The 57,671-nt window shown below is 37.1% G+C and carries 48 protein-coding genes (1 of these 48 only partly in view); 19 read left to right on the top strand and 29 right to left on the bottom strand.

What is annotated here, in order from left to right:
* The first annotated feature begins 193 nt into the window (after positions 1–193).
* From ACFIMX_RS08315 to ACFIMX_RS08330, 4 genes are all read left to right on the top strand, one after another.
* Entirely contained in the window at positions 194–1,183 is a 990-nt protein-coding gene (locus tag ACFIMX_RS08315; RefSeq protein ID WP_375694312.1) for an asparaginase, read from the top strand.
* Between the two features lie 122 nt (positions 1,184–1,305).
* Positions 1,306–2,304: a type I pantothenate kinase gene (coaA, locus tag ACFIMX_RS08320; protein ID WP_375618049.1), complete on the top strand. Its 999-nt coding sequence runs from the start codon at positions 1,306–1,308 to the stop codon at positions 2,302–2,304.
* 13 nt (positions 2,305–2,317) lie between these two features.
* Positions 2,318–3,691, top strand: coding sequence for a M17 family metallopeptidase (locus ACFIMX_RS08325; protein WP_375694313.1), 1,374 nt, complete (start codon positions 2,318–2,320; stop codon positions 3,689–3,691).
* A 152-nt stretch (positions 3,692–3,843) separates the two neighbouring features.
* Positions 3,844–4,707 (top strand): NlpC/P60 family protein, encoded by an 864-nt coding sequence (locus ACFIMX_RS08330; RefSeq protein ID WP_375694320.1) that lies wholly within the window; start codon positions 3,844–3,846, stop codon positions 4,705–4,707.
* Between the two features lie 911 nt (positions 4,708–5,618).
* Here the strand turns inward: ACFIMX_RS08330 and mutT are convergent.
* The 3 genes from mutT to ACFIMX_RS08345 all read right to left on the bottom strand — a co-directional run bounded on the left by mutT (position 5,619) and on the right by ACFIMX_RS08345 (position 8,475).
* Complete coding sequence (gene mutT, locus ACFIMX_RS08335; RefSeq protein WP_375694314.1) at positions 5,619–6,032, bottom strand: 8-oxo-dGTP diphosphatase MutT; 414 nt, start codon at positions 6,030–6,032, stop codon at positions 5,619–5,621.
* Positions 6,033–6,157: 125 nt separating this feature from the next.
* Positions 6,158–7,390 carry a bifunctional glutamate N-acetyltransferase/amino-acid acetyltransferase ArgJ gene (gene argJ / locus ACFIMX_RS08340; protein WP_375694315.1) on the bottom strand — a complete coding sequence of 411 codons (1,233 nt, stop codon included), beginning with the start codon at positions 7,388–7,390 and terminating at the stop codon, positions 6,158–6,160.
* Between the two features lie 131 nt (positions 7,391–7,521).
* A complete protein-coding gene (locus ACFIMX_RS08345) occupies positions 7,522–8,475 on the bottom strand; it encodes a peptidylprolyl isomerase (RefSeq protein ID WP_375640257.1) in 954 nt (317 codons plus the stop codon).
* A 432-nt stretch (positions 8,476–8,907) separates the two neighbouring features.
* Here ACFIMX_RS08345 and secA point away from each other — a divergent pair, with 432 nt between their 5' ends.
* From secA to prmC, 4 genes are all read left to right on the top strand, one after another.
* Positions 8,908–11,625: a preprotein translocase subunit SecA gene (secA, locus tag ACFIMX_RS08350; protein ID WP_375640258.1), complete on the top strand. Its 2,718-nt coding sequence runs from the start codon at positions 8,908–8,910 to the stop codon at positions 11,623–11,625.
* A complete protein-coding gene (locus tag ACFIMX_RS08355) occupies positions 11,564–12,055 on the top strand; it encodes a Fur family transcriptional regulator (protein ID WP_375618055.1) in 492 nt (163 codons plus the stop codon). Before secA ends, ACFIMX_RS08355 begins: the two co-directional genes overlap by 62 nt.
* Before the next feature lie 222 nt (positions 12,056–12,277).
* Positions 12,278–13,354 carry a peptide chain release factor 1 gene (gene prfA / locus ACFIMX_RS08360; RefSeq protein ID WP_375618056.1) on the top strand — a complete coding sequence of 359 codons (1,077 nt, stop codon included), beginning with the start codon at positions 12,278–12,280 and terminating at the stop codon, positions 13,352–13,354.
* Positions 13,351–14,217, top strand: a complete 867-nt coding sequence (gene prmC, locus ACFIMX_RS08365) for a peptide chain release factor N(5)-glutamine methyltransferase (RefSeq protein ID WP_375618057.1) — start codon at positions 13,351–13,353, stop codon at positions 14,215–14,217. The genes prfA and prmC overlap by 4 nt, the downstream gene beginning before the upstream one ends.
* Here the strand turns inward: prmC and nrdF are convergent.
* The 4 genes from nrdF to nrdH are packed head-to-tail and all read right to left on the bottom strand — an operon-like array spanning position 14,214 to position 17,954.
* Positions 14,214–15,188 (bottom strand): class 1b ribonucleoside-diphosphate reductase subunit beta, encoded by a 975-nt coding sequence (gene nrdF / locus ACFIMX_RS08370; RefSeq protein ID WP_273722534.1) that lies wholly within the window; start codon positions 15,186–15,188, stop codon positions 14,214–14,216. The two genes, prmC and nrdF, sit on opposite strands and share 4 nt — an antisense overlap.
* An 11-nt stretch (positions 15,189–15,199) precedes the next feature.
* A complete protein-coding gene (nrdE, locus tag ACFIMX_RS08375; protein WP_375618058.1) occupies positions 15,200–17,350 on the bottom strand; it encodes a class 1b ribonucleoside-diphosphate reductase subunit alpha in 2,151 nt (716 codons plus the stop codon).
* Positions 17,332–17,730, bottom strand: coding sequence for a class Ib ribonucleoside-diphosphate reductase assembly flavoprotein NrdI (nrdI, locus tag ACFIMX_RS08380; RefSeq protein WP_375618059.1), 399 nt, complete (start codon positions 17,728–17,730; stop codon positions 17,332–17,334). Before nrdI ends, nrdE begins: the two co-directional genes overlap by 19 nt.
* Positions 17,730–17,954, bottom strand: a complete 225-nt coding sequence (nrdH, locus tag ACFIMX_RS08385; protein ID WP_005774163.1) for a glutaredoxin-like protein NrdH — start codon at positions 17,952–17,954, stop codon at positions 17,730–17,732. The genes nrdI and nrdH overlap by 1 nt, the downstream gene beginning before the upstream one ends.
* A 679-nt stretch (positions 17,955–18,633) precedes the next feature.
* Between nrdH and ACFIMX_RS08390 the strand changes: the two genes are divergently transcribed.
* From ACFIMX_RS08390 to ACFIMX_RS08405, 4 genes are all read left to right on the top strand, one after another.
* Positions 18,634–19,383, top strand: a complete 750-nt coding sequence (locus ACFIMX_RS08390) for an ABC transporter ATP-binding protein (RefSeq protein WP_375618060.1) — start codon at positions 18,634–18,636, stop codon at positions 19,381–19,383.
* 9 nt (positions 19,384–19,392) lie between these two features.
* A complete protein-coding gene (locus tag ACFIMX_RS08395; protein ID WP_375631086.1) occupies positions 19,393–20,262 on the top strand; it encodes a metal ABC transporter permease in 870 nt (289 codons plus the stop codon).
* A gap of 10 nt (positions 20,263–20,272) precedes the next feature.
* Positions 20,273–21,190, top strand: coding sequence for a metal ABC transporter solute-binding protein, Zn/Mn family (locus tag ACFIMX_RS08400; protein ID WP_375618062.1), 918 nt, complete (start codon positions 20,273–20,275; stop codon positions 21,188–21,190).
* Positions 21,191–21,506: 316 nt separating this feature from the next.
* Positions 21,507–21,740, top strand: coding sequence for a hypothetical protein (locus tag ACFIMX_RS08405; protein WP_375694316.1), 234 nt, complete (start codon positions 21,507–21,509; stop codon positions 21,738–21,740).
* Positions 21,741–23,100: 1,360 nt separating this feature from the next.
* Here ACFIMX_RS08405 and ACFIMX_RS08410 read toward each other — a convergent pair.
* The 7 genes from ACFIMX_RS08410 to ACFIMX_RS08440 all read right to left on the bottom strand — a co-directional run bounded on the left by ACFIMX_RS08410 (position 23,101) and on the right by ACFIMX_RS08440 (position 32,144).
* Complete coding sequence (locus ACFIMX_RS08410; RefSeq protein ID WP_375618064.1) at positions 23,101–24,147, bottom strand: sn-glycerol-3-phosphate import ATP-binding protein UgpC; 1,047 nt, start codon at positions 24,145–24,147, stop codon at positions 23,101–23,103.
* Between the two features lie 2 nt (positions 24,148–24,149).
* Positions 24,150–25,001, bottom strand: coding sequence for a sn-glycerol-3-phosphate ABC transporter permease UgpE (gene ugpE, locus ACFIMX_RS08415; RefSeq protein WP_375618065.1), 852 nt, complete (start codon positions 24,999–25,001; stop codon positions 24,150–24,152).
* A 10-nt stretch (positions 25,002–25,011) separates the two neighbouring features.
* Positions 25,012–25,896 (bottom strand): sn-glycerol-3-phosphate ABC transporter permease UgpA, encoded by an 885-nt coding sequence (ugpA, locus tag ACFIMX_RS08420; protein ID WP_375618066.1) that lies wholly within the window; start codon positions 25,894–25,896, stop codon positions 25,012–25,014.
* A gap of 95 nt (positions 25,897–25,991) precedes the next feature.
* Positions 25,992–27,326 carry a sn-glycerol-3-phosphate ABC transporter substrate-binding protein UgpB gene (ugpB, locus tag ACFIMX_RS08425; protein WP_375640267.1) on the bottom strand — a complete coding sequence of 445 codons (1,335 nt, stop codon included), beginning with the start codon at positions 27,324–27,326 and terminating at the stop codon, positions 25,992–25,994.
* Between the two features lie 950 nt (positions 27,327–28,276).
* Complete coding sequence (locus ACFIMX_RS08430) at positions 28,277–28,999, bottom strand: glycerophosphodiester phosphodiesterase (protein ID WP_375640268.1); 723 nt, start codon at positions 28,997–28,999, stop codon at positions 28,277–28,279.
* A gap of 169 nt (positions 29,000–29,168) precedes the next feature.
* Complete coding sequence (gene guaA / locus ACFIMX_RS08435) at positions 29,169–30,725, bottom strand: glutamine-hydrolyzing GMP synthase (protein WP_375640289.1); 1,557 nt, start codon at positions 30,723–30,725, stop codon at positions 29,169–29,171.
* A 132-nt stretch (positions 30,726–30,857) separates the two neighbouring features.
* Positions 30,858–32,144 carry an RsmB/NOP family class I SAM-dependent RNA methyltransferase gene (locus tag ACFIMX_RS08440; RefSeq protein ID WP_375694317.1) on the bottom strand — a complete coding sequence of 429 codons (1,287 nt, stop codon included), beginning with the start codon at positions 32,142–32,144 and terminating at the stop codon, positions 30,858–30,860.
* Between the two features lie 519 nt (positions 32,145–32,663).
* Between ACFIMX_RS08440 and ACFIMX_RS08445 the strand changes: the two genes are divergently transcribed.
* On the top strand, positions 32,664–32,810 hold the full coding sequence (locus ACFIMX_RS08445; protein ID WP_273722522.1) for a hypothetical protein: 147 nt from the start codon (positions 32,664–32,666) through the stop codon (positions 32,808–32,810).
* A 179-nt stretch (positions 32,811–32,989) separates the two neighbouring features.
* Here the strand turns inward: ACFIMX_RS08445 and guaB are convergent, their stop codons facing one another.
* The 3 genes from guaB to ACFIMX_RS08460 form a co-directional block, all read right to left on the bottom strand.
* Positions 32,990–34,489 carry an IMP dehydrogenase gene (gene guaB, locus ACFIMX_RS08450; protein WP_375640271.1) on the bottom strand — a complete coding sequence of 500 codons (1,500 nt, stop codon included), beginning with the start codon at positions 34,487–34,489 and terminating at the stop codon, positions 32,990–32,992.
* 150 nt (positions 34,490–34,639) lie between these two features.
* Positions 34,640–36,211, bottom strand: a complete 1,572-nt coding sequence (locus ACFIMX_RS08455) for a phospholipase D family protein (RefSeq protein ID WP_375618070.1) — start codon at positions 36,209–36,211, stop codon at positions 34,640–34,642.
* A 402-nt stretch (positions 36,212–36,613) separates the two neighbouring features.
* Positions 36,614–37,999 (bottom strand): sigma-54-dependent transcriptional regulator, encoded by a 1,386-nt coding sequence (locus ACFIMX_RS08460; RefSeq protein ID WP_375611848.1) that lies wholly within the window; start codon positions 37,997–37,999, stop codon positions 36,614–36,616.
* Positions 38,000–38,252: 253 nt separating this feature from the next.
* Here ACFIMX_RS08460 and ACFIMX_RS08465 point away from each other — a divergent pair, with 253 nt between their 5' ends.
* Entirely contained in the window at positions 38,253–38,612 is a 360-nt protein-coding gene (locus ACFIMX_RS08465) for a hypothetical protein (protein WP_375640272.1), read from the top strand.
* A 275-nt stretch (positions 38,613–38,887) separates the two neighbouring features.
* On the opposite strand, the gene ACFIMX_RS08470 is transcribed toward ACFIMX_RS08465, so the two are convergent.
* Positions 38,888–39,880, bottom strand: coding sequence for an SIS domain-containing protein (locus ACFIMX_RS08470; RefSeq protein WP_375640273.1), 993 nt, complete (start codon positions 39,878–39,880; stop codon positions 38,888–38,890).
* A 39-nt stretch (positions 39,881–39,919) separates the two neighbouring features.
* Positions 39,920–40,810, bottom strand: coding sequence for a UTP--glucose-1-phosphate uridylyltransferase (locus ACFIMX_RS08475; protein WP_375618073.1), 891 nt, complete (start codon positions 40,808–40,810; stop codon positions 39,920–39,922).
* Between the two features lie 266 nt (positions 40,811–41,076).
* Between ACFIMX_RS08475 and ACFIMX_RS08480 the strand changes: the two genes are divergently transcribed.
* Together ACFIMX_RS08480 and ACFIMX_RS08485 are read left to right on the top strand one after the other, a co-directional pair.
* On the top strand, positions 41,077–42,333 hold the full coding sequence (locus tag ACFIMX_RS08480; protein WP_375640275.1) for a lytic murein transglycosylase: 1,257 nt from the start codon (positions 41,077–41,079) through the stop codon (positions 42,331–42,333).
* A gap of 14 nt (positions 42,334–42,347) precedes the next feature.
* Entirely contained in the window at positions 42,348–43,424 is a 1,077-nt protein-coding gene (locus ACFIMX_RS08485) for an SGNH family hydrolase (RefSeq protein WP_375640277.1), read from the top strand.
* Positions 43,425–43,586: 162 nt separating this feature from the next.
* Here ACFIMX_RS08485 and ACFIMX_RS08490 read toward each other — a convergent pair whose 3' ends face one another.
* Positions 43,587–45,611 (bottom strand): M3 family metallopeptidase, encoded by a 2,025-nt coding sequence (locus tag ACFIMX_RS08490; RefSeq protein WP_375640279.1) that lies wholly within the window; start codon positions 45,609–45,611, stop codon positions 43,587–43,589.
* A 548-nt stretch (positions 45,612–46,159) separates the two neighbouring features.
* On the opposite strand from ACFIMX_RS08490, the gene mgtE reads away from it, so the two are divergent.
* The 3 genes from mgtE to ppa all read left to right on the top strand — a co-directional run bounded on the left by mgtE (position 46,160) and on the right by ppa (position 51,228).
* Positions 46,160–47,536, top strand: coding sequence for a magnesium transporter (mgtE, locus tag ACFIMX_RS08495; protein ID WP_375640280.1), 1,377 nt, complete (start codon positions 46,160–46,162; stop codon positions 47,534–47,536).
* A 1,266-nt stretch (positions 47,537–48,802) separates the two neighbouring features.
* Positions 48,803–50,629 carry a translational GTPase TypA gene (typA, locus tag ACFIMX_RS08500; protein WP_375618077.1) on the top strand — a complete coding sequence of 609 codons (1,827 nt, stop codon included), beginning with the start codon at positions 48,803–48,805 and terminating at the stop codon, positions 50,627–50,629.
* 68 nt (positions 50,630–50,697) lie between these two features.
* On the top strand, positions 50,698–51,228 hold the full coding sequence (gene ppa, locus ACFIMX_RS08505) for an inorganic diphosphatase (RefSeq protein WP_375633911.1): 531 nt from the start codon (positions 50,698–50,700) through the stop codon (positions 51,226–51,228).
* Between the two features lie 53 nt (positions 51,229–51,281).
* On the opposite strand, the gene ACFIMX_RS08510 is transcribed toward ppa, so the two are convergent.
* The 9 genes from ACFIMX_RS08510 to ACFIMX_RS08550 form a co-directional block, all read right to left on the bottom strand.
* On the bottom strand, positions 51,282–51,596 hold the full coding sequence (locus ACFIMX_RS08510; protein WP_375618079.1) for a DUF167 domain-containing protein: 315 nt from the start codon (positions 51,594–51,596) through the stop codon (positions 51,282–51,284).
* A 22-nt stretch (positions 51,597–51,618) separates the two neighbouring features.
* The gene (locus ACFIMX_RS08515) at positions 51,619–51,912 is read right to left on the bottom strand and encodes a YggT family protein (protein ID WP_375694318.1); all 294 of its coding nucleotides are present in this window, start codon (positions 51,910–51,912) and stop codon (positions 51,619–51,621) included.
* 326 nt (positions 51,913–52,238) lie between these two features.
* Positions 52,239–52,799 carry an invasion associated locus B family protein gene (locus tag ACFIMX_RS08520; protein WP_375618081.1) on the bottom strand — a complete coding sequence of 187 codons (561 nt, stop codon included), beginning with the start codon at positions 52,797–52,799 and terminating at the stop codon, positions 52,239–52,241.
* Between the two features lie 99 nt (positions 52,800–52,898).
* The gene (locus tag ACFIMX_RS08525) at positions 52,899–53,426 is read right to left on the bottom strand and encodes an RNA pyrophosphohydrolase (protein ID WP_375618082.1); all 528 of its coding nucleotides are present in this window, start codon (positions 53,424–53,426) and stop codon (positions 52,899–52,901) included.
* 39 nt (positions 53,427–53,465) lie between these two features.
* Positions 53,466–54,776, bottom strand: a complete 1,311-nt coding sequence (locus ACFIMX_RS08530) for a S41 family peptidase (RefSeq protein ID WP_273790634.1) — start codon at positions 54,774–54,776, stop codon at positions 53,466–53,468.
* The gene (locus tag ACFIMX_RS08535) at positions 54,766–56,007 is read right to left on the bottom strand and encodes a murein hydrolase activator EnvC family protein (RefSeq protein WP_375618097.1); all 1,242 of its coding nucleotides are present in this window, start codon (positions 56,005–56,007) and stop codon (positions 54,766–54,768) included. Before ACFIMX_RS08535 ends, ACFIMX_RS08530 begins: the two co-directional genes overlap by 11 nt.
* Positions 56,008–56,140: 133 nt before the next feature.
* Positions 56,141–56,623 carry a 23S rRNA (pseudouridine(1915)-N(3))-methyltransferase RlmH gene (rlmH, locus tag ACFIMX_RS08540; protein ID WP_375618083.1) on the bottom strand — a complete coding sequence of 161 codons (483 nt, stop codon included), beginning with the start codon at positions 56,621–56,623 and terminating at the stop codon, positions 56,141–56,143.
* A 1-nt stretch (position 56,624) separates the two neighbouring features.
* Positions 56,625–57,011 (bottom strand): ribosome silencing factor, encoded by a 387-nt coding sequence (rsfS, locus tag ACFIMX_RS08545; RefSeq protein ID WP_375640282.1) that lies wholly within the window; start codon positions 57,009–57,011, stop codon positions 56,625–56,627.
* 111 nt (positions 57,012–57,122) lie between these two features.
* On the bottom strand, positions 57,123–57,671 hold the 3' portion of the coding sequence (locus tag ACFIMX_RS08550; RefSeq protein WP_375618098.1) for a nicotinate-nucleotide adenylyltransferase. It continues 45 nt past the right edge of the window; only the last 549 of its 594 coding nucleotides appear in the window; its start codon lies off the right edge, out of view; the stop codon is at positions 57,123–57,125.

Genomic DNA, 57,671 nt, shown 5'->3' on the forward strand with positions numbered 1-57,671 from the left:
TTTTTAATATTGATTTCTTTTCATACAATGTAAAACTCAATTACTATTGTCCTATTTAAGAACATATACAGCAAAACACAATGATTCAGCATAACTCAATTTGTTGAAAATGGAAAAATGATATCATTGTTGTCAATGTAAATTACTGCTAAACAGCTTTATATAAACAGTTTGTGCTTTTTAGAGGAAAATTATGAAAAAAATAGCCATAGGGACCTTAGGTGGAACAATTGCAATGACTGCTGATAGTTTTGGTCACATGCAACCGACTTTAACTTCAGATAACCTCATAAAAAGTGTTCCTGTTTTAAATAACGTTGCTGATATTCATGCACAAACATTAATGCAAATACCAAGTGGATCTTTATCGTTTCAAATGCTTTTTGAAATAATTAAGTGGGCAAAACAACAAATAAACGCTGGTGCAGAAGGTATTGTTTTAACACAAGGAACTGATACTCTGGAAGAAACAGCTTTTTTTCTTTCTCTTTATTGGAAAGAAGCCGAACCACTCATCATAACCGGTGCTATGCGCATGCCTCATGAAGCAGGCGCCGATGGCCCCGCCAACATTTTAGCAGCCACTCGTGTCGCAGCAGCCACACAAAGTCGTAACAGGGGCGTTCTCGTTGTCATAAATGATGCAATTCATTCACCTTATTGGCTCTATAAAAGCCATACCATCAAAGTCGAAACATTTCAATCAGGTCTTGCAGGTGTTTTAGGAACTATTTTAGAGGGAAAACTTATTTATTTCAATGATCGAAAATTTTTCCCCAAAACGTTTGATCTTCCCCAAAACCATGATCATCAAATTGCACTCCTCTATTCCTCTTTATCATCTGATGCAAAATTAATGAAACTATGCCTTGAAAGTGGGTATTATGCTGGAGTTGTTATTGCTGGTTTTGGTGCAGGACACTGTAGTTTTCAAGAAGCAGACCTTGTACAACAATATGCACAAAAAATACCAATCATTATTGCTAGTCGTTGTTGTAATGGCTCAACAACTCGTATAACTTATGGCTATAAAGGCTCCGAAATCGATATGATTGCTTCTGGTGCTCTCATGTCTGGTTATTTATCAGCCGTAAAAGCGCGTCTACTTTTATGGACTTTTTTGGCGCAAGGGCACTCATTAGCACAAATCCGTGCAAACTGGAATGACTGGACTATAAGTTAATGAAAAATGATCTATTATCTTAAAAGAAGAGAGCATGCAAAACAAAATTTACTTGAAAATAAAGCCGCTCATCTGTCTACTCTTAATCAATTGCTGCTGCAAAAAATTCTCGACCAATACAAATGATTGATACGACTATACAAAAAATTAATCAGAAAGATAATCTGGTCAAATCCGTTTCTGACCGATATTCACCCTATCGCGTTTTTACTGCACAAGAATGGTCAGAGTTTCGTGCAAACACACCTCTTACTTTGACTTTTGATGAAATTAAGCGTTTACGCTCTATTGATGATCCTATTGATCTTAAAGAAGTCCAACGCATTTATCTTTCTTTATCGCGTCTATTATCATGCCATGTTGAAGCAGTACAGGAACTTTTTCACAAACGTCAGCAGTTTCTCCATCAAGAAGAGAGTAGAAAAACGCCCTTTATTATTGGAATTGCTGGTTCTGTAGCTGTAGGAAAATCAACCACGGCTCGCATTCTTCAAGAACTGTTGAAAAGATGGACATCTAGCCTTAAAGTTGATCTGATAACGACGGATGGTTTTCTCTATCCTAACGCAATCTTACAGCAAAAAAATCGAATGAATCGCAAAGGATTTCCTGATTCCTATGACATTAAAAAGTTGCTGTGCTTTCTTTCGGCTATAAAAGCAGGTATCGGAAATGTCCGTGCCCCGCTTTACTCACATATGATCTATGATGTTCTAGAAAATCAGACTATTACCATTGATCGTCCTGATATTTTAATTGTTGAAGGTATTAATGTATTACAGGTCAGTGATCTTCCTAAAGATGGGAAAGCTATTCCTTTCGTATCAGATTTTTTTGATTTTTCAATCTATGTCGATGCCGAAACAGAAGTCATTCGTCACTGGTATTTGGAGCGCTTTAAACGTTTGCGTAAAACAGCTTTTCAAAATCCTGAATCCTATTTTCATCGTTATGCCCACCTCAATGAAAAAGAAGCTTCAAAAATCGCTGAGGATCTTTGGCAAACGATTAATTTAAAAAATTTACAGGAAAATATATTGCCAACACGACCACGGTCCAATCTCATTCTACGAAAGGGAAAAAATCATTTGGTCGAATATGTCGCACTTAGACGACTATAAGGATCTCATAACTATGCAGCACCACCACATTTATTTTACCTCAACGCGTATCGATAACAGTTGCCCTATCATCTTGGTAAACCAAAGAACTCTTGCCAACTTATCACTTGATGCGTCAACAACAGCATGGATAAAAGTTAATGACTTTACTGGTAAAGCAGGACAAATACTCTTTATTCCTCACGAAACGGGGCATTTAAAAAAAGTTTTATTTGGAATTGGCAATGGTAACGATCCTTTTATCACAGGACTGCTTGCTCAAAAGCTTCCTGCTGGTCAATGGCATTTAGAAGGTACAACCTCTGATGAAATAAATACCTATCTTGGACTGGCATTTGGTAGCTATCAATTTAATCGCTATCGTCAAAATTCTTCTTTCAAATCATTATCTATCCATGTCAATGAGGCTATTGATCTTAATGAGCTCCAACGAATTTATGAAGCTGTCTTTTTCGTCCGTGATCTCATTAATATTCCAGCCAATGATATGAACCCTGATGCTCTCGAAAAAGAAGCTCGAAAACTAGGAAAAACCTACGGTGCTCATATCAAAAGTATTTGTGGAGACGATCTCTTAACCCATAACTTTCCGATGATTCATGCTGTAGGACGAGCAGGCAGCACTGCACCACGACTGATTGAGTTACTCTGGGGGCAAGAACATCATCCTAAAATAACGTTGGTGGGCAAAGGCGTAACTTTTGATACTGGAGGACTCGATATTAAATCAGCCAATAACATGTTGCTTATGAAAAAAGACATGGGGGGTGGAGCAAACGTTTTGGGATTGGCTAAACTTATCATGGATGCAAAATTGCCTTTCCGTCTACGCGTTTTGATTCCAACTGTAGAAAATGCAATTTCTGCGAATGCTTACCGACCAGGTGATATTCTCAAAAGTCGTAAAGGTTTAAGTGTTGAAGTAGGTAATACAGATGCTGAAGGGCGACTTGTCCTTGCCGATGCACTCGCCTATGGTGATGAAGAAAGTCCCCAATTCATGCTTTGTATGGCTACTTTAACAGGGGCAGCGCGTATAGCATTAGGACCAGATCTTCCCGCATTTTATTGTAATGATTCAATATGGGCACAACAAATTTCTGAATCTGCTCACGCTGTCTTTGATCCTCTTTGGCAAATGCCCCTTTGGAAACCTTACCAAGAGATGTTATCATCACCAATTGCTGATCTTAACAATGTAACTGGAAATAGCTTTGCTGGTTCTATAACGGCTGCTTTATTTCTTAATTCTTTTGTTGAAAAAGCTGAACATTTTGCGCATTTTGACCTTTATGGATGGGTTCCAAAAGAAAAACCAGGATACCCTATTGGTGGATCAGCACAAACTATTCGTGCCCTTTATAATATTTTTAAAAATGAATTTTGACACAAATATCCACAAAAATGGACAATTTTGCAGCTTAAAGAATAATTGGTCTTACACTGTGTTCTTAGTTTTGTTTGAGGATAAAAACCTTACCAATACAGTTTTCATGAGTTTGTTTAAAGGTAAGGAGTAACAAAATGGACAGCAAAAAGATGATCTCTAAAGACCCAAGACTTCATGCATTCAGAGATAATCTAGCAGATCAACGTCTTGAAACAGAAATTACAGCTCAGCGCTTTGTTCAAGGTGAAAAAAGACGTGTTAATACAGCGGTCGCTGGACTTTTTAAAGAAAATAGTAAAAAAAGTGAAAGACAAACAGAATGCTTATTGGGAGAAGAACTTCTCATTTTTGAACAAGGGGAAACATTGTCGTGGGGACAATCACTCAAAGATGGTTATGTCGGTTATATTGATACAAAAGTTCTTTGTACATCAACCATAAAACAAACCCATGTGGTTTCAGTACCACGCACATTTAAATATTTACACGCTGACTTACGTGGACCAATAGTATCCCCATTATCTATGGGAAGCAAAGTCAGTGTTGTTGATGAAATTGAAGTCCGTGACACAATGTATTCTATTCTTGAAAATGGAACAGCAATCATTACGAGCCATCTCAGCCCCATTGGACGCGTATATGAAGATTATGTCACAGTTGCAGAAACCTTTATCCGTACACCTTATCTTTGGGGTGGTGTCAGCGGTTTTGGAATTGATTGTTCGGGACTCATTCAGCTCTCTATGATGATGACTGATCAAATAGTTTTACGTGACACCGATATGCAGCAAAAAACTATAGGCAGTCCTCTTACAGATACTGATAAACTTCAACGAGGTGATTTAATTTTTTGGAAAGATCATGTTGCTATTATGGTCGATCACGCAAATATTATTCACGCAACTGGTTTTTCTATGGACGTTATGATTGAGCCATTGGAAAAAACAATTACGCGTATCGCTAAAAAAAATCAATATCCCATCGCAAAACGCCGTCCAATTCAAGAAACTTAATACATGCCTCCTATAAAAAGTTAATTGAATGTTTTTATTATACAATAGATTGATTTATAAGGATAACTATCCATCATTCGCTCTGCATCAAGCATTCTAAATATCGTAAAATTCTTTTATTTTAAATCTGTTTTTATGTTGAATCAATCAAAATCGCTTGCTTGTTCATCACAAGCGAAATTGATGTATAAGTAAAAATGATTACGAAAAGAAAAAATATCCCTTCTGAATGCTCTCAAATGCCAAGAGCTATCATAACTAACATTGGAACCAGCTTACTCCTTCATAAGCGTAAAGATAGTGGCGCTCAATAGATTTTATCTTATAAGGCTTTACCATTATACCATTCACGAGTGCCGACACGAAATAGGCTTATTGCGAGATATCTCTTTTAAACAACCCCGTAAATATGCAACACAATGGCATTCTATATTACGTAAGGGATATGCCCCTCTTAATCAAAAGCAACATTTTTTGAAATTTTTCCTATTATCGATATCTTATGAAATAAATACTCCTAATATCTCTCGATGCATCCAAAACAATCTCTCAATAATAATCGCGAAAAGTATAAATCCATTATCTACCACCATTTTTATGCTTATGAAGCGCGCAAAGGCATCATTATACACTTTGCCAATTCTCAATGTTGCGATAACCCTTGGCTATTGAAGAGTGTTCTTTCAGCACGTATTTTATTTATTTCTGTCTTAAATAATTTTATCCACATGACCCGCCCCGCTTGGAACGTGCAAAAGAATGGTTTTGATTAATTTAACATAAAACAGATTTGAAATGAGAAATTTTTTTATGACCCTAGACTTCCCCATGCAACATAAAAAAATTATAAATTATCATTATAACTCAATATATTGATTTATATTTAAACAATATTTCCTTCTTATAACACATTAAAGAAGGTGATTTTTCAATACCTGAACCAATGGTTTATCAGCATCAGGCATAGGGTATTTATCAAGATCATTAATAAAAATCCATTCTAAATTTTGCCCTTCTCGTCCTTGCGCAACGCCCTCATAATGGTCACAAAGATACAATGGCATTAAGAGATGAAATGTTTTATAGCTATGACTTGCAAATGTTAAAGGGTGTAAATTATTTGGTTGAACATAAATACCAAGCTCTTCCTCTAGTTCACGAATCAATGATGCTTCCGGAGTTTCACCTTGCTCAACCTTGCCACCAGGAAACTCCCATAAACCAGCCAGCGATTTTCCTTCAGGACGCTGTGTAAGCAAAACACGATTATTCTGATCTAACAGTGCGCATGCAACAACAAGAAGAATGGAACTTTTCATACACATATCACTCCCCAATAGGGAACATAAAGATAACTGATTTTTCTATCATATCCCCTCTGCTCCTAAAAGAGCTCACATACCCCATTTGCTCTGAAAAATAATAAACTGTTAAATATAAAGTGCATCCATTAACTTCTGTAATCGCTATTGATCATAACGTACTCTTTTGTTAAATCGCAAGACCAAACCGTCGCCGTGCTCTTACCCAAACCGATATCAACACGAATCGTGATGTGCTTACCTTGCATATAAGTACCTATTGTCTCTTCACAATACTCAGGATCTCGTACGCCATTCACGGCCACACGATGCTCACCAAACCAAATCGTCAATAGATCACGATCGACTTCAACACCGGCCTTCCCAACTGCCATAACGACCCGCCCCCAATTCGCATCTTCACCGGCAATAGCCGTTTTTACGAGCGGTGAATTTGCAATTGATAAAGCAATAGTTTTAGCTGCATTATTTGTTGTAGCACCCACCACATTAACCTCAATTAAATGACGAGCACCTTCACCATCACAAACAACTTGTAGTGCAAGTTCATGAAGAAGTGCACTCAATTGTTTCATAAAAACCCCATAACGCGGATCAGATTTACTTGTAAGACATGGAAAATGTTCTTTCCCTGTCGCAAACAACATAAGCGTATCTGAAGTTGAGGTATCGCTATCAACAGTAATTGAATTGAAAGAACCCTCAACTGCCTCTGATAACATGGATTGGAGTGCATCCGAAGAAATGGTAGCATCACTAACCACAAATGACAGCATTGTCGCCATATCGGGTGCAATCATACCAGCGCCTTTTGCAATTCCATTAATGGTAACACGCTCTCCCCCACAGTCAAAAGTGCGCGTCGCAAGTTTTGGAAATGTGTCCGTTGTCATTATGGCTTTTGCAGCTTCCAACCAATTTCCCTCTTCTGCTATCTCTGTCATACTTGGTAAAAGATTGACAATACCCGATGCATCCATTGGCTCACCAATAACGCCCGTAGAAGCTATAAAAATTTCATCTTCTCTAACCTTTAAAGCGTTCGCTGCTGCACAAATAATTGCATTGGCTGTGTGCTTTCCTTTACTTCCTGTAAAAGCATTTGCATTTCCAGAATTCACAACAACACCCCTCGCAACCCCATGAGGAAGCGATGCACGACAATGCTCTACAGGGGCAGATGGACATTTTGAACGAGTAAAAACACCGGCCACACTCACTGGCTTATCAAATATGATGAAAAGAAGATCTGTACGATCTTTATATTTAATCCCAGCTTTAGCTGTTGCTATCCGTACACCAAATAATGGAGAAAGCTCCTGGATCTTTTGAGGCGACAAAGGAGAAATTTTCAAAACCACAATATGCTTTCTATAAAAACAAATGAACCGATTGCGGATCAATAACCTCTCATAGAAAACTGCTAGGCTTTTTGAACAAAACTAACCTAGAAAATTATCTATTAAAGAGGCTATCCACCTATTTTTCCTAGCTATTCCGTATCTTCTTCATCAGATGTTTCATCGGGAAGTAGTGTCCCATTTTGATGAAGCGATTCCATGATTTTTGTAACATTAGGATCAGGGTATTTCACATCTATCTTGCTACGTAAATCAACAATTAGTTCTTGATAGCGCTTTTTTATCAGCTGTGTCCGCAACATCTCTTTAACATCATCAAATGCAGGCGGTTGTTTTACACGACGATCTTCTAATTTAATAATATGCCAACCAAAAGGACTTTCAACAGGTTGTTTAGTGTATTCGCCAACTTTCAAACCAAATGCAGCATCTTCAAAAGGCTTGACCATTTGACCATGGCTAAAATAACCAAGATCACCCCCAACGGCAGCAGAACCATCTGTTGAACTTTTCTTTGCAATCTCTTCAAAATTTTCGCCTTTATTTAAATGCTTAATGATAGCTTCTGCTTCTTTTCTCGTTTTGACCAAAATATGACGCGCTTTAACCTCATCCTCTTTAGGTAAAGCAGCAACTTCTTGCTTATAAAGAGCTTCCAAATCAGTATCCGATATTTTGTCAACAATCGCCTGTTTAAAATAAAGCTGTTGAAGAACATTGTCACGCATGACTGCCATACGTTTATCGTAAGCTTCTGTCTTATCAAGACCTTTGCTTCTTGCTGCTTTTGCAAGTGCCTGCATATCTAAATAAGCTTTTAGAACCATCATACGACGTTGTTCATCAGGAAAACGTGCTAAATTAGGATTTATTTCAAGTGCTAAATCATCCAATTGGCCTGCTGTAATATTTTTCCCATCAATAACCGCCATAACATGAGAAGGAGAAACGGCTTTTTCAGAAGCTTTCTCCAAAGTCTTTAAATCATTCGACGATGAATTCAAACCTTCTTGAGCTCTCACCCCTAAACTTGTACTTGCCAATAAAGTTGATGCTAAAAAAAGCGTGATAAAGTTAAATTTCATAAATATACTCCTTAAAAATGAAGGCAGGTTCAAGATTCCAATTTTCTTTAACATAACACTTTAATCTTTAAACATAGAGAAATAAATTAGTAATTTATTTTAAAAGTATAAAATTATCCTTTTATCTCAGTTTCTCCAATCCTATCTAATGCAGATGAAAAGCATGATAATAGAGAAAAATGACATATTGTATCTTAAATTACTTTGTATTGTATCAGTTAAATAGCATACTTAAAGTTGACATAAAGCGCTTAGCCTCTTATCTCTACTTTACAATTAGAGTGAAAAATTGCACACCAGCAAGTATAATGGTACCATCTGCATTTCATGATGTCTCCAATGATATCAGACAACCTGAAGGAAATGTAGAGTATGGGGAGAGCATATGAATTACCCAACAAGAGTGACAACAATTAAAAGAAAGGGCCAGAGATGGTCAGTTTAGGTGTTTTTGCCCGTAAGTTTTTTGGTTCAGCTCATGAGCGACATCTCAAAGCACTCCGCCAAAAAGTTGCACAAATTAATGCTTTGGAAGAACAATTCGTAAAATTAAGTGATGAGCAGCTTTGCCAAAAAACAGATGCCTTTCGTAAACGTCTTAGTGAAGGTGAAAGTGTTGATTTGCTCTTACCAGAAGCTTTCGCGACTGTTCGTGAAGCCGCAAAACGTGTTTATGACATGCGTCCTTTTGACGTGCAACTTATTGGTGGAATGGTCCTTCACGACTGTGGCATAGCTGAAATGCGTACTGGTGAAGGTAAAACATTAATGGCAACTCTACCAATTTATCTCAATGCATTGGAAGGTAAAGGCGTTCATGTTGTGACAGTAAACGATTATCTCGCCAGTCGTGATGCTGAAACAATGGGGAAAATTTTTAGTTTTCTAGGGCTTACAACAGGCGTGATTCTTCATGATCTTGATAGTGATGCCCGCCGAGAGGCCTATGCATGCGACATCACCTATGCCACAAATAATGAACTAGGTTTTGATTATTTGCGTGATAATATGGCCTTCGATCATAGTCAAATGGTCCAACGTGGACATCATTACGCAATTGTTGATGAAGTTGATTCGATTCTTATTGATGAAGCCCGTACCCCCCTTATTATTTCTGGTCCTCTAGAAGATCGTACTGACTTCTATAACCTTATTGATACATTTATTCCTGCCTTAACTCCAGAAGACTATGAAATAGACGAAAAACAAAAAACAACGACCTTTACCGAAGTTGGTACTGAAAAAATTGAAAAAATGCTCGAACAAGCTGGGCATCTTAAAGGTGAGAGTCTTTATGACATAGAAAATGTCGCTATCGTTCATCATGTCAATAATGCTCTAAAAGCTCATAAACTGTTTGCTCGCGATAAAGATTATATTGTTCGCAATGATGAAATCGTTATTATTGACGAATTTACAGGGCGAATGATGCCTGGGCGGCGTTATTCTGAAGGACTTCATCAAGCGTTAGAAGCTAAAGAGCATGTTGCTATTCAACCAGAAAACCAGACACTTGCTTCCATCACTTTCCAAAATTACTTCCGTATGTATAGAAAATTATCTGGCATGACTGGAACTGCAACAACAGAAGCCGAAGAATTCAGAAATATTTATGGTCTTGACGTTGTCGAAGTCCCTACAAATTTGCCAATACAACGTATTGATGAAGATGATGAGATTTATCGAACAGCAGAAGAGAAATATCGGGCAATTGTGCGTGATATCCGTCAAGCACACGAAAAAGAACAGCCTATTCTTGTTGGAACAACCTCTATTGAAAAATCAGAACAATTGGCAGAGCGTTTGCGAAAAGAAGGCATTACCGATTTTAGAGTCTTAAATGCTCGCTATCACGAACAAGAAGCATATATCATTGCGCAAGCAGGAGTTCCTAGAGCTCTCACCATTGCAACCAACATGGCAGGACGCGGTACGGATATACAGCTTGGTGGTAATGTTGAAATGCGCATCCGACAAGAGTTACAGGATATCCCCGAAGGTCCAGAGCGGACAGCTAAAATTGAAGAAATAAAAAAAGATGTTCAGAAGCTTAAAGAAAAAGCTTTAGCGGCTGGAGGGCTTTACGTTATCGCTACTGAACGTCATGAAAGCCGTCGTATTGATAACCAGCTTCGTGGACGTTCTGGTCGCCAAGGCGATCCTGGTCGCTCAAAATTCTTTCTCTCTCTTCAAGATGATCTTATGCGTATCTTTGGCTCTAACCGTATGGATGGTATGCTGCAAAAACTTGGATTGAAAGAAAATGAAGCTATTATCCATCCATGGATTAATAAAGCCCTTGAAAAAGCGCAAAAAAAGGTCGAAGCACGAAACTTTGAAATTCGTAAAAATCTGCTAAAATATGATGATGTCATGAATGATCAACGCAAGGTTATTTTTGAACAGCGTATGGAGGTCATGAACGCAGATGATTTATCAGAAATGATCCTTGAAATGCGCAATGAAGTCGTAGAGGATCTCGTAGAGGCTTATATTCCATCAGGAACATATTCTGAAAAATGGGATACAAAAACTCTCGAAGAAGAGCTTCAACAACTCTTTAATCTTGAGCTTCCAGTGGAAGAATGGGCAAAAGAAGATGGAATTGCCGAGGAGCAAATTCTAGAGCGTGTATCAGATGCTGTTACAAAACTTGAAAATGAGCGTACTGAACGATATTCTCCAGAAGTTATGGCTTATTTTCACAAAGCAGTATTGCTCGAAACTATTGACACGTTATGGCGTGAACATCTGGTGAGTTTAGACCATTTGCGTTCTGTTGTTGGGTTTCGTGGTTATGCGCAGCGGGATCCGCTCAATGAATATAAGACAGAATCATTTGAACTCTTTCAAAGTATGTTGAAAAATTTGCGCCGAATTGTCACTTCTAAGCTTATGCGCTTTGAAATCATTCAACACCCCACAGAACCGACCATGCCTGAGCAAACTGATGCTGCTTCTTCTGTCTTTAATGATCAAAGTCAAGAAAATGCTCCCACCTTATGGGCACGATCACAAGAAAATAGATTTGTTAATCCACAAGATCGTGACCCTAACGATATAACCACATGGGGAAAAGTTGGACGTAATGAGCGTTGTCCTTGCGGTTCAGAAAAAAAATACAAACACTGTCATGGAGCCTTTGTTTGAAAAGCAAATTATGCAAATGAATAAAAAGCGAAATTATGAGCAAGAATTGCGCACAGCTGGTTTAAGAGTAACACGTCAACGACGAGTTATTCTTGATATTTTGACTGATACAAATGATCATCCTAATGCATTTGAAATTTTTCAGCGTGCAAACAAAATAGATTCGAATATTTCACTCTCAACTGTTTATCGAACCATGAAAATATTAGAAGGAAATGGAACAATTCATCGCCATAGCTTTAGTGGTGGTCCATCTCGTTTTGAGCAAGCAGATGGGCAACATCATGATCATCTCATTGATATAGAAACAGGACAAGTTATCGAGTTTCATTCTGATGTTATTGAAAAGCTGCAAGAGGAAATTGCAAAATCCCTTGGCTATGATATTATTCATCACCGCCTTGAACTTTACGGAAAAAAAAACTCTTAAAAAAGTAATCATATATCATTAGATAAAATACCTCAGGCAAATCAAATTTTATAAAAATTTACCTTTAAAATATAATAGTTTTCATTGGCAAAAAAAAAGAATTGCTTTATTACCCCTCTTTGTATGATGCTATACGGTAATTCATTGCCAATATTATAACAAAAAATCATTGCAACAAAATATTATAAAAATTGTATTATGAAAAATTAGGCCAATATTATCATGGTTTCTTTGCCACAAGATCGTATGAGACAGCTTGAAAAACGCTTTGAAATAATTGAAAGCCAAATGACGACGAATCCAAATGCTGAAACATATGTCAAATTAGCTTCTGAATATGCAGAACTACAACCCGTTATTACCTCTATACGCGCATTAAATGCTCTTTACGAAGAGATTACAGAATTAGAAACGATTATCAACGATAAACAAACAGATATAGAGATGCGTAATCTTGCTCAAGAAGAGCTACCATCGTTATATAAAAAAGTGGAGCAATTTGAAAAAGAACTCCAAATTCTGTTATTGCCTAAAGATGTTGCTGATGAAAAAAACGCTATTGTTGAAATTCGAGCAGGAACGGGTGGCTCAGAAGCAGCACTTTTTTCCGGTGATCTTTTCCGCATGTATGAACGTTATGCCCATGCTCACCATTGGAAAGTAGAAGTTATTTCACTTAGTGAGGGGGAAGTTGGCGGATATAAAGAGATTATTGCTACCATTTCAGGAAAAGGTGTCTTTTCTAAATTGAAATATGAATCGGGGGTTCATCGTGTGCAACGCATCCCTGAAACAGAGACAGGTGGGCGTATCCATACATCTGCTGCTACCGTTGCTGTGCTTCCAGAAGCTGAAGATATTGATATTGATATTCGTCCTGAAGATATTCGTATCGACACAATGCGTGCATCCGGAGCAGGAGGACAGCATGTTAATACAACGGATTCAGCTGTTCGTATCACGCATATTCCAACAGGAATTATGGTCGTACAAGCAGAAAAATCACAACATCAGAACCGAGCACGAGCCCTTCAAATTTTACGGGCACGCTTATTCGATATCGAACGACAAAAAGCGGAAAGTGAACGTTCAGCTTCTCGTAAAAGCCAAGTTGGTTCTGGTGATCGCTCAGAACGTATTCGTACCTATAATTTTCCACAAGGACGTGTCACGGATCACCGTATTAATTTAACCTTGTATAAGCTTGATCGCATTCTAGAGGGAGATCTTGATGAGCTTCTTCATGCACTCATCTCAGATCATCAAACAACACTGCTAATGGAAATGGATAATAATTGAGCAAATATTCTTTCAAGAATGTTATCCAACAAATGCAAGAAAAATTGCGCACGAAAGGGATTGCTGAAGCCGATCTCGATGCGAAAATACTCGTTGAATGGATAACAGGAATAAATGCTGCTGAAAGAATTTCTAAACCAGATATGCATCTATCTTCTGAGCATATTATACAAATAGAACAGGCTTTACAACGGCGTATTGCAGGCGAACCCGTTTACCGTATTATAGGAGCACGAGAATTTTATGGTATATCTTTTACATTGTCTCAAGAGACGTTAGAACCTCGTCCTGATACAGAAACGCTGATAGATCTTGTTCTCCCTTTTCTCCAAAAACAGGTCGAAAATTCGAGAAGAACAACATTCCTTGATATGGGAACAGGAAGTGGCGCCATTGCTATTGCACTCCTTAAACAAATTCCCCAATCCTATGCGGTGGCAGTCGATATTTCTGAAGATGCCCTTAAAACAGCGAAAAAAAATGCAAAAAATGCTGAAGTAGCACACCGCTTCACACCTCTTCTTAGCGACTGGTTTGATTCTGTCACAGATCGCTTTGATTTTATTGTTTCCAATCCACCTTATATTCCCGCAAAAGATATCAAAAAACTTGCAAAAGAAGTGCGCTTACATGACCCATTGCGCGCTCTGATAGGAGGGGAAGATGGACTTGATTTTTATCGAAAACTCGCCCATGAAGCAGCCAATTACTTAAAAGAAAACGGCTATGTCGCTGTTGAAATTGGTTTCTCTCAAGAAAATGAAGCCTGCAATTTGTTTGAAAAAAATGGTTTTCAATGTTTAGAAGTGCGCAAAGATCTAAGTGGAATACCCCGCGCACTTCTATTTGCATGCAAACATTAAAATTCCCAATCATCATCCGTAGTAGCAACAGCCTTGCCAATGACATAAGAAGAACCTGCTCCTGAAAAAAAGTCATGATTTTCGTCAGAGTTTGGTGATAAAGCTGCCAAAATAGCGGGATTAACACGACAAACCTCAGGGGGGAAAAGAGCTTCAAAACCTAAATTCATTAAAGCCTTGTTAGCATTATAATGAAGAAAAATTTTAACATCTTCTGTCAATCCAAGCGCATCATAAAGATCTTCAGTATATTTGCACTCGATGTTATAAAGATCAAAGAGCAGGTTAAAAGCAAAATCTTTAATTTCTTGTCTTTTGGCTTCATCAAGCTTTGCAAAGCCCAACTGGAATTTATAACCTATATAATAACCATGGACTGCTTCATCACGAATGATTAGTCGAATGAGGTCTGCTGTATTGGTCAACTTAGCGCGACTGGCCCAATACATAGGCAAATAAAAACCAGAATAAAATAAAAAGCTTTCCAGCAAAGTCGAAGCAATTTTTTTCTTAAGTGGATCATTTGCTTCATAACGCTCAAGTACTAATCTAGCCTTTTTCTGCAAATGAATATTTTCTTCTGACCATCTAAACGCATCATCAACTTCTACCGTCGAACAAAGGGTTGAAAAAATAGAGGAATAAGAACGTGCATGAACAGCTTCCATAAAAGCAATATTCGTCAAAACTGCCTCCTCATGCTCTGTTATCGCATCAGCCAGAAGCGAAATGGCTCCTACAGTGTTTTGAATTGTATCGAGAAGCGTTAGTCCTGTAAAAACACGAATCGTTAGCTTGCGTTCTTCATCCGTTAAGCTTGACCATGAAGGAATGTCATTGGAAAGTGGAACCTTCTCAGGTAACCAAAAATTCCCAGTTAAGCGGTTCCATACTTCAAGATCTTTCTCATCATGTAATCTATTCCAATTAACAGCGCACACAACAGGATTTTTGGTTGTAATCTTTGTCATATGATGATCTCCTATAAACTGCACGAAACACAGCCATCAACTTCTGTTCCACTTAATGCTACTTGCCGTAATCGTACATAGTAAATACTCTTGATACCCTTTTTCCAAGCATAAATTTGTGCGCGGTTAATATCACGTGTCGTCGCTGTATCAGGAAAAAATAATGTTAATGAAAGACCTTGATCAACATGCTGTGTTGCAGCAGCATAGGTATCTATAATTTTTTCAGGACCAATCTCATAAGCATCTTGGTAAAAATTCAAATTCGTATTATCCATATAAGGAGCAGGATAATAAACGCGCCCAATTTTTCCCTCTTTGCGAATTTCAATTTTTGAAGCAATTGGATGAATGGAAGAAGTGGCATGATTAATATAGGAAATAGATCCCGTAGGTGGAACTGCCTGCAAATTGCGGTTATAAAGCCCATACTCAATAACTAATTTTTTGAGTTCCTGCCAATCCTTTTGATCTGGAATAACAATATTATTCCGTGCAAAAAGCTCTTGCACAAGTGGAAATTGCGGTTTCCATTCTTTTTCAATATATTTTTCAAAAAAACGTCCATCTGCATAAGCTGATTTTTCAAACCCCGCAAACATTTCTTGACGTTCGTGCGCAATTAAATTGGAAGCCCGTATGGCGTGATATGTCACAATATAAAAATAGATATTGGTAAAATCAATCGCTTCTGGAGACCCATAATAGATCTGCTCACGCGCTAGAAACCCATGCAAATTCATTTGTCCCAAACCAATCGCATGACTTTCAGCATTGCCTTTCGCAATGGAAGGCACACAAGCAATATTGCTCATATCCGAAACAGCAGTCAGAGCACGAACAGCAGATTCCACGGTCTGTCCAAAATCAGGACTTTCCATTGCTTTGGCAATATTCATGGATCCAAGATTACAGGATATATCACTTCCAATCGTGCGATAAGTTAAATCTGTCTCCAGTTCACTCGCCTCACTCACCTGCAAAATTTCTGAACATAAATTGCTCATACTTATGCGCCCAGCTATCGGATTCGATCGATTAGCAGTATCCTCAAATAAAATATAGGGATAACCCGACTCGAATTGAATTTCCGCTAATGTCTGGAAAAAAACGCGTGCACTTATTTTCTTTTTACGAATCTTTGCATTATCAACAAAAGAACGATAATGCTCCGTTAAAGAAATATCGCTAAAGGGCTTACCTGTCACACGCTCGATGTCATACGATGAGAAGAGATACATATCCTCATTATTCCGTGCAAGCTCAAAAGTAATATCAGGAATAACGACACCAAGCGAAAGCGTTTTGATTCTAACTTTTTCATCAGCATTTTCACGCTTTGTATCCAAAAACTTCATAATATCTAAATGATGAGCATGCAAATAAACAGCTCCAGCCCCCTGTCGTGCCCCAAGCTGATTGGCGTAAGAAAAAGAATCTTCCAAGAGTTTCATCACCGGTAAAACACCTGAGGACTGATTTTCTATTTGCTTAATTGGTGCCCCAGCTTCCCGCAAATTCGTTAAACAAAGCGCTACACCTCCACCACGTTTTGAAAGCTGCAAAGCCGAATTAACCGAACGACCTATCGATTCCATATTATCTTCAACACGTAGCAAAAAACACGAAACCAATTCACCTCGTTGTTTTTTCCCAGCATTTAAAAATGTCGGTGTTGCCGGTTGAAAACGTCCTGTAATAATTTCATCCACAAAACTTTCAGCAAGAGCTTTATTCCCTTGTGCCAAATATAAAGCTACAAGACAGACGCGATCTTCATAACGTTCAAGATAACGTTTCCCATCAAAAGTCTTCAGTGTATAGCTGGTATAATACTTAAATGCGCCTAAAAAGGTAGGAAAACGAAACTTAAATGCATAAGCACGTTTAAAAAGCTTTTTAATAAAAGAAAAATCATAAAGCTCAAATAAAGCTTTTTCATAATAACCTTCTTCTATTAAGTAATCTATTTTTTCCTTCAGGTTATGAAAAAAAACTGTATTTTGATTAACATGCTGAAGAAAATATTGCCGCGCAGCAAGCCGATCCATATCAAATTGAATATGACCATTTTCATCATAAAGATTAAGCATTGCATTCAACGCATGATAATCAGTAATCTGATCCGATTTCTGCGATTGTCCTATGCTAATTGTTTCCAAAATCTTTCCAATCCCTTTTTTACATAAATAACGTCTTCATCAGTTCCACGCAGCTCAAAACGATAAAGGCAAGGTACACAACATTTTTCAGCAATAATTTTACTTGCTAAATTATAATAGCGACCAAAATTACGATTCCCACCGCCAATAACACCACAAATTAATTTTCGGTTCTCAGCTTCATTAAGAAACTGGACAACGGCTTTCGGCACGGCCCCTCTTCCTTCACCATCTGCATATGTAGGAACAACCAATACATAAGGTTCACCAACCAATGCAGAAGGCTTTCTTTTATCAATTTTGAAGAGTCGTTGACCAAGCTGCGAGACAAAATGTTCTGTATTACCCGTTGCACTCGAATAATAAACAATAAGCCCCATTAAGCACAAAGACCACTAATCATATCTGGTCTAAAACCAGACCAATGATTTTCACCACAAACAACGACAGGAACCTGACGATACCCCAGAGATTGAACAAAACTGTATGCTTGTTCATCACAGGAAATATCAACAACACGATAATGAATGCCTTTTGCATCAAAAGCGCGGCGTGTAGCATCACATTGGACACAAGATGGTTTGCTATAAATAGTGATCGACATTTTCTTCAACTTTCACAATTCCAAACAATCAACCTGAAAGGTCAATCTAATAATTTTATAGGTACTCAAGAATAACAAAAAACAGAAATTGTACGCAAAACATGTGATTATTTTCAAATAATACACAGCTTCCTGAACATAACAGAATTCCTCATCAAATAACTTCAAAAACTATGATGAGAATAAGCGATTATTCTACAACTTAAATGGCAAAGCCCCCTAGTTATAAAACAATCTTTTGCTTGCATTACAATTCCCTCCTGCTGTCTAAAAAACTAATGTTCTAAACTACCGTTTTTCAAGAGCTCTGTTTGCTCTTTTACGGCAAAAATCAATTACAAAAACGAAAGGAAATCCTTCCAAAAGAGACCCTTCAGTAAAAATACTGCTATACCTTTGGCCAATAAACTCTTTACAATAATGGAAATAACTTAGATACCAAACGAAACACACTAACACCCTCTCTTGTGCTTATTTAGAATCACCAATCATTTTGATACTATATATAGTATATACTCTCTCTCTTTCGTCAAGGTGAATTCAATTATTATTTTTAATTTTCCACGATCTTCCCACTAAAATTTTCAGTACTCAAAACTATGTAATAATATAACATTTTGTTGACAAACGTTATATTATTACATAGTTTCCAAAATAATAAGCAACGATGGTAAAAAATATGGATCTGCACTTCAATAAGACAACATTAGGCTATAGGAATAGAATAGCAATAAAGAACTTTTCAGCAAAATTAAAAGCTGGTTCATTGGTTGCAATAACAGGTGATAATGGCGCTGGAAAATCGACACTGCTAAAAGCTATCGCCGGATTGATTAAACCTCTTAAAGGAAAAATTACAAAACCAAAAAAAAGCCGCATTGCTTATCTTGCTCAGCAATGTAATATAGATCAAACATTTCCAATTGATGTGAAAACGCTTGTAAAAACAGGATTGTGGTCTTTTTGTGGATTATGGAAGAATCAGCGCCCTTATGATTCTAAGATTCAAAATGCTCTTAAAATGGTTGGGCTTACAGAACTCGCACCCCGTTCGCTTGAAACATTATCAGGCGGGCAATTGCAACGCGCTCTTTTTGCACGTATCATTATACAAGATGCCAATATTATTTTACTTGATGAACCTTTCAATGGTGTAGATCATAATACCCAAAAAGACCTTCTTGCACTGATCACATACTGGCAACAGCAAGGACGCACAATTCTCACAGCACTCCATAATCCTCTCATCGTGCAAGAATTTTTCCCCCAAATGATTCAAATTGATCAACAAAACGCCTTTTATGGAGAAACAACACAGTTTTTAAACAACACCATTCATCACGTTATGCCACCTCTCACATCCAATTCTTTCCCTATTAGCGCACAAAAACAAAATCTTCCCATCAATGATCCTCTCTTTCTTACTTAGGTATAAGACGTGTATGCATTTTTTCTTGCCCCCTTTGTTGATTTCCAATTTATGCAAAACGCCCTTATCGGTTCTATTTTTCTGTCTATTAGCGCTTGTCCTGTTGGTGTGTTTTTGATGCTCCGTGGAATGAGCTTGACAGGAGATGCTATTTCTCATGCCATTCTTCCTGGTGTTGCAACTGCTTTTCTGATTTGTGGTTTTTCCCTCATATCTATGACACTTGGTGGCATCTTCGCTGGTCTTATTGTTGCTTTAGCAACCATTTTGATTTCACGAAACAGCTTTCAGAAAGAAGATGCATCCATGACCGTCTTTTATCTTATTGCACTCGCGGCAGGTGTTATTATTATCTCACTGAAAGACTCAACAATTGAGCTGCTTCATCTCTTATTCGGATCGGTTCTTGCACTTGATGCACAAGCCCTTTGGTTAATCGCTACTATAATGCTGATTACACTATGCAGCCTTTGTATTTTTTGGCGTGCACTCGTTTTAGAAAGCTTTGACCCCCTCTTTTTTAAATCACTCTCTCCATTGAGTAAATATATTCATATTTCATTGCTTGGACTTGTGGTGTTGAATCTGGTTGGAGGCTTTCAATCACTAGGAACATTACTTTCCGTTGGTATTATGATGATTCCAGCCATTACAGCCCGTTTTTGGTTTTCACGGCTAGGCCCTATTTGCGCGCTTTCCACTCTTTTTGGAATCATTTCTAGCGTATGTGGTCTCCTGCTTTCTTTTCATCTTTCACTTCCCTCCGGCCCTGCTATCATCATTGCCGCAGGATTTATTTATCTCGTTTCCTGTTTGATAAGTCCACGTGGCTTTATTGTAACATGGTTTCCCCACCTCTTTTATACCTCCTCACTTTAAGGAAAAAAATGTGCCTAAGTTTGCTCAAAAATTTGTTCTTCTTGGAGCCTTATTGCTTGCCCTTTCTCCATTTTCTGCTTCTGCATACAATAAAATCAAAGTTGTTGCGAGCTTTTCTATTCTCGCAGATCTCGTAAAAAATGTAGGAGACCACCATATCTCTATGACTACTTTTGTAGGTCCAAATGCGAATACCCACACTTATGAACCTACCCCCCATGATGCTCAAGCGCTTAGAAATGCTCAAATTATTTTCATCAACGGGCTTCATTTAGAAGGATTCATTGATCGCCTCATTACAGCAAGCGGTACAAAAGCACTTCTTGTCGAAGTTAGCGCTAACATTCCCTCTCTCAAAATGAAAAATCAAGAACATAATGCCCATCACCACCATAGCGTTATTGATCCACACGCTTGGCAAACAATTCCCAATGCCAAAATCTATGTGAAAAATATCGCTGCTGCTTTTTGTAAAATCGATCCACAATCCTGCACCAGCTACAAAAAAAATGCCGAAACCTACATCCAAAAACTTAAAATAGCACAAGATACCCTGAAAACAAAAATTGCTACCATTCCTAAAGATAAACGTATCATTATCACATCTCATGATGCCTTTGGCTATTTTGCCAAGGAATATGGTTTTACTATCCTTGCCCCTCAAAGTGCTTCAACAGAAACTGAAGCAACCGCAGCCGATGTTGCTAAACTTATAAAACAAATTAAAGCGAATAAAGCAACTGCCCTATTCGTTGAAAATATCTCTAATCCCCGTCTCATAAAACAGATTGCAAAAGAAACAGGTTTAACAATTGGTGGAACACTTTATTCTGATGCATTGTCAAACAAAAATGGCCCTGCTGCAACTTATCTCGATATGATGGAACATAATGTGAATACCATCATTGACGCTATCACAAAACATTAAAATCTTCTATAAAAGAGATAAAAAAGAGTTCATAAAATCGTAGGTCTATGATTATGTTACTAATGATGCTCCAACAGCTATAATTGATAACATTGATATGAAATAAAGTTACTTTTACAGAGAAATTTATACTCTATAGATTCTAAGATAGATAAAGTAAGTGGATTTATTGCCTCATGGTGCCCAAACTGTCAGCAATAGCATTCTATTTTTCAATGCTTCTTTTACAATAACTCTCGACACTTGAAACGATTCATAAGAAGAATTTGGTGTCTTTTTCTTAAAGTATTTTTATCTATCCAACTTCATTTATAACATGCAAGTAGAATTAGTGTATGAATACAAACCACTTGAAGAAAAAATGCCTCTTATGAAGAGTCTCAACACAATAATTGTTGCAATGTTGGAGACTGAAAGAGAGTATGATGATGGCCCCAGCTTGCATTTTTATAAGCATAAAGATGGCGATACACAATGGATTTTATGTTATACTACTTATAAACGACTGCGTGAACAAATAGTTGGAACAACCTTGCAAGATATTTTTTAAAAAAAGTGCGTAAATTGGCAACCCAATAGCCTTCTGTTTAGGTATTCTGTTTTGTATGAGAGATGCAATTCTATTCAAAGAACGTAAAAAAATGTGTTCGGCAATGCTTAATCGCCATTATGTAAGAGACACTGGCTCAGATGTTTTTGAAAATTGCAATACTAAATTAAAAGATGATGCTAAAGACAGAATCTATTTTTTATCTTGATGCTTTCATATTTCCCCCTAAATTAAGCTGTCTCCTCATTTTAAAAATTACACAAGCAGATAAGCTTATTCTACTCTGGCATACAAAACTGAATACAGCACTGAACCGTCTTCATATTTGTCTCAAACATACTGCTGTATAAAGTTTAGGTTGATTTATAAGCAACAAAAAAGCACGCGCTTTATAAGAAAGTAATATCATAAAACCATTAATAGACTGGCAATATATTGAAAAAAATATACCAGCTTTTATAAAATGCTTTTTAAAACAATAATATAACTGTCTTGGTCTCTGCTGATTCTTATAGGTGCTTGCATCGATCCCTTATGTTATATTCATAAAGATCTGTTTGAGGATGATCTATAGGCAATTTTTAACTCAAGAATATAGAAAAGATCGATGAGATGTTACAGATGTGTTTCATCTGCTTTTATCGTTAAAAGTAATGAAAATTCTAAAACAAGTACGCCTTCTATCTCTCAGTGATTTTTTTGCAACTTATCAGATACCCTCGCTGAGAATTGCATAGTGATTTACATGAGAAAAAATAAAGCGCGCTTAGGTTTCTCTCTAATTTATGTGATTGATAGAAAAAACAAATGCTTCTTATAGGAGCTCTGAAACCATTTTAGATCATATGGCCAGCGGTAAAATAGAACGCGCCTATTCTTGTACAGACTATTTAAAACAACGTCGTATTTTGTGGATCAAATAGACTTCTTATGTTAGGGGTCGAAGCTAAGATATGGGGCGTATCCTCCCTTATCTGTGACTCATTTTTTTCTCTATTCCTCTCATTTGCTTTTTAAAGATAAATAAATCATTATATCAAAAAACATATGATAATATATTGTTTTTTATAATAAAATTATAAATGAGTAAAAATATGGTTAATAAAGATTTATTTTATATTGATATTTTTTTATAATGAAAGTGATATTCTTCTTACAGACCGTGAAAATGCAAAATTTCTTCATATAAATGTTTTGACATTCTCAGCGCCATGGGACAATGGATCATTACCAAAACTGTTAAAATTTTGTTTTTAATCCCATCGGTTACAACCTAAGTTTGTAAATGTAATCGAGAAAGTCAAAACACAACATTATCGTGACGCAGCATAAAAGAGAGTCGTATCACATCAAGTAATGCTTACTTATTATTTGTGCGCTTTCCTGTGTTTTTATTAAAAGTATGAAAACTCTGATGAGCAACTGTGAAACTTAGTTTTTGACCATAGTCTTGTGTCAAGCGTTCTTTTATTTCAATCGTAAAGATGATACCATTCCAACGCGTTAAAACATGGCAACCTGTTCCAATAAGCTTGATAAGCTCAATTTTTGTGTGAAAGACAGGGCCTTTATCTGGATGTTCGCCCAATAAGATTATTTCAGGTCTGAATGCTAAAAGATCAGTTTCTTCGCCATAAGAAAATGAATGCCCTAAATGTTGTTCTAAGACATGGCGATCAAGAAAATTCATAGGAGGAGAACCAATAAAATCAGCAACAAATGTTGTTGCTGGAGTATCGTAAATTTCCATTGGTGTTCCAATTTGCTCGATAGCTCCTTTATTCAAAACGACTATTCTATCAGCTAATGTCATAGCTTCTAGTTGATCATGGGTAACATAGAGGCTCGTTGTTCCTAATGAACGCTGTAGTGTTTTTATTTCAATACACATTTGCGCCCGTAATTTTGCATCAAGATTTGAAAGAGGTTCATCAAAGAGAAAAACACGGGGTTGACGTACAATCACACGCCCCATTGCAACACGCTGACGTTGTCCTCCTGATAATTGTCGTGGTTTACGATCAAGAAATGGTTCTATCTCCAAAAGCTTTGCAGCATGTGCGATACGTTTTTTAATTTCTTCTTTAGGAGTTTTACGATTTTTAAGACCATATTCTAAGTTTCCACGAACTGTCATATGGGGATAAAGGGCATAATTTTGAAAAACCATAGCGATATCACGATCAGCTGGTTCACGATCATTGATACATTCGTTATCAATGCATAATTCACCTGAAGTAACTTGTTCAAGTCCTGCTATAATACGTAATAAGGTCGATTTTCCACACCCTGAAGGACCGACAAGAACAAGAAGTTCTTTATCGGCAACAGTTAAGTTTAAATCATCAATGACCAGAATGCCGTTGTCATACTGTTTTTTTATATTTGATAACTGGATTATGGCCACAATTACTTCTCCGTTTCAATAAGGCCTTTGATAAAAAGCCGCTGCATGAAGATAACAACAAGAACAGGGGGAACCATGGCAACAACCGATACTGCCATGAGTATATTCCATTGAGGATCATGTTGAAGTGATTCGACAATAAGCTGTTTTAAAATAATAAGGATCGTTTGATGATTTTGATCCGTTGTGATGATAAGAGGCCAGAGATATTGTATCCATCCATAAATGAACATAATGATAAATAAAGCAGCGATATTGCTTTTACTAAGAGGAAGAAGAATATCCTTAAAAAATTTAACTGGACCTGCACCATCAACACGTGCCGCCTCTAAGAGTTCATCTGGAACAGTCAAAAAAAACTGGCGAAATAAAAATGTAGCGGTTGCAGATGCAATAAGTGGAATAATCATCCCACTATAGGTGTTGACCATCCCCAATTTTGCAACAATCTCATAGGTTGGAAGAATACGAACTTCGACAGGGAGCATCAATGTAATAAAAATAAGAACAAAAGCAGTTTTTCGGAAGGGAAAGCGCATGTAAATAATTGCATAAGCAGACAAAAGTGAAATAATAATTTTTCCAATACTAATCCCAAGAGCCATAATGAATGAATTCATTAAGAGTGGCCAAAGGTTAGGCAAACCCAGCTGTGCAAGGCCATCACCAAAGATTGTTTTATAATTTTCCAGAGCATATTTCCCGGGCAAAAGAGGAAGTGTTCCTGAGTTAAATGCTGCTGAACTATGAGTTGATGCAATGATAGCAACATAAACTGGAAAGCAAATAATGATAATACCAACAATGAGAGTAATATGGGTTAGAAATTTCAAAACAGGGCGATTTTCAACCATAATTTGTTTCCTAATATTGTACACGGCGCTCAATCCAGCGAAACTGGATAAACGTTAAGACAATAACCATCAACATCAATATTGTTGATTGTGCTGCTGATGCACCGATTATTTGATTTCTAAAGCCATCGTCATATACTTTATAGACGAGGATGCTCGTTGTACGCGCTGGACCTCCAGAAGTTGTATTATCAATAATACCAAAAGTATCAAACATAACATAATTGACATTGACAATGAGAAGGAAAAACGTCGTTGGTGAAATTTGCGGGAAAACCACTGTCCAAAATCGTTTAAAGGGACCAGCACCATCAATGGCGGCTGCTTCTATTTGAGAACGCGGAACAGACTGAAGACCTGTAAGAAAAAAGAGAAAATTGTAAGAAATTTGTTTCCAAGTAGCCGCAATGACAATAAGAATCATTGCTTGAGTACCATTAATACGATAATTCCATAGCACCCCTATTTTCTCGAGAAGAAAAGGGATAATTCCGATGGTGGGATGAAAGATAAACAGCCACAATATACCTGCCAATACTGGAGCAACAGCATAGGGCCAGAGCAAAAGCATTGTATAAGCCTTTTTTGCACGGATGACACGATCAACACAGATAGCTAAGAGAAGTGATATTGTCATTGAAGCGACAGTAACTGAGATGGAAAATACTGCGGTTGTAAGAAGCGATTGCCGATAAGTAGAATCAGAAAGAACAGTTAGATAATTCTCAAAACCAATAAAGGTTGTTGTAAAGCCAAAAGGGTCTTCACGCTCAAAAGATGATTTTATTGCTTGAGCAGCAGGCCAAAAGAAAAACAAAAAAGTCACAAGAAGCTGAGGAAAAAGCAGTCCGTAAGAAAGTAGACTATTTTTAAAATATGCATGTTTTTCTTGCATTCGTAGGGCTCTTTAAATGTAGAGACTTTAAAAAGATAAACAAAAAGGACTCAACCGTTTTTGTTGAGTCTTTAATGTTTAACAATAAAACGAAATTAATGATTAGATCTTTCAAATTCACGCAAGAGTTTATTTCCACGTTCAACGGTCTCATCTAAACCATCTTTCGGCGTTTTTGAACCACTAAGAACAGCTTCCAACTCTTGATCAAGAATGGCACGAATTTGTGGTAAATTACCAAATCTTATCCCTTTTGAGTTAACTGTTGGTGGATTAAGATTAATCTGTTTTATAGCTATATCCGCACCTGGCGTTTTTTCATAGAAATGTTGTTTTTTGCTCAATTCATAAGTTGCTTTTGTAGTTGGAAGATAACCTGTTTCCTGATGCCATTTTGCTTGATTTTCTGTTTTTGAAAGAAATTTAAGAAAAGCGGCTGCCCCTGCATATTCCTTTGGAGTATGGCCCTTAAACGCCCAAATAGAAGCTCCCCCAATAACTGAATTTTGTGGTGTTCCTTCTGTATCCTTATAGTACGGTAGCATACCAACCCCCACATTAAACTGAGCTTCAGAAACAATTCCAGCATGTGATCCTGAAGATTGCATAAAAATTGCACAATTTTGTGCCATAAACATTGGTGTTGAATCTAATGCACCTGCTGGACCACCATAACGGAAAATACCTTGATCAGACCACTTTTTCAGGTCAGTCCACATACGCACTTGTAAAGGTCCATTAAATGTAAGTTCTGAATCAAGTCCTTTAAAGCCATTTTCCTTCGTTCCAAAAGGAACATTATGCAACGCTGAAAAATTTTCTATACCAATCCATTGAGCGGCATAAGCCATTGTAAAACCACAAGTTGCCGCTTTAGTCTCAAGAATTTTCTTGGAAAAGTTTTCTATATCTTGCCACGTTCTAGGAGGCTGTTCTGGATCAAGCCCTGCTTTTTTAAAGATATCTTTGTTATAATAAAGGATGGGTGTTGAAATATTAAATGGCATGGAGACGATACGTCCCTGTTCATCCGAGTAATAACCACTAATAGCAGGAAAATAATCTGTAGGATCAAATTCTTGTTTTGTATCAGCCATAAGTTGATAAAATGGGTAGATTGCGCCTTTTGCAGCCATCATAGTTCCAGTACCAACGTCATAAATTTGAGCAAGTACTGGCTGTTTCTTTCCACGAAATGCTGCAATGAGTGAAATCAATCCCTCTTCATATTCACCGCGAAATGAAGAAACAACTTTATACTCAGATTGACTTGCATTAAAATCGTTAATGAGACTTTCAGTTTGCTTTCCTAATTCACCACTCATAGAATGCCAAAAGCTGATTTTTGTCTGTGCAAAACTTTCTGTCATCCCCGCTGTGGACATTATGATAGCAACCGTGGCCGCTATGGAAAGATAAAAACGACTCATGCTTCACCCTTTCTGAAGTGATGGAATACAAACTACCCCTAAATTTATAGTATTACACATGAACATGCTATGACAGTTTTATTTCAGAAACATATTCCCTCATTTAAACAGGAACCACCTAAAGGTCAAATGAATTTGTTTAAATTTATTTATTTTCTTTTATAAGCTTTCTTATATATTCACGAAATACGCGTTTGTAACTATCTGAAAAAAGTGAGATGGCTTAAATAAGCAAAGTCACTTGGTAAAAAGATATGGATCGTAAATATCATTCAATGACTATTTTAATATCTGGATTTACTTTTTTAAAAAGAATTGTTTATTCTTTTATTATTTGTCTTATAACTTTAACACGATGTTGCTACTGAATTTAAAGAAGAGACAAACAGAATTTTTTTTAAATTAAGAAAATCATTTTGAAGCGCTTAATAGTCTCTTTCCCTGTAACAAGATCACACCCCTCACACAAAACAAAATAACACTGTATGACCAATTTCCATGCTGTTAAAAAATCTTTCAATACATCTACATTTCATGATAGAACCTGTAAAATAAGCCCTAAAGCCTCTCCATTAAAGTATATAAGACTTTTTGTATGCCATCATTTTTACACTTCATAAAAGTGCAAAACGACATCATCATATGAGACCCTAATGCTTAAATAAGCCTTGCATTTGAAATACGTTAAATGAATATTTTTATTCTTTTCTCAATCATTTTTTATCCACACACCAACCCTACTTGTAATGTTCAAACGAATGATTTTGATTGATTCATTGTAAAAATATTTGAAATAAGAGAATCTTACGTATTAAGGTCTCTTACTCACATGAGTGAAATATTAATTATCATTATAAATCAATGTATTATTGTTATATATTAGATAATTTTTTTTCTTTCATTACGCTAACTTTATGAAGATATATAGTTCCTTTTGTGTTGATGTATTTTTACCTTTGTGCACACAATTGCAATGCGAGATCAGGTTGATCTGTCGTAATATAATGTACAGCCATATCAAGCCAATATGATAACCGAGCTTTTCCATTAATTGTCCATACCCCTACAGTAAAACCAGCCTCAAGAGCTGATTCAATAAAGTTCTGTGAAACAATAGAACCATCTAAACTTAGATCAGAATAACCTAATTGCTTCCATTCAGAAAAATGACGGTACATATCACCTTCAAAATTATCAACACATGGACCAGATGGTATTCCTGCTTCAATAAAAGGACGAAGGATAAAAGGATCAAAACTAATTGCAGAAACCCGTTCTAATAAATTTCGGCTTTTTATTAGTGCAAGCGCTTTTTGGGATAATATTATTTCACGCTCCACTTCACCACATGTTTTGATTTCAAGATGCAATGCAACATTCGTTGGTGCTAAAAGATCAAGCACTTCTTCTAATAAGGGAGGTGCTTCTTGGCTTCCTTTTACGCAGAGTTGTTTGCGTGTTTCATTATCAATGTCGTGAATATACCCCTTTTTTCCAACCAATTGGTCTAGACGGAAGTCGTGAAAGACAACCACTTCACCGCTTTTTAGCAAATGAACGTCGCATTCAACTTCATCAACACCTAACGCTATAGCGTTATTAAATGCCGAAAGGGTATTTTCAGGATAAAGATGAGCTCCTCCACGGTGTGCAACAATTTTTTTCTCAGACATGCAAAATCCCACACTTCTCAATTTTAAACGATATTGACGTACAGATTGTCAGATAAAGGCTTATATCATATGAAAATACACAATCATTTTTAAATGATTTTTTCTACACTTTTCGAATATCAAACCCTCAGTCATATTTTATTCTTAAAAGACTTATCCTTCATTTTAATTATTCCCATTCAATAGTACTAGGAGGCTTTGAGGTTACATCATATACAACACGATTAATCCCTCTAACTTCGTTAATAATACGTGCTGCTGTCTTACTTAAAAACGCCATATCATAAGGATAAAAATCAGCAGTCATTCCATCTACAGATGTGACGGCGCGAAGAGCACAAACAAATTCATAAGTGCGACCATCCCCCATCACGCCAACAGTTTGAACAGGAAGAAGAACAGCAAAAGCTTGCCAAATTTCGTCATAAAGACCAGCTTTATGGATTTCCTCAAGGTAGATAGCATCTGCTTCACGTAAAATTTCTAATTTTTCACGGGTCACAGTACCTGGACAGCGAATTGCAAGACCGGGACCTGGAAAAGGATGGCGACCAATAAACTGCTCCGGTAGCCCTAACTCTCGCCCTAGCAAGCGAACCTCATCCTTAAAGAGCTCACGCAACGGTTCTACAAGTTTCATATTCATCTGTTCTGGTAGCCCCCCCACATTATGATGGCTTTTAATGGTTACCGTTTCACCAATAGCAGACACACTCTCAATAACATCTGGATAAAGTGTTCCTTGTGCTAAAAACTCTGCACCTCCTATTTTTTTAGTTTCTTCTTCGAAAACTTCAATAAAAAGGCGACCAATCGTTTTGCGCTTTTTTTCTGGATCTGTCTCACCTTCTAAAGCATTAAGAAATATATCGGCAGCATTAACGTGAATAAGCTCTATATTATAATGATCACGAAAGAGCGTGAGAACTTCTTCAGCTTCATTCTTGCGCATCAGCCCATGGTCTACCAAAATGCATGTCAGTTGATCTCCTATGGCTTCATGAAGGAGTACCGCTACAACAGATGAATCCACTCCCCCTGAAAGACCACAAATCACACGACTTTTCCCAACTTTTTGTCGTATCGTAGCAATTGCCTGCTCACGATAAGAAGCCATTGACCAATTGCCTTTAATAGCAGAGATCTTATGAACAAAATTTTGCAAAAGTTTTGTACCATCCGGTGTATGGATAACTTCAGGATGAAACTGTACCGCATAAAAATATCTTTTCTCATCAGCAATAGCCGCATAGGGAGCTCCTTTTGAGGTTCCTATGACACGAAAACCTTCTGGTAAAGCTGCCACACGGTCACCATGGCTCATCCATACTTGATAACGAGAACCTTTTTCCCACACTCCATCAAAAAGGGCACTCTCTTCTTGAACTTCCAAAAAAGCACGCCCAAATTCACGCTCATGTCCAGCTTCAACCTTTCCTCCAAGCTGAACACACATGACTTGTTCACCATAGCAAATACCCAAAATCGGAACACCCGCCTCAAAAATTTCCATTGGAGCACGCGGAGAGCCCTCATCAATAACGGAATAAGGACTCCCTGATAAAATAATAGCTTTAGGATCTATGCGGCGCACAGCTTCTAAAGCCAATTGAAAAGGAGTAATTTCACAATACACTCCCATTGCTCGTACCCGTCGTGCAATAAGTTGTGTAACTTGTGAACCAAAGTCAATAATAAGAACAGTGTCTGGATGTGATATGCTCATAGAAAACCAATCAACAATTGTAAAAGAAAACTCATGAGAGTTATGATTCAATCTTTCTCTTTTCACAAGCCTGTTTTCTTAAGAAAAAGATTATTCTCGTAAAGTTTATGATAAAAAGTGTAAGAATATGGATCAATGTTTTTTTTGCAACACAGATAAAAAGAACCCATCTGTTTGTGTTGTGGCCGGCGACAAAGTAAGTCCATAATTTGAAAAAACTGGTTGCACAGGAGAAAAACTAAAATGTTTCTGCCAAAGCGCTGGCATATCTATTGGAGAAAAATGAGAATGTTGTTGAAGGAAATGGGAAATTTGTTCCTCATTTTCATCTGTAAAAAGAGAACAGGTAATATAGATTAGGCGCCCATTTGGCTTAAGATAAGCTATCGCTTCATTCAAAATATCCCTCTGTTCTGTTTGGCGTTGTTTCACCTGTTCTAATGTTAAACGCCATTTCGCATCTGGACGACGGCGCCATGTTCCTGTCCCACTACATGGTGCATCTAGTAGAACTCTATCCATCTTGCCTATTAATGGCTTCAATTCTTCTTTTTGTGCTCGTGTTTGTACATTACGAACACCAGCGCGTCGAAGACGATCAAAAATAGGAGCTAAGCGCGCTTTATCGGAATCATAAGCATAAATTTGCCCACAATTGTTCATATCGGAAGCTAAAGCTAATGTTTTGCCCCCAGCACCTGCACAATAATCTAATACCTGCATGCTCTCTTGCGCTTCCACAAGGTGAGCAACAATTTGAGATCCTAAATCCTGCATTTCAAAGTGTCCTTTTTGAAAAGCTGGTTCCACTTGAACATTGGGATGACGATTAAACTTTTCAATCGGTGCAATTCTTAAAGCTTGCCCAAACCATGGAAAAGATTTAAGTTTGGTTTTTGCTAATTCTTTCAGCACCTTTTCTGGTGTTGCCTTTAGGTTATTTACCCGTAGGTCTAAAGAAGGACGCGTTGCTAACGCAGCCGCTTCAGTGATCCAATTATCACCAAATAAAGGACGCAGATGCGCTTGACACCATTGCGGAATATCACCACGAATATAGTCTGGAGCATCCACTAATTGCTGACCTTGCCACGATTTACGCTGTTTAGCCCCTAATAACTGCGGTGCAAACCGATCTTCTGCCAATTCACCGTCAATTTGCTCCAGCGTCATTTTTTCAGAATCTAATAAGGCACCAAAAACGATATCTCGGATATCATCACTCTCCATACGCCATTGTAAAGAATAACGTCGTCTTAAAACATCATAAACGATTGTACCAATAGCTGCACGATCACCTGCTCCAGCAAAGCGATGAGAAAGACCCCAATCCTTTAAAGCTTCTCCTACTGGGCGATGCTTCACTTCTATCTCTGTGAGAACATCTATTGCTGCTTGCAAACGCCCACCTAATCGCATTCATTTCTCCCATTAAAATAATAAAATTTTAAATCATCTAAAAAAATAATATTATCGCCTTCTTGCCAATGAAACCTTCTCAAAGCCATAAAAAATTTACATTCAATATTAAAATGATCTGATCATACTTTTTTATAAGATCCAATTTAGAGTATTTAAATTTTTCCTTTCATCTTCTGCCCATTCGCTTTTTATCCTTCTACCTCTTATGCTAAAAGATACGTAGCCATCCATAAAGAACTTATTTCCGCCATGCATTACGAAAAAACCAAACTCTTTAATTTATTTGCGTAAAATAAAATTTACGAGGATTGTCTGAACAATAGAAAAAAATCAAATATCTCCCATCTTTATATGGCTATCCTTCTGAAAAAATAGAAAAAATCTTCTCATAAAATTAAACAAGTTCATCTTACGTTCAACAAAAAATTAACTTTTTAGAAAATGCTTGGAACCACTATTTGGCATGACCGTTTTTACTCTAATGGCAACTGCCAGACAATTTTAAAGGAGAAAATAATGACTTATAATAATGGAAAAACAACTTCGTCTAAAAGCCGTCATAATACAATGCCCTCAAACAACGGAAAGAAATCCGTCCAAAGTGATCAGACAAACACTCGCCAACGTGCGTCAAAGACTGGACGGAAGACAACAAAAAGTTAATTCTAATTTTATATAACTTATTTCATATAGTCTTAACAGAAAGAATTAGAGTTTTAACCTCTAATTCTTTCCTTTTTGGGATTATTACACCAAATTACAAACAGAAAAAAGCGCAGTCTCTCTTTCTTGTTCTCGGAAAATTTTATATTTATGCAATATGATATTAGGCTCTTGTATCTTTAAACTGGCCCACGATAATTTGGACTCTCTCGTGTGATAGAAACATCATGCGTATGACTTTCATGGAGTCCCGCATTCGTAATACGTACAAACGTTGCTTTTTCACGAAATTCTACGAGATCTTTTGCTCCAACATACCCCATCGAAGCACGAAGTCCACCAGCAAGCTGATGTAGAACTGATGCTATAGGACCTTTATAAGCCACCTGCCCCTCCACACCCTCAGGAACCAACTTAAGTTCATCACGAACATCATCTTGAAAATAGCGATCTGCCGATCCTCGTGCCATAGCACCAACAGATCCCATGCCGCGATAAGCTTTAAAGGATCGTCCTTGATAAAGATAAACTTCGCCAGGACTTTCTTCTGTACCCGCTAAAAGAGAGCCAATCATAGCAGCACAAGCCCCACCTGCTAAGGCTTTAGCAAAATCACCCGAAGCTTTTATCCCCCCATCAGCAATAACGGGAATGCCCGCTTTTTCAGCAACTTCTGCAGCATTCATAATAGCTGCAAGCTGAGGAACACCAACACCTGCAACAATTCGCGTTGTGCAAATAGAACCAGGACCAATTCCAACTTTTATAGCATCCGCACCACTGTCAATCAAAGCCTGTGTTGCTTGAGCAGTCGCCACATTACCAGCAATAACAGCTGGAGAAAACGTCATTTTTTTAATACGCTCAACAGTGTCTAATACACGCTGAGAATGTCCATGTGCAGTATCAATCACAAGAATATCAACGCCTGCATCAATTAATCGTTCTGCCCGCTCAAACCCATCGTTCCCTACACTACTTGCAGCTGCAACACGCAAGCGACCTTGTGAATCTTTGGCAGCATTTGGATTTAATTTTGCTTTTTCAATATCCTTAACTGTTATCAATCCGACACAGCGATTCTGTTCATCCACAACTAATAATTTTTCAATACGATGATGGTGTAAAAGATACTTTGCTTCATTGAGTTGAACATTTTCACGCACTGTGATTAAATTTTCATGCGTCATTAATTCATAAATTTTTTGTTTAGGATCCGATGCAAAACGCACATCCCTATTTGTCAAAATGCCAACAAGCCGTCCAGCAGTTTCACCTTTAGCACCATTTTCAACAACCGGAATACCGGAAATACCATGAGAGCGCATCAAAGATTTTGCTTCTTCAAGTGTTGCATCTGGTCCAATGGTGACTGGATTAACAACCATACCAGATTCAAACTTTTTTACTTGGCGAACTTCTTCTGCCTGCTCTGCAGGAGACATATTACGATGAATAACCCCAAGACCACCAGCTTGAGCCATAGCAATTGCCAAACGCGATTCTGTTACCGTATCCATTGCCGCAGAAAGCAATGGCAAATTGAGCTTAATATCCGCTGCAATGCGCGTACTGAGATCCACTTGACTAGGCATAACAAGAGAATGACCGGGTTGTAAAAGTACATCATCAAAAGTCAGTGCCAATGCACCTGTCCCCGTTTCAACAATCTTTGCCATATCAAAATTCCTTTTATAATAAAACACCGCAAGAAGCTTTAAAATACAACTGCGGTTCTCATACATGGTAGATTGGCAAAAAATTATGCCATGCTACAAACAAAATGAAAAGAAAAATAAATATTTTTTTTAAGTGTGGTTTATAAAAATTTACAATTGTGATTCAATAGGTAACCAACTTATTATTTTTGCAAATGCGCGACGCCAAAAATTGCTTTCTGGCTCATAGTCAATGCTATATTTTTTTTCATTTTCAATAAAATCCCAATAAATACGATTATTATCACCAAGACGCAGATGATAGCTCATCTCCCCTGTAGTTTCTTCAGAAAACAACAAATCTAATCTTGCTGTAATGGGAGCACATTCAAAAAGAATGCCCATTTCTGTATTTAATGATGCTGATCTTGGATCAAAATTTAAAGATCCAATAAAAGCTGTTTTACGATCAATTAAAAAAGCTTTGGCATGTAAACTTGCCTTACTCGATCGAAACAATCGTAACCCATGAGTATTGCCTTCCGCTTTTAATTCATAAAGATTAACACCACTTTTCAACAATGCCTTACGATAAGGTACATAACCACCATGCACTAATGCTACATCAGTAGCAGCTAAAGAATTTGTCAGAATTTTGACATCAACACCCTTTGAAACCAAATTACTAAAATTCTGCGTGCCAACCTTACCAGGAACAAAATAAGGTGACGTAATCTGAACCGTTTTTTGGGCATTTCCAATAACCTTTGAAAGTGCCTTCATAAGCCAATTACTTGCTTTTTTACGCAATGCTTTTTCTGGAGGGTCAGAAAGAACAACAACTTTGTCTGCTAAAAATAACCGCTTTCCTGTTTGGATAAAACAATTAAAGTTAATGTGCTCTTTGACATAATCTAAATAAACTTTTGCAACCTTGGAATCACGAAACTTTCGTAATTTATCTTTCCAATAGCTAAGATCACTTGCGCTTTTAGGAACAACCAAAGTATGAATTGGCAAAACAACAGCACTATTCCAAAAATCATCAAAGATACTTTCTACCTTTTTAACAGAAGGACCGATTAACATCAAATCTAAATCTCGAAAATGGGATTCTTTACCAGCATCAAAATAAGAATCTGCAAGATTACGTCCTCCTACAAAAGCGACCCTGCCATCAACAATAAAAGCTTTATTATGCATTCTACGTGTTACAGTAATTGCCCGTAATATAATTTCTAAACCACGGCGTAAACCACCTTTACGCGATCGCCCTGGATTAAACATTCTCACCTCAATATGAGGATGTTTATCTAGCGCAATATAAGCTGGATCACGTGCCTGAGCATTAATATCATCCAAAAGAAGCCGTACCCGAACCCCTCGATCAGCTGCCTCAACTATTTCACTTAATAATAGGCGCCCCGTTAAATCATCATCCCAAATATAATACATCAGATCAAGGCTACGCCCAGCCTCTGCAGCTCCTATTGCACGAACACAAAACGCATCCAAATTGCTGATAATGAGGGAAAGGGCATCTTTATCAATCCCCAATCCATTTTCTTTCTCAGCTAATTGACTGACGATACGATCAAGCTTAGTTTCATCTTTCTGAAGAGGTAACGCATAAGAACATTGCCCCCTAGCATTTTTCACAAAACGCCCATAGGTGTAGATTGTTAACATAGATGCAATAAAAAAAAAGAGGACAAAACCAATAACAATCTGTAAAAGAGTCAAAGAGGGCAAACTTTCTATTTTAAACTATCACATCATCAGTAATGCAAACGATAACACTAATCACTTTATCTTAATCGTATAGCAGATAAAATGCCACTTCTTGCTTAAGAGAGTATAAATTTAATATTGATGATACAAAAATTTTAGCGGTAGTATTTAAAAGTTTTTAAAAATGCTTCTCTGTTTTAATAAATGTAAACTTAACTAAAATTGTATAAATTGAAACAAATGATTAAAATAGTCACATAAAATTTATATTTGATTTAAATCAACAAAATCATCCTCTATAGATAAATTTTACAATAAATGATTGTTTTCTTCAGCTTTCCCCCACGGACTTTATCAAAATTCACTCTATTTTTTGAAACACATGCTTGTCATGAAGAGAAATTTATTATGAATTTACTTTCGTTCTTGATTTCTTATTGCTCTCAATTCTTCCATTTTTCTATAAAGTGTAGAGCGACCAATATGAAGGCGACGCGCAATCTCACTCATATGTCCTTTATAATGTTTAATCGCTTTCTCTATAATATCATGCTCCATTTCTGCAAAAGTACGTACATGCCCATCAGTATTCAAAAATTTTATCGATTCTTGCTCATTATCTTCTTGCATATTACCCTCAATGATATTGGGAACATTCATTAATGAATTTCCCATTAATTGCGGAAAATCTCGAACAGTTAATAACGGTCCTTCACTGAGTAAAATCGCACGAAATAAAAAGGTTTCAAGCTCATTTCTATTGCCAGGCCAATCATACTGCATAAGCAAGGAAAGAGCCGAGCCTGCTAAACCATGGACATGTGATCGCCCTGTTTCTGTGATAATGCGATCAATCAAACGTTGTGTGATCTCTGGAAAATCATCCCTTAATTCTCGTAAAGCAGGAACGCTAATAGACAAGTGAGAAAATTGTTCAAACAAACTATGCAAAAAAAAGTTCTCATTAACCAAGTCCTTTAAACGCGATGTTGAAATAGCGATGATCCGAAAAGGAAAAAAATCTCCTTTTGTATCCCTTTCCCTTTCTTTAAGGTAATGAGCAAACCGTTTTTGCTGTATGGGCTCAAGTCGATCAATATCACAAAGGCAAAGTGTCCCTTTTTCAAGAGAAGAAACCAATGGTAGGAATTCTTTAAACCACTGCTGATTTTCTTCTTCTGGATCAACGATGGCTGAACATTGAAAGCGAACAAAAACACCCTCCGAAAATAATCCCTCATGATGAATAATCCGAGCTAATGTCTCACGTCCTGTTCCAGCTTCTCCCTCTATCAAAAGATTCTGTAAAGAAGTTGCTGCTTGTCTCGATTGTTCTAACACTATCTGCATAGCTCTACTTTTTACGCAAAGATCAGAAAACCGTAAATGATTCTCTTTTTTTCGCCGAATATCTCGAACCTCATGCTCCAAGGCAGAAATAAGAGCAAGGATATCCAAAGTAACTCTTACGCGTAATAATGTTACTGGATGGATCCAATAATCAATAGCTCCAGCTGTTAAAGCTTTCTGGAGCAAATGCTGATTCTCTTGTTGTGCTATAACGACAATAGGAACAGAAACACCAGCAACTCTAATCATTTTAATCAAATCGCTCACACTCAAATCACTCATAACGACATCAAGGAGTGCAAGCACAATGTTTTTACGCCTGTGTAAAAGATCAATCGTACGGAGACCATTTTCTGCTTCAATGACACGATAACCAAAACCTCGCAGCATAGAAGAAAGTTCTATACGTCTTCCATAATCTTCACTCGCAACAAGAATGGGACCAACCATAATGTCAATAATCTCCTTTGAGACTACTTAGCAGCTTAATATAAAAATTGTTGTAAACCATAAGAAATATTTTACCTCTTGTGTGTCACTTACGAACTTCATCAAGCTGTCAATTAAATACAACATTAAGGCATTTTTTTCCATTTTTTTGCTTTTTCATTGATTTTTATCAAATTTTTCATATTGACTCATGGGGTAATTTAATAATGTTATAGAAACTAGAGAGCAAAATAATCTAAATAGAGTGCAATAAATGAAACATCCCTATCATATTTTATGTCTTACAATTACCGCCTTGCTGTTAAGTGCCTGTAACTTTTCGCGATATTATAACTCAAATATGCCAACTGGAATTGATGGAAAATGGGTTGATGAGAATGGTATTATTTCTTCTTTCCACAATAGTGTTTTTGAAACGCGTGCAGCAGATACAGAAGAAAAACTATCAGAAGGAGCATATAATTATCTCAATGCCCAAAATATAGAAATTGAAATACGCTCTATTCTCCGTGGAACAATTTCTAGAGTCAATTGTACAATGTCATATGACGCCACACAACTTCTCTGCACCTCACATACAGGAGCACAGTTTTTCCTTAAGCGGAAATCTTAACAAAGTACAAGGGAAGCCTCTCTTAAGAACGAGGGAGCACATACATTAAGCAGGAGGCGATATCCTTTCTCCTCCTGATAGAAAATCCTCTCTAAAATACGCAAAGAGGCTAGTATAATCTAGCGCCCCTGAGAATTTTTTAAACATTATGAAATACGTAAAATAATCATTTTCTTCCACAAAATATCAATAAAGCCACCTCACAATAAAATTGTAACTTTGTATCATTCAATCTATTTCAACCTATAACATTTTATTTGATAGGGAAGCTTAATCTAAGCAGCGCCAATGCGCAAAAGATCATGAAAATGAACAATTCCTATCGGTTTTTTATCTTCAACCACAAAAAATGCACCAATCTGATGATCATTAATAAAAGCTGTTGCTGCACCAACAAGTGTATTTGGCTTTACAACTTTAGGAGCTTTGGTCATCACCTCGTCAACATTAAATTTTGATAAATTAAAATGAATGTTACGTGCAAGATCGCCATCAGTTACAATTCCGATTAGTTCACCTTCTTGATTCACAACACCAACACAACCAAAATGTTTTTCCACCAAAACATTCATCGCTTCAGTCATAGCTGTTCCCTGCATAACCAAAGGAATATTATCACCCTCATGCATAATATCACACACGTATTTAAGGCTTGCACCAAGAGAACCACCAGGATGATATATTTTGAAATCCGTTGCGGTAAAACCACGCATTTCTAAAAGAGAAACCGCTAATGCATCTCCCATTGCCAATTGCATAATTGTTGAAGTTGTAGGGGCTAAACCATGGGGGCAAGCCTCTTCTATCTTTGGTAATAATAGCACAATATCAGCTTGCCGTCCTAACACAGAGTGCTTACTTGATGTCATCGCAATAAGGGGGATACGAAAACGCGCCGCATAACTCATAATACCACTTAACTCTTGAGTTTCACCAGACCATGATAAAGCAAGAATAACGTCATCAGAGCCAATCATACCAAGATCACCATGATTGGCTTCTGCAGCGTGCACAAAAAAGGCAGGTGTTCCAGTTGAGGCTAAGGTTGCTGCAATTTTTGTCCCTATATGACCACTTTTTCCAAGACCAGTAATGACCACATGTCCACGCGCATTTCTAATAGTTTGAACAGCCGCTTCAAAAGAAGAAGAAAGACTTTCCAGCAGAGCTTTTTCAAGAGCTTCAAGCCCCTGCTTTTCACTAGCAAGTGTTTTAAGCGCTGATGCTACTGCACCTTGCAAAGCCATATGAGAAGACGGTATTGTCATAATCAAATTCGATCAATAAAATTAAGTGAGAGATCTATATCACTTTTCAACATTAATGGTTTCCAGTAAATTTTTCAATGAAGCAGAAACGTGGCTGTGCATATCAGCGCGTGCCAAAGAAAATGCAACGTTGGCTTCAATAAAACCAGCTTTAGAACCGCAATCAAAAGTGTGCCCTTTTACTTGCAAACCCCAAAAATCTTGCTCATTTGAAAGCCGTATCATAGCATCTGTTAATTGAATTTCATTTCCTGTTCCCCGTTCTTGAGTGGAAAGAATATTAAAAATTTCTGGCTGCAAAATATAACGTCCATTGATGTACAAATTTGATGGTGCCGTTCCTTGTGCCGGTTTCTCTACCATTTTTGTGATTTCAAAACCATTTGCAATCTGTTTGCCTTTCCCAACAATACCATATTTATGTGTTTCTCTAGGATCGCATTCCTGAACTGCTATAATATTTCCCCCACCCACCTTTTCATAAAGGCTCATCATTTCAGAAAGACAGCCCTTTTTCGCCTGTATCAACATATCGGGTAATAATAAAGCAAAAGGTTCCCCTGCAACTAATTCACGCGCGCACCAAAGAGCATGCCCTAATCCCAAAGGTTGCTGTTGCCGAGTGAAAGAAGTTGACCCTGGTAATGGCTGTAAACGGTATAAGTGTGCAAGATCTTCTTTCTTTCCACATTCAGCAAGTGTCGTGTATAATTCAACTTGCGCATCAAAATAATCCTCAATGACTGCTTTGTTACGTCCAGTCACAAAAATAAAATGCTCAATACCAGCTTCCCTCGCCTCATCCACAACATATTGAATAACAGGTTTATCAACAACTGTTAACATTTCTTTAGGAATCGTTTTTGTCGCAGGAAGGAAACGCGTACCAAGACCTGCTACTGGGAATACTGCTTTCCGGATTTTACGCACACTCACCCTCCTCAATGAATTCATATAACTTTTTTGTTTTATTTATCATATGTTTTTACGAAATGGTAAAAAAGATATCTTATTGTTTTGATTATCATTATAATGGGCAATCAAAAATGTAAAAAGAGTCTGAGAATTTATTGAAAGGATTAAAACGAATTATTTATTTCAGTTTTTTCCTCTTCTTGATCATATTATCGATTAAACTAAATACAAAATAAAGTTATTGCACATCTAATAAATTGAATATTAATGGGGATTTCAAAATGCAAAAAACAGAATTGAAGACTTTCTCTTTTTTAGAGAAGTCAATAGCTTGGAGAACTCTTTTCACTGTCTCTGCCGTTATTTTTTCTGCTTTTTTTATGTTTTTTATATCCCTTTCATATGCTGATAGCGGATTTAAACACTGGATTAAAGAATTTAAAAAAATAGCTATTGCTCACAATATTACCCCTTCTACGTTTCATATGACGTTTCAAGGTGTTAATGCCATTGATCCTGAAGTTCTAAAAAGCGCCGCATACCAACCGGAATTTGTTGCTCCTTCCTGGAACTATTTCGATAATCGTGTCCATGATATTGCAATTGAGGAAGGACGGCGCCAAACTCAAAAATGGAACAAATGGCTTCTTCAAATTGAAAAACGTTTTGGTGTTGACCGCAATATTCTGCTTGCTATTTGGTCAATGGAAAGCAACTATGGGAAGGTTTTAGCCAATAAAAGTGTAATGCGTGATACCATTCGCTCTCTTGCAACTTTAGCCTATGCTGATAAAAAACGTGCAAAATATGCATATACACAGCTGATTGCTGCTATGAAAATTCTACAAAGTGGCGAAATTAAACGCTCTCAACTCACAGGATCTTGGGCCGGTGCATTGGGGCATACACAATTTATTCCAAGCAGTTATCTCACCTATGCAGTTGATATGGACCAAGATGGACGGCGTGATATCTGGAACTCTGTTCCAGATGCTCTGGCTACTGCAGCTAACCTTCTCCACAAAAATGGCTGGCAACCTAATCTTATTTGGGGAGTAGAGGTAAAAGTGCCGCAGGGGAAAAACCTTCCTGAAGGCTGGTATTCCTTTGAACAATGGAAAAAATTAGGTGTAAAACACGCAAATGGACATCCTCTTCCTACATTAGCTGAACAAGCAATATTAAAATATCCAGATGGAGCAAAAGGACCTATATTTTTAATCACAAAAAATTTCTTTGTTCTGAAACATTATAATAATGCAGATCGTTATGCGTTTGCTGTTGCCCTTCTTGCTGATCGCATTGCTGGACATCCTGGATTGGTGAACGATTGGCAAAGACCTTTTCAACCTCTCACTTTCCAAGAATGTAAAGAACTACAATCTCGCTTAAGTGCACTGGGCTATTATAAAGGGAATGTCGATGGAAAAATTGGAACAGCTTCTCGCAAAGCAATTAAAGCTTTTCAACTGCGTCACGGTCTAAAAGCAAATGGATATCCATCATCTCAAATGCTTTTGCTCCTTCGCAAACAATAATGGAGACTAAGGTTTTGTCTTCTTTTCGCCTGATATACTTGACATTATTGCTTTTTTCACTTTCTATTGTGGGGATCTTACAGCCATCCCCAAGTAAAGCAACGAACTTCTTCAAATGGTTATCACAACAAAACAAACAGACACAGCAGCCACCGCAAATTATAGAACAAAAAATAGACAAGCCGCAAAAAAAGATCGTAACACAAAAAAACATACAAAAGCTAAAAAATGAGAATGCAAAACGCATTCTTGTTGTAGGGGATTTTGCAGCCTCTGCTGTTGCCGATGCACTTAAAAAGTTTTTTATAAATAATAGCGATATCGTTATCATGAACAACACAATACCAGCTTCCGGCTTAGTTCGAACGGATTATTATTCTTGGCAAAGCAATATTTCTAAACTCATTGACCAAAATAGCCCCGATGTTATTATCATGATGATCGGTGCAAATGATAATCAACCCATCACAGACTCTCATAATATGATTAACACAGATCAGTCAGAATGGATGCGCATCTACAAACGAAGAATTATCGAAATTACTGAAAGTCTTCACGCCTCTGGAAAATCATGGATATGGATAGGTCAGCCTTCTTTTGGAAATGACCTTTTGACACAAAAAATGAAAATTTTTAATGCGCTCTATAAACAAGAAACAGAAACAGCAGGAGGGTATTTTCTCGATATCTGGAGCGGCTTTAGTGATGAAGAAGGAAATTTTTCTTTTTCAAGCTATGATATTAATGGAAAAACAACCAAATTACGCACCAATAATGGCATGCATTTCACCCCTGAAGGAAAGAAAAAACTTGCCTCTTATTTAGAAAAACCATTGAAAAATATTTTAAATTTTCACGCCTTTTCTCATGAAAATTCATACTCAACCGATAAAGCTATTCAAAAACTTATACAAGAATCAGAGAATCAAGAGCGGAGTAAAATTATGCGTCAGCCTCCAATGAACCTCGATGATATGGTACAAAAAAACACTCACCTTTTAGGCAAACGAAAGTCAAGTTTTATAAAAAAATCATGGTTTCCACCAAATGGGCATCAAAAAGATCGAGCTGATAATTTTTCTTTCCCATAATGTCTATTTAAAATACAAAATCTATTTTCCTCTATAAACAAAAAGCGAATAAGATAAAAAACTCTGTTTACAGAGCTATAATGAAGAGAAAATTTGCATAAATCACAACTGCACCTTTCGAATAATATGAAAACGGCATGGTGTTAACCATACCGTTATATCTTATAGTCCACGTTTGTTAATCATTGCCTCTGGCAAAGGCATTCGTCCCCGAAAAGCTTTATAAAGCTCCTCTGGATCACGACTTCCTCCAGCGGAGTAAATAAAACGTTTCAACTTAACAGCAAGCTCTGAATTAAAAACATCTCCCGTTTCTTCAAAAGCTTGAAAAGCATCAGTATCAAGGACTTCCGACCACATATAAGAATAGTAACCAGATGCATAACCATCCCCCGCAAACACGTGCATAAAATGTGGGGGACGATGACGCATAATAATTGTATCAGGCATTTGCAGCTTTTCTAATTCTTGGCGTTCAAACACTGTTGGATCCGTGACTGTTTCGCCTTGATGAAAAGCCATATCCACTAAAGCTGATGAGATAAATTCAACGGCAGAAAATCCTGCATTAAATGTCTGTGCTACTAAGACTTTATCTATCAACTCTTGTGGCATAGGATGGCCTGTTTTTGTATGTATAGCATAAGATTTTAATATCTCTGGTACTGTTAACCAATGTTCGTAAAGTTGAGAAGGTAGCTCAACAAAATCACGTGAAACAGATGTTCCCGACACAGATGGCCATGTGACATCAGAAAGCAAACCATGCAATGCATGTCCAAATTCGTGGAAAAGCGTACGTGCATCATCAAGTGATAAAAGAGCAACTTCCCCTTTAGGTGGTTTAGCAAAATTACAAACATTGTAGATAATAGGCTTTTGTCCGCCATCCAATTTATGTTGTGATTGCAAACTACTCATCCACGCACCGGAGCGTTTTGAAGAACGCGCAAAATAATCACCAATAAAATGCCCAAGTAGACTTCCATCAGACTTTTTTACTTCCCACAAACGTGCATCAGGATGCCAAAGTGTAACAGCGTTTTTTTCTTCAAATGTAATGCTAAAGAGTTTTTCGGCTACCCCAAAAGCCGCTTTAATCATAAGATCAAGCTGAAAATAATATTTAATCTCAGCGCTATCGAAAGAAAGTTTTTCAGTGCGAAGCTTTTCAGCATAATAACGCCAATCCCAAGCAGCTAAAGATTCATTGCTGCCCTGATTGTTGGCAAAATTTTGTAAGTCAATTTGCTCAGTAGAAGCTTTCGCTCTTGCGCGCTTCCATACAGGCATAAGCAAATCCATAACGGAATCAACACTTTTAGCCATAGTATTATCGAGCTTCAAATCCGCGAAAGATTTATATCCCAATAATTTAGCCTGCTCATCTCGAAGCGCAACAATCTCTACAATAATTGTTTTATTATCATTCTTGTTATTATTTTCACCACGTTTAGCCCAAGCTTGGAATGCAACCTCACGCAAATCTCGACGATCAGAGAATTTTAAAAAAGGTTCAACAATCGAACGTGCTAGTGTTAATGCATACGCTTCTTCATTGCCTCTTTCACACGCAATTTCCTTCATTGAAGCAATGAGATCTTGTGGTAAACCAGATAAGTCTGTTTGTTTTAAAAACAGAATCCATTCAGCTTCATCATTTAAGACATTTTGTCCAAAAGTAGCATTTAAAAAAGCAAGTCTTTCATTAATTTCCAAAAGCCGTTTCTTAGCTTTTTCATCGAGTTTTGCCCCATGACAAACAAACTTTTTCCACCATAATTCAAGAACACGTGTTGTTTCACTCTCAAATGTGCCCAGCTGCGACTGTTTATAAAGCACATCTATTTTCGCAAATATCCGCGCATCCATCATCATTTTTGAAGAATAACAAGAAAGTTTTACAACGAACTCTTGCTCTAGCTGTTGAATTAATACATTCGTATGAGCACTGGTGCGTAAGAAAAATATTGAACAGACACGATCAAGCGCTTTGCCGCAAAGCTCAAAAGGCTGCAAAAAATTCTCAAGCGTTGGTGGTTCTTGCACCATCGCAATTGCCTCTAGTTCTTCTTCTGCTTCTTGAAGTGCCTGTTCAAAAGTGGGTTTAAAATCTTCATCACTTATAGAAGAAAAATCAGGAAGACCTGAAAATCCCTTCCAGTCCAGCACTGCTGCTTTTGTCATAATACTTTATGTCTCCATTATAAATTTAAACTGTAACAATTATCTTTACGACACAAATTGATAACATACTAAAACTATTTCGTGAGTTTCAAAACTACCTTTCAAAACGCTATTGAATAAAAAACCTTAAAATCGTAAAGCTCTTCCATTTCAAACCATATTATATTGAAGCAATAAAGATTATTCGCTCGCACATCACAATAGAATTGCATATTAACAAAAACACTTGGAGAAAAGCATAATCTCCACTCTTTATAAAATATTGCTGTAGATTCTTTTGAAAATCGCAAACTGCATTAAAGAAATGATGGTAAAATCAGAACTGATTTTTACATTTACGTTTTTATATTATCCTCAAATTAAGCTGTATTCTCGTTTTAGTGATTCAGAAACTTGTTTATAACTTATAATTTACCCTTGACTTTACTTCAAATATTAACAATTGGGAATATAGTTGGGGAGTTTTTTAAATCTTCCATAAACTTTTGTTTTTATCTCATCTATTATCTAGATTTACAACTCTCCAACTCTTCAGGAGGTACTTTATCATGACTGAAATCAAAACGGACTTCGACTTCAAAAATTTTTCTCCTGAAGCTCTCGCTGAAAACTTAAAGAACCAGCATTTTGCAGACTCTATTGATATCATCAATGACCTCGATATCATGGAACGTGTAACTATTCTTAGTCTTCTGCCTCTTGATTATGTTATCGAACTTTTTGATAAACCAGAGCTTGAGCAACCTGCTGCCATCCTAGAACTTCTCCCTATAAATCGTGCTGTTGAAATTCTTGATGGCATGTCTGCTGATGCTGCTGCAGACGTCTTTCAAGAAATGGATAAAGAAACCCGCACACGACTTTATGCCTTGCTTAACCCCTTAACGCGCGCTGAACTTAAAAAACTCACCAGTTATCCTGATCATACAGCAGGAGCACTGATGACAACAGAGTTTATAGCCGTTCCTTCAAACTGGACCATACAAAAAACTTTGGATCACATTCGTGAGGTCGAGCGAACACGTGAAACAGTTTATACCAGCTATGTAATTGATCCCAAAACAGGTACTCTTCTCAAAGCTGTTTCCCTGCGTAACCTTATTCTTGCCTCACCTGATGAACAAATTCTTAATGTCCCTACCCATGACTCGCCCATTACAATATCACCCTTCACACATCATGAAGATATCGCACGCCTTTTCCAGCGCCATGATCTTCTCTCTGTGCCTGTAGTTGATGAAAGTAACCATGTCATTGGTATTGTAACCGTTGATGACGTGCTTGATACTATGGTCGATGAGATGAATGAAGATGCCTATAAATTTGGGGGTATGGAAGCGCTTAATAAGCCCTATATGCAAATTAAGTTTCCTGAAATGATGAAAAAACGTGGCGGATGGCTCGCTTTACTCTTTATCGGTGAAATGCTGACAGCAAGCGCTATGCAACATTTCGAAACAGAACTCGAAAAAGCGATTATTCTTACACTGTTCATACCTCTCATTATGAGCTCAGGAGGAAATTCCGGCTCACAGGCTACATCCCTTATTATCCGTGCATTGGCTTTACGTGAACTCACGTTGAAAGACTGGTGGAAAGTGATCATTCGTGAAATTCCAACAGGACTATCCCTTGGTCTCTTACTAGGAATTATTGGTGTTACGCGCATTGCTCTTTGGCAAAAACTGGGTATCTACGACTATGGCCAACATTGGATTGCTATTTCGACAACAGTGGGTACAGCTTTAGTTGGAATCGTTACCTTTGGTTCTCTTTCTGGATCTATGTTGCCTTTTATTCTTAAAGGTTTAAAATTTGATCCAGCAAGTGCTTCTGCTCCTTTTGTGGCAACTTTAGTAGATGTCATGGGCATTATAATCTACTTTTCTGTAGCTTCTCTCATTTTGTCAGGAACTCTTCTTTAAACATGTAAAGTAAAAACTCTTACTTATGGAAAAATCTTGTCATGTAACCTAAGATTCTTTCCATAAGAGAATAAGCTTTATTATTTATTTTCTAGCGCACCGCTCTATAGATAATTTATTATTTTTTTGAATAACAGCTCCGAATAACGTAATTTTACCTCATCATAAAGCTTCTCATATTAAATCGATTAAAGTCATCTTCTTGCCAGTCACAAACGAGATCGGTGTATGGCTAAAAACTATTCAAGAAAAAATAAAATACTTCTTATATCCTCTCTCTCTCGTATCAAAAACTGGCGCAATATTGACAGCTGAGAAAGAATAATAATGATGATACTCAACAGGCTTTATATTTCTTCACAAAGGCGTTAATAGTATACTATTCGCGTATGTTATATCATTTATGAGCCCTATCATGGAATGGATGTAGTGTACGTTAAGCAATCTCTCTTAAGTACATGAATATGCAACAAAAAGTATATTCTGTTTAAAGTGTTCTGTTTGGCATAAAAAGCATACTCCTATTAGAGAGTGCAATTAACAAAAGTGTAAGGCAATGCACTATCTCCATGGTTTAAAAGATATTACTTTAGATGCTTTTGAAAGCATAAATTGGATTAACAGCAAAGATGGGAATTTTCTTTGGATGCCTTCATATTCTTTCTAAATAAGACTGTATGACGGGTTCATAAATAAATCAAACAGATATAACTCTTGCCCTAATCTGGCATACAAAAGCTAGAACTTCTTATAAAATTCTTAATCGTCTCAATATCTACCTCAAATACACGATTGCATTAGATCTGATTTTGATTGACAAGTTATGGAATAAGACAAAGCTTTATTTAGAATAAAAATGTTGTAAAGTTGTCAATAAATTGGCTATGGATTGAGAGATATTCCGGATTTTTATCAATCTCTTTGCAAAACAACAACAACAATACCGCTAGCTTTATACTTACTTACTCTTACAAGAATTCATATAAATTTCTTGTGTCATATTGATAAAAATCAAATTGACTGTGATTTTTGGGATAATTCTTAACTCGAGAATAGAACATACGTACTATAAAAAACTTTTACGAAGCTTCAGAAATTGAAGCTCAATAGAGCCTTAAAGACTTGGATAAATAGTTTTGCCATAAAAATATTGCCTCCATCTTCCAAAATTATAAAAAAACATGTAAAAGGTTTTCTAATAGTCAGGCAAAGAATGTAAAGACTTTGCCTCAAATGAAATTTCATTAAACGAAAAGAAGAAAATTTATGCAATTGCGTAACATTGCCATCATTGCCCACGTTGACCATGGGAAAACAACGCTTGTAGACGGGCTTCTCAAGCAATCAGGAAACTTCCGTGATAATCAGCGTACAAGCGAACGTATGATGGATTCAAATGATATTGAGAAAGAACGCGGAATTACAATCCTAGCGAAAGTGACATCTGTTGTTTGGAAAGATACTCGAATTAATATTGTTGATACACCAGGGCACGCCGACTTTGGTGGAGAAGTTGAACGCATCCTAAATATGGTTGATGGAGCCATTGTACTTGTTGATGCTGCTGAAGGACCAATGCCACAAACAAAATTTGTCGTTGGCAAAGCATTGAAAGTGGGATTGCGCCCTATTGTTGCTATTAATAAAATTGACCGACCGGATGCACGCGTTGATGAAGTCATTAATGAGGTTTTTGACCTTTTCGCTGCTCTTGATGCAACCGATGAACAGCTTGATTTTCCTATTCTTTATGGATCTGGACGCGATGGATGGATGGCTGAAGCCCCTGAAGGACCAAAAGATCAGGGATTAGGTCCTTTATTTGATCTTGTGACGCAGCATGTCCCTTCTCCTAGTGTAGCAGAAGGACCGTTTCGCATGATTGGAACTATTCTTGAAGCGGATCCGTTTTTGGGACGAATTATTACAGGACGGATTCATTCTGGCTCTTTGAAACCCAATCAAAATGTCAAGGTTCTTGGACAAGATGGAAAACTTTTAGAAACTGGGCGTATTTCAAAAATTTTAGCATTTCGTGGCTTAGAACGGCAACCTATTGAAGAAGGAAGTGCTGGTGATATTGTTGCGATTGCAGGTCTACAAAAAGGTACCGTTGCTGATACTTTCTGTGACCCTACTGTCAATGACCCCCTTACTGCCCAACCAATTGATCCTCCTACTGTTACTATGAGTTTTCTCGTCAACGATAGTCCCCTTGCTGGAACTGAAGGCGATAAAGTAACAAGTCGTGTCATTCGTGACCGATTGTTAAAAGAAGCAGAAGGCAATGTCGCTCTTAAAATTGAAGAATCAGCCGATAAAGATTCTTTCTACGTTTCAGGACGAGGAGAATTACAGCTTGCAGTTCTCATTGAAAATATGCGCCGTGAAGGATTTGAGCTTAGTGTTTCACGTCCACGTGTTGTTATGCAAAAAGATGAAAATGGAATAACTCTTGAGCCAATCGAAGAAGTTGTTATCGATGTTGATGAAGAATATTCCGGTACTGTTGTACAAAAAATGTCTGAACGTAAAGGCGAAATGGTGGAATTACGTCCTTCTGGAGGTAATCGTGTCCGCCTTGTCTTTTATGCACCAACCCGAGGACTCATTGGTTATCAATCTGAACTTTTAACGGACACACGTGGTACAGCAATTATGAATCGCCTTTTCCATGCTTATGAACCTTATAAAGGAGACATTGCTGGTCGTGTTAATGGTGTTATGATTTCAAATGACAACGGTGAATCTGTCGCTTATGCTCTTTTTAATCTTGAAGATCGTGGACCTATGATCATCGATGCGGGTGTGAAAGTCTATCAAGGTATGATTATTGGCATCCACTCACGAGATAATGACTTAGAAGTTAATGTGTTAAAAGGGAAAAAACTCACCAATATGCGCGCTTCCGGAAAAGATGAAGCCGTAAAGCTAACGCCTCCCATTAAAATGACGTTAGAACGCGCCTTATCGTGGATACAAGATGATGAACTTGTGGAAGTAACCCCTAAAAATATTCGTCTCCGCAAACTCTATCTTGATCCTAATGAACGTAAACGTTTTGAAAAAGCACGTGCATCAATTTCAAGTTAATTTCATAATCTCTTTGGTAAAATATTTAATTGTATTGAGCCTCACTATATTCCAGAAAGGATGTCTCTATGAATATTAAGGAAATACCCGTAGGTAAAAATCCACCAGAAGATATTAACGTTATTGTGGAAGTCTCCCTTGGTGGTCAACCAATAAAATATGAGATGGATAAAAAGTCGGGTGCATTATTTGTTGACCGTTTTCTTCATACATCAATGGTTTATCCTGGAAATTACGGTTTTGTCCCTCATACGCTTTCAGATGATGGTGATCCTATTGATGTTCTTATCTGTAATACCCGTCCACTTATGCCTGGTTGTGTTATCAATGTTCGCCCCATCGGAGCTCTAATGATGGAAGATGATGGTGGTAAAGATGAAAAAATTATTGCCATTCCCACTACAAAATTAACAAAACGCTATATCAATATTCATGACTATACAGATCTGCCCGAGATTACACTCAAACAAATTGAACATTTCTTCAAGCATTACAAAGATCTGGAACCTGGAAAATGGGCTAAAATTGAAGGATGGCGTGATAAAAACTTTGCTCATGAATTAATTAAGCAAGCTGTTGAGCGCAATAAAAAAGTATAACGATTTTAATAAAATAAAGCCTATAAAAAAATAGGCTTTGTTATTTATTTTTTCTACGAGATGTAATCTCTAAAGGATTGCCATATCTGCTTTAGCTCTTCTAAATGTGTTGAAAAGTAAAGTTGTTTGTAGCGAGATATTGCGCCGCTTTTCAGAGAAATAGAAGAAGATGGGATTTTCCACTGCTTCGCAAGAAATTTAATGAGAGCTTTATTCGCTTTTCCATCTTCAGGAACAGCCCGAAGGCGTATAACCAGATATTGTTTTTCACCATCCCTACATTCAACCCCTATTATTTTGTCAACGGATGATTTAGGAATGAGATATACAAACAAAATCAAGTTATTTTCATCAACTTGATAAAACATGTATTCGCCTCAAGTAATATTTCTATAAATACATGTTTGCGTAAATGCGCCACATGAAAGTACGAATAAAATAAATAATAATAAAAACTACAATAGGTGAAATATCAATTGTTCCAAAATTTGGTAAAATTTTCCGGATACGGCTTAGAATGGGATTTGTAAGACGATATAGAAAGCTTCCTATCAAAACAACAAAGCGATTGCGCGAATTTATGATATTAAAGACATAAAGCCAAGAAAAAATGACACTAGCGATTAAAATATCAATATAAATCTCAAAAATCAAATCAATCGTTCGAAGCAATGCATAAATCATGCGTCACCCCTTTCAATCAAGGAAAAAAAGAAGAGCGTATAGAAAACCTTCATTAAAGCAGGTCTGTGCATCAAAAAATGGTTTTATATTTCAATACTCTTTTTTTGAATAAAAAACAGACATCTAAATTCTTCATCTCTCTATTTAATGACGATGCAGTTAAAAAACAAATGTTAAAATTAAAAATAGCACATAAAATAGAAGAAACAGCAAAAAATCTGAATATCCCTTATAGGATTAATCTTAAATCTCATCGTTTTAATTATTAATTATAAAAAACAAACAAACTAAAAACGGCCTTTTAAAGGCCGCTTTTAGTTTTAAAATTATTTCTGCAAAGCAGTCAAACGATTAAGAGCACTACTAAAACCATCTAGCTGAACAAATAAATCATTCAAAGCTGGTTCACCTGCAGCAGCAATTGTCATCGCCAACTTTAACTTTTTTCCAGAACGTAAAGCTGCTACGTGATTTTTGTCAAAAACGACAGGAACCACACAACCTGCTGGTACACAAGTCCGAATACCGGTTTCGATAACAGCTTTTCCCTCATCAACTTGTAAACGAACAGGCTTAGAAACCAAAATGCCAAAAGGAACTGTTAAATTACCAGATACAACACTCTCAGCATCGAGAGTAAGTCCCATAGCCACAACAACACGCCCCTGCTCATTCACTTCTTGACGGTGCATAAAACAAATTCTTTTCCCTTCTTGTATACCACAGTTAATAGTCCACAAACCGTAGGTTTCAGTCAAAGAAGAAGCTCCATTTGGCAATGCCGCTGCCGCATCTTTTGATGCAGGAGGCTTTGAACTTGTTGCAAATGCAACAGATGAAATACTCAAGAGAGTAAAAACTATAAGTAAATTAAATAACTTTTTCATTTTATATTCCTGTTCTTTACATAAAAGATAAACATGTTTATTATTTATTATAATATAAAGCATCTTAATAAAAAAAGCTTTCTCATAATCATATAGCTTTTATAATGGTCTAAGGCTACCTCGAAATTCGCTGACAACTTTCGTATAAACGTGCTTTTTAAAAGAAACAGCAATCAACGGAAGGGTTTCTAGATCAATCCATTTCCATTGATCGAATTCCGCTTTATTGCCATCTGGTGGCGGATTAATCGCAATTTCAGAAAGCTTTCCTGTAAACTGGAAAGCAAACCATTTTTGTATTTGCCCACGATATTTATTTGTTAATGTGCACCCAATAAGTTCTTGTGGAAAATCATAATGGAACCAATTTCGTGCTTCTTTAATCAACTTTACAGATCGAATACCCGTTTCTTCATAAAGTTCACGATATGCCGCATCTAATGGTTTTTCATCTTCATCAATCCCTCCTTGAGGAAGCTGCCAACGATGAGATATGTCAATATCTGCATCTGCATGAATGGGCATCATTAAACGACGCCCAACCCACACTTTCCCCTCATGATTAAAGACAACAATCCCAACACATTTGCGATATGGAAGAATCTTCAAATTAATATCTGCATCCATTTAATATTCCTCAAAATCGCAAGCTATAGATATCAATTCTCACTTTAACACATCCTTATTGGGATCTGGTGGAAATGCTGCATTTGCCATTTCACCTCGTAACAGTTTATAGGCCTCATTCAATTGAATATCATCTTTAGGGTCTTTGGGAACAAACGCAGCTGAACCAGATCCTTTATTACTTTCTCGTTTTCCTTTGATATGTCCTTTTAATGCAGACTCACCAACTTTTACATCATAACCTTTATATTTTTCAGGAAGTGGTTGCTCTACAATAATATCAGGCGTAATCCCTGTTCCTTGAATAGAAGTGCCTGATGGCGTGTAATAAAGTGCTGTTGTTAAGCGTAAAGCCCCATTTTCACCCAAAGGAATAATTGTTTGAACAGATCCTTTACCAAAAGACTGCGTCCCTAAAATTGTTGCACGACGATGATCTTGCAATGCACCCGCAACAATTTCAGAAGCACTCGCTGAACCACCATTAATAAGAACAATGAGCGGTTTTCCATTGATGACATCACCTGGCTTCGCATCAAATCTTGTCACATCACTCTTTTTGCGCCCACGAGTCGACACAATTTCACCTTTATTGAGAAAAGCACTCGAAACATTAACAGCTTGATCTAAAAGCCCACCCGGATTAAGCCGCAAATCAAGGACGTAACCTTTTAGCTTATCTTCAGGAATTTTAGATTGGATATCTTTAATTGCCGCTAGAAGATTATTTAATGTCTGTTCAGAAAACTGGATAACTCTTAAATATCCAATATCACCTTCAACCCGATATTTCACCGCTTTTACTTTGATAATATCACGAACAATCTTCACTTCAAATGGCTTATCAACGCCAGAACGAATAATTGTTAAGGTAATTGGTGTTCCAGGAGCACCTCGCATCTTATTAACAGCTTCATTCAATGTTTGACCATTCGTTTGTACATCATCAATTTTTGAAATAAGGTCTCCTGCTAGAATACCTGCTTTTGAAGCGGGAGTATCATCCATTGGTGAAACAACTTTAATTAAGTTTTTTTCCATAGTGACCTCAATACCAAGACCTCCGAACTCTCCTTTCGTAGAATCCCGCATATCCTTGGCTTCTTCAGCATTCAAATAAGATGAATGAGGGTCCAGTGATGTGAGCATGCCATTGATAGCATTTTCAATAAGCTTTTTATCATCTGGAACTGTAACGTATTGCATACGCACACGCTCAAAAACATCGCCAAATATAGCTAGCTTTTTATATGCATTATCTTCATTATTCGCAGCAACAGACTGCACCATAATCATTGAACAGGCGCCGAGCAATACCCCAGCGACCAAAAGAATAACTTTACGAATCATTTTGGCTCCTTCTTATTTTTTCAGTCTGCCACCAAGGAGTTGGATTTACAGGTTTTCCCTGCTTTCTAAACTCAATGTAAAGCATTGGAGAAGTTTTTCCTATATCCAATGCAACACTGTTTGAAATAAATTGCATCTCCATTATACCCAGAGGCTCACCTGAAAGAACAAACTGCCCCTGTTTTACATTAATTCTCGACATTCCAGTAAAAATGATATGATAACCATTTCCAACATTGAGAATGATTAAATATCCGTAAGAACGAAATGGTCCAGCAAAAGCAACAAAAGCATCCACAGGTGAAATAACAACAGCTCCTGACTCTGTTTCTATCGTTTCACCAAAGCGCGTAATCTGCGAACTTTTGTTAGAGTGATGTATTCTTTTTCCTGAAACAGGAAAAAGTAAAGAACCTTTTCGGCTTTCAAAATTGGACTGTTCTAACAATTGTAAACTTTTCCGTACCTGTACTGATGCATCAGAGCTAAGTTTTGACTGACGATCGAGCTCTAAAATCAATTCTTCCAAAGACTGCGCTTTTTTAGCAAGAGCAATATTTTTTTGTTGCTGTTCTGTAAGTTCTTTTTCTGATTTTTTTTGTAGTTTGTTTTTTTGGTCTAATAAAAGCTCTAGACGTTTTCGCTGCTCTGCTTGATTTTGCAGTTTTGTCTTTAATGCGGTATATTCCGTAGTAATGGAATTACTCAAATTGGTCAACTCCTTGAGTTCCCCTTTTAAATCTCGTGTTTTCTCTTGCATCTGAGGAATAACAGTACCTAATAAAACAGAACTACGTATAGAAGCCAACGCGTCTTCTGGCTGTATCATAAGAGCAGGAGGCGGATTCAATCCCATACGTTCCAAAATTGCAAGAACTTCCGCAAATTCAGCACGACGATTTTTTAAACTTTGATAGACTTGTACCCGCTTTTCTATCATTTTTTTAAGCTTTTCTTCCCTTTTAGCAATATCATCTGCTACTATACGTTCTTCTTTAGCCGCCTTTATGAGTGCATCACTCAAAACACGTTGATCTTTTTTTAAATGCTCAACTTGATGCATAAGAAAAGTAACACGCTCACGCGAAAGTGAAATATTTTGGCGAATTTCTCCCAATTCTTTATGTACTTCCGTACTCCTCATTTCTTCCGCATGCGATACAGAAAAGCAAAAAAACATACTCAAGAGCAGAATGACAAATATGACGCACTCCTCATATAAATATAGCATCTTTCTATGAAGAAGCTTTTTCATTTGCAAAAACCATGACACCTCATCGTATACATTAGAGATGCTTTAAATGGTGTCAGCTAAAACAATATTAATAAACATATAAATAAGTGCTAAAAATTGAACAAAAATATTAAAAACGATGATACGGATGATTATTTTCAATTGTTACAGCGCGGTAAAGTTGTTCTGTAAGAAGAATACGTGCAATTTGATGTGGCCACGTCATCAAACCAAAAGATAAAAGAAAATCAGCACGCTTCCTTATTTGTTCATTATGCCCATCAGGTCCTCCCAAAGCGATGACGACATCTCGAATGCCCTCATCACGATAACACCTCAATTTTTCAGAAAAAGAAGTTGAAGAAATCGATTCTCCACGCTCATCTAACACAATTAATCGACATTTTTCAGGTAAAAATTCAATAAGTTTTCTCCCCTCTTCCTCCATACGTTGACAAACTGTTTGAGCACGACTTTCTGGTATCTCTTGTAACTTTTTTAAATGCAAGCCTACATCTCCAGAAATTTTAGAAAAACGATCCAAATAATGCTGAACTAATTTTTGCTCCGCCCCACTTTTCATACGACCAACCGCAAAAACAGAAATTTGCATTTTAATGATCTCCGAAGAGAAGCAAAGCCGTATCGTTTAAATCCGGCGTCATCCATATTTTTTCTAAATTATAAAAAAGACGAATTTCTGGACGAAAAAGATGAATGATAATATCACCTGTATCAATCAATACCCAGTCACCTCCAGCAAGCCCTTCTACACGCGCAAGCCCCTGCCCACTATCTTTCCAAGTATGTAATAAATGATTAGCAACAGACGATACATGACGCTGCGAATTTGCTGAAGCTATGACCATATAATCAGCCAAAGATGACTTCCCTCGAATATCAATAGCAACAATATCTTCTGCTTTTGTATCTTCTAAACTCTTGAGAATAACTTCAAGACTCTCACTCACAGAAAAAACTTTTTTTTCTTTTGAAAGCATAATATTGTAAGAGTGTTTGTGTGCAACGTTTTTCAGATCAATATCCTTTCTTATCGTTGTGGAATCTAAAAAAGAGACTTCTCTAAAGAGAAGCAGAATCTTATGAAATGTTCAAGAAAAATCATTCTTCTTCAAACGAAGGTTTGTTGAAGACTGAAAAGATAAAGGTCCATGCAAATAAGTCCAAACTGGTGGCTTGATAAAAGGTAATCGCTTACTTTCTCTCTCATCCAAACGAAAACGGCGATAAATATGTGCCATAGGAGAAGAAAGTGCTGACCGATTTCCTAAAGGACGATCAATAATCGCAATAGGAAGCATAGAGACGATATCATGCCATCGATACCAATGATGTATCGTCGCAAAACTATCTGCCCCCATAATCCATACAAAATTTACGCCACTGTAATGGGTAAGAATATGAAAAATCGTATCTACTGATACTTTGCTCCCTATAGCCTGTTCAAAACCTGTTAAGCGAATTTTTGGATGGTCAATAAGTTTTAAACTTAATTGCATTCTCTCCTCTAAAGAGAGCAACTGTGTACAATCCTTTAAAGGATTTCCTGGAGTGATCATCCACCATAACTGATCAAGATGCAAACGCCGAATAGCAATTTTTGCAACAAGAAGATGCCCCGCATGCGGTGGATTAAAGGA

This window comes from Bartonella sp. AD24XZML, from assembly GCF_042196485.1.
Lineage (GTDB): Bacteria > Pseudomonadota > Alphaproteobacteria > Rhizobiales > Rhizobiaceae > Bartonella.

Coding starts and splice junctions, on each gene's coding strand:
- ACFIMX_RS08330 (WP_375694320.1), top strand. CDS start 3,844: ATGATCTCTAAAGACCCAAGACTTCATGCATTCAGAGATAATCTAGCA.
- ACFIMX_RS08355 (WP_375618055.1), top strand. CDS start 11,564: ATGAGCGTTGTCCTTGCGGTTCAGAAAAAAAATACAAACACTGTCATG.
- ACFIMX_RS08525 (WP_375618082.1), bottom strand. CDS start 53,426: ATGGATGCAGATATTAATTTGAAGATTCTTCCATATCGCAAATGTGTT.
- ACFIMX_RS08510 (WP_375618079.1), bottom strand. CDS start 51,596: ATGTTTTATCAAGTTGATGAAAATAACTTGATTTTGTTTGTATATCTC.
- secA (WP_375640258.1), top strand. CDS start 8,908: ATGGTCAGTTTAGGTGTTTTTGCCCGTAAGTTTTTTGGTTCAGCTCAT.
- mutT (WP_375694314.1), bottom strand. CDS start 6,032: ATGTGTATGAAAAGTTCCATTCTTCTTGTTGTTGCATGCGCACTGTTA.
- coaA (WP_375618049.1), top strand. CDS start 1,306: ATGATTGATACGACTATACAAAAAATTAATCAGAAAGATAATCTGGTC.
- ACFIMX_RS08440 (WP_375694317.1), bottom strand. CDS start 32,144: ATGCGATTAGGTGGGCGTTTGCAAGCAGCAATAGATGTTCTCACAGAG.
- ACFIMX_RS08345 (WP_375640257.1), bottom strand. CDS start 8,475: ATGAAATTTAACTTTATCACGCTTTTTTTAGCATCAACTTTATTGGCA.
- guaB (WP_375640271.1), bottom strand. CDS start 34,489: ATGGCAAAGATTGTTGAAACGGGGACAGGTGCATTGGCACTGACTTTT.
- ACFIMX_RS08515 (WP_375694318.1), bottom strand. CDS start 51,912: ATGATTTATGCATTGCTTCGAACGATTGATTTGATTTTTGAGATTTAT.
- ugpE (WP_375618065.1), bottom strand. CDS start 25,001: ATGGTTGAAAATCGCCCTGTTTTGAAATTTCTAACCCATATTACTCTC.
- ugpA (WP_375618066.1), bottom strand. CDS start 25,896: ATGCAAGAAAAACATGCATATTTTAAAAATAGTCTACTTTCTTACGGA.
- ugpB (WP_375640267.1), bottom strand. CDS start 27,326: ATGAGTCGTTTTTATCTTTCCATAGCGGCCACGGTTGCTATCATAATG.
- nrdI (WP_375618059.1), bottom strand. CDS start 17,730: ATGGGGCTTATTGTTTATTATTCGAGTGCAACGGGTAATACAGAACAT.
- ACFIMX_RS08460 (WP_375611848.1), bottom strand. CDS start 37,999: ATGGTTGGTCCCATTCTTGTTGCGAGTGAAGATTATGGAAGACGTATA.
- ACFIMX_RS08430 (WP_375640268.1), bottom strand. CDS start 28,999: ATGTCTGAGAAAAAAATTGTTGCACACCGTGGAGGAGCTCATCTTTAT.
- ACFIMX_RS08470 (WP_375640273.1), bottom strand. CDS start 39,880: ATGACAATACCGTCTTCTCATATGGCTTTGCAAGGTGCAGTAGCATCA.
- prfA (WP_375618056.1), top strand. CDS start 12,278: ATGGTTTCTTTGCCACAAGATCGTATGAGACAGCTTGAAAAACGCTTT.
- ACFIMX_RS08520 (WP_375618081.1), bottom strand. CDS start 52,799: ATGAAAAAGTTATTTAATTTACTTATAGTTTTTACTCTCTTGAGTATT.
- ACFIMX_RS08530 (WP_273790634.1), bottom strand. CDS start 54,776: ATGATTCGTAAAGTTATTCTTTTGGTCGCTGGGGTATTGCTCGGCGCC.
- rlmH (WP_375618083.1), bottom strand. CDS start 56,623: ATGCAAATTTCTGTTTTTGCGGTTGGTCGTATGAAAAGTGGGGCGGAG.
- ACFIMX_RS08445 (WP_273722522.1), top strand. CDS start 32,664: ATGACTTATAATAATGGAAAAACAACTTCGTCTAAAAGCCGTCATAAT.
- ACFIMX_RS08315 (WP_375694312.1), top strand. CDS start 194: ATGAAAAAAATAGCCATAGGGACCTTAGGTGGAACAATTGCAATGACT.
- mgtE (WP_375640280.1), top strand. CDS start 46,160: ATGACTGAAATCAAAACGGACTTCGACTTCAAAAATTTTTCTCCTGAA.
- rsfS (WP_375640282.1), bottom strand. CDS start 57,011: ATGCTTTCAAAAGAAAAAAAAGTTTTTTCTGTGAGTGAGAGTCTTGAA.
- ACFIMX_RS08465 (WP_375640272.1), top strand. CDS start 38,253: ATGAAACATCCCTATCATATTTTATGTCTTACAATTACCGCCTTGCTG.
- ACFIMX_RS08535 (WP_375618097.1), bottom strand. CDS start 56,007: ATGCTATATTTATATGAGGAGTGCGTCATATTTGTCATTCTGCTCTTG.
- ACFIMX_RS08405 (WP_375694316.1), top strand. CDS start 21,507: ATGCAAGTAGAATTAGTGTATGAATACAAACCACTTGAAGAAAAAATG.
- ACFIMX_RS08480 (WP_375640275.1), top strand. CDS start 41,077: ATGCAAAAAACAGAATTGAAGACTTTCTCTTTTTTAGAGAAGTCAATA.
- nrdH (WP_005774163.1), bottom strand. CDS start 17,954: ATGTCGATCACTATTTATAGCAAACCATCTTGTGTCCAATGTGATGCT.
- ACFIMX_RS08490 (WP_375640279.1), bottom strand. CDS start 45,611: ATGACAAAAGCAGCAGTGCTGGACTGGAAGGGATTTTCAGGTCTTCCT.
- guaA (WP_375640289.1), bottom strand. CDS start 30,725: ATGAGCATATCACATCCAGACACTGTTCTTATTATTGACTTTGGTTCA.
- nrdF (WP_273722534.1), bottom strand. CDS start 15,188: ATGACAAAGATTACAACCAAAAATCCTGTTGTGTGCGCTGTTAATTGG.
- typA (WP_375618077.1), top strand. CDS start 48,803: ATGCAATTGCGTAACATTGCCATCATTGCCCACGTTGACCATGGGAAA.
- ACFIMX_RS08390 (WP_375618060.1), top strand. CDS start 18,634: ATGGATCTGCACTTCAATAAGACAACATTAGGCTATAGGAATAGAATA.
- ACFIMX_RS08325 (WP_375694313.1), top strand. CDS start 2,318: ATGCAGCACCACCACATTTATTTTACCTCAACGCGTATCGATAACAGT.
- ppa (WP_375633911.1), top strand. CDS start 50,698: ATGAATATTAAGGAAATACCCGTAGGTAAAAATCCACCAGAAGATATT.